42 protein-coding genes and 1 pseudogene (2 of these 43 cut by a window edge) are annotated in these 57,671 nt (G+C 72.5%); 22 read left to right on the top strand and 21 right to left on the bottom strand.

Annotation, left to right across the window (positions count from 1 at the left end; genetic code table 11):
- The 4 genes from ACFV2X_RS12540 to ACFV2X_RS12525 all read right to left on the bottom strand — a co-directional run.
- A protein-coding gene (locus tag ACFV2X_RS12540; protein ID WP_385614925.1) for an ATP-binding protein crosses the window boundary here: on the bottom strand, positions 1 to 1,343 show its 5' portion. It extends 853 nt beyond the left edge of the window; the window shows 1,343 of its 2,196 coding nt (coding positions 1-1,343); it begins with the start codon at positions 1,341 to 1,343; the stop codon falls past the left edge of the window.
- Positions 1,340 to 2,029, bottom strand: a complete 690-nt coding sequence (locus tag ACFV2X_RS12535; RefSeq protein ID WP_385614923.1) for a DUF4255 domain-containing protein — start codon at positions 2,027 to 2,029, stop codon at positions 1,340 to 1,342. Before ACFV2X_RS12535 ends, ACFV2X_RS12540 begins: the two co-directional genes overlap by 4 nt.
- Before the next feature lie 8 nt (positions 2,030 to 2,037).
- The gene (locus tag ACFV2X_RS12530) at positions 2,038 to 4,764 is read right to left on the bottom strand and encodes an HYR domain-containing protein (protein ID WP_385614921.1); all 2,727 of its coding nucleotides are present in this window, start codon (positions 4,762 to 4,764) and stop codon (positions 2,038 to 2,040) included.
- A 155-nt stretch (positions 4,765 to 4,919) separates the two neighbouring features.
- Entirely contained in the window at positions 4,920 to 5,558 is a 639-nt protein-coding gene (locus ACFV2X_RS12525; RefSeq protein ID WP_385614919.1) for a LuxR C-terminal-related transcriptional regulator, read from the bottom strand.
- A 253-nt stretch (positions 5,559 to 5,811) separates the two neighbouring features.
- Between ACFV2X_RS12525 and ACFV2X_RS12520 the strand changes: the two genes are divergently transcribed.
- Positions 5,812 to 7,185 (top strand): hypothetical protein, encoded by a 1,374-nt coding sequence (locus tag ACFV2X_RS12520; RefSeq protein WP_385614917.1) that lies wholly within the window; start codon positions 5,812 to 5,814, stop codon positions 7,183 to 7,185.
- A 38-nt stretch (positions 7,186 to 7,223) separates the two neighbouring features.
- Here the strand turns inward: ACFV2X_RS12520 and ACFV2X_RS12515 are convergent, their stop codons facing one another.
- Entirely contained in the window at positions 7,224 to 8,039 is an 816-nt protein-coding gene (locus ACFV2X_RS12515; protein WP_385614915.1) for a DUF4157 domain-containing protein, read from the bottom strand.
- Between the two features lie 158 nt (positions 8,040 to 8,197).
- A complete protein-coding gene (locus ACFV2X_RS12510) occupies positions 8,198 to 11,761 on the bottom strand; it encodes a phosphodiester glycosidase family protein (protein WP_385614912.1) in 3,564 nt (1,187 codons plus the stop codon).
- Positions 11,762 to 11,995: 234 nt separating this feature from the next.
- On the opposite strand from ACFV2X_RS12510, the gene ACFV2X_RS12505 reads away from it, so the two are divergent.
- The 5 genes and pseudogenes from ACFV2X_RS12505 (at position 11,996) to ACFV2X_RS12485 (ending at position 15,886) form a co-directional block, all read left to right on the top strand.
- The gene (locus tag ACFV2X_RS12505; protein ID WP_385614910.1) at positions 11,996 to 12,163 is read left to right on the top strand and encodes a hypothetical protein; all 168 of its coding nucleotides are present in this window, start codon (positions 11,996 to 11,998) and stop codon (positions 12,161 to 12,163) included.
- A 94-nt stretch (positions 12,164 to 12,257) separates the two neighbouring features.
- A pseudogene (locus ACFV2X_RS12500) lies at positions 12,258 to 12,647 on the top strand (MauE/DoxX family redox-associated membrane protein); the annotation flags it as partial.
- A 145-nt stretch (positions 12,648 to 12,792) separates the two neighbouring features.
- Positions 12,793 to 13,347: a TlpA disulfide reductase family protein gene (locus ACFV2X_RS12495; RefSeq protein WP_385614908.1), complete on the top strand. Its 555-nt coding sequence runs from the start codon at positions 12,793 to 12,795 to the stop codon at positions 13,345 to 13,347.
- A 77-nt stretch (positions 13,348 to 13,424) separates the two neighbouring features.
- Entirely contained in the window at positions 13,425 to 15,242 is a 1,818-nt protein-coding gene (locus ACFV2X_RS12490; RefSeq protein WP_385614906.1) for an ABC transporter ATP-binding protein, read from the top strand.
- Entirely contained in the window at positions 15,242 to 15,886 is a 645-nt protein-coding gene (locus tag ACFV2X_RS12485) for a S26 family signal peptidase (protein WP_385614904.1), read from the top strand. Before ACFV2X_RS12490 ends, ACFV2X_RS12485 begins: the two co-directional genes overlap by 1 nt.
- Positions 15,887 to 15,923: 37 nt before the next feature.
- On the opposite strand, the gene ACFV2X_RS12480 is transcribed toward ACFV2X_RS12485, so the two are convergent.
- The 3 genes from ACFV2X_RS12480 to ACFV2X_RS12470 all read right to left on the bottom strand — a co-directional run bounded on the left by ACFV2X_RS12480 (position 15,924) and on the right by ACFV2X_RS12470 (position 17,422).
- On the bottom strand, positions 15,924 to 16,340 hold the full coding sequence (locus tag ACFV2X_RS12480; protein WP_385614902.1) for a YchJ family protein: 417 nt from the start codon (positions 16,338 to 16,340) through the stop codon (positions 15,924 to 15,926).
- Between the two features lie 85 nt (positions 16,341 to 16,425).
- The gene (locus ACFV2X_RS12475; protein ID WP_385614901.1) at positions 16,426 to 16,644 is read right to left on the bottom strand and encodes a DUF397 domain-containing protein; all 219 of its coding nucleotides are present in this window, start codon (positions 16,642 to 16,644) and stop codon (positions 16,426 to 16,428) included.
- A complete protein-coding gene (locus ACFV2X_RS12470; protein ID WP_385614898.1) occupies positions 16,628 to 17,422 on the bottom strand; it encodes a Scr1 family TA system antitoxin-like transcriptional regulator in 795 nt (264 codons plus the stop codon). Before ACFV2X_RS12470 ends, ACFV2X_RS12475 begins: the two co-directional genes overlap by 17 nt.
- Positions 17,423 to 17,432: 10 nt before the next feature.
- On the opposite strand from ACFV2X_RS12470, the gene ACFV2X_RS12465 reads away from it, so the two are divergent.
- Positions 17,433 to 17,600: a hypothetical protein gene (locus ACFV2X_RS12465; RefSeq protein ID WP_385614896.1), complete on the top strand. Its 168-nt coding sequence runs from the start codon at positions 17,433 to 17,435 to the stop codon at positions 17,598 to 17,600.
- Between the two features lie 640 nt (positions 17,601 to 18,240).
- Here ACFV2X_RS12465 and ACFV2X_RS12460 read toward each other — a convergent pair.
- Positions 18,241 to 18,753, bottom strand: a complete 513-nt coding sequence (locus ACFV2X_RS12460; RefSeq protein WP_385614893.1) for a GNAT family N-acetyltransferase — start codon at positions 18,751 to 18,753, stop codon at positions 18,241 to 18,243.
- A gap of 49 nt (positions 18,754 to 18,802) precedes the next feature.
- Here ACFV2X_RS12460 and ACFV2X_RS12455 point away from each other — a divergent pair, with 49 nt between their 5' ends.
- From ACFV2X_RS12455 to ACFV2X_RS12445, 3 genes are all read left to right on the top strand, one after another.
- Positions 18,803 to 19,393: a helix-turn-helix domain-containing protein gene (locus tag ACFV2X_RS12455; RefSeq protein ID WP_385614890.1), complete on the top strand. Its 591-nt coding sequence runs from the start codon at positions 18,803 to 18,805 to the stop codon at positions 19,391 to 19,393.
- Between the two features lie 174 nt (positions 19,394 to 19,567).
- Positions 19,568 to 21,304, top strand: a complete 1,737-nt coding sequence (locus ACFV2X_RS12450; RefSeq protein WP_385614887.1) for an ABC transporter ATP-binding protein — start codon at positions 19,568 to 19,570, stop codon at positions 21,302 to 21,304.
- Positions 21,301 to 23,052 (top strand): ABC transporter ATP-binding protein, encoded by a 1,752-nt coding sequence (locus tag ACFV2X_RS12445; protein WP_385614884.1) that lies wholly within the window; start codon positions 21,301 to 21,303, stop codon positions 23,050 to 23,052. The genes ACFV2X_RS12450 and ACFV2X_RS12445 overlap by 4 nt, the downstream gene beginning before the upstream one ends.
- Positions 23,053 to 23,169: 117 nt before the next feature.
- Here ACFV2X_RS12445 and ACFV2X_RS12440 read toward each other — a convergent pair whose 3' ends face one another.
- Complete coding sequence (locus ACFV2X_RS12440; RefSeq protein WP_385614881.1) at positions 23,170 to 24,072, bottom strand: aminoglycoside phosphotransferase family protein; 903 nt, start codon at positions 24,070 to 24,072, stop codon at positions 23,170 to 23,172.
- Between the two features lie 17 nt (positions 24,073 to 24,089).
- The gene (locus tag ACFV2X_RS12435; protein WP_385614878.1) at positions 24,090 to 24,695 is read right to left on the bottom strand and encodes a DUF4291 domain-containing protein; all 606 of its coding nucleotides are present in this window, start codon (positions 24,693 to 24,695) and stop codon (positions 24,090 to 24,092) included.
- A 113-nt stretch (positions 24,696 to 24,808) separates the two neighbouring features.
- On the opposite strand from ACFV2X_RS12435, the gene ACFV2X_RS12430 reads away from it, so the two are divergent.
- Positions 24,809 to 25,552, top strand: a complete 744-nt coding sequence (locus ACFV2X_RS12430; RefSeq protein WP_385614875.1) for a DUF429 domain-containing protein — start codon at positions 24,809 to 24,811, stop codon at positions 25,550 to 25,552.
- Positions 25,553 to 25,712: 160 nt separating this feature from the next.
- Here ACFV2X_RS12430 and ACFV2X_RS12425 read toward each other — a convergent pair whose 3' ends face one another.
- From ACFV2X_RS12425 to ACFV2X_RS12410, 4 genes are all read right to left on the bottom strand, one after another.
- Entirely contained in the window at positions 25,713 to 26,864 is a 1,152-nt protein-coding gene (locus ACFV2X_RS12425; protein WP_385615074.1) for a transglycosylase family protein, read from the bottom strand.
- A gap of 2,097 nt (positions 26,865 to 28,961) precedes the next feature.
- Positions 28,962 to 29,771: an SAM-dependent methyltransferase gene (locus tag ACFV2X_RS12420; RefSeq protein ID WP_385614872.1), complete on the bottom strand. Its 810-nt coding sequence runs from the start codon at positions 29,769 to 29,771 to the stop codon at positions 28,962 to 28,964.
- 65 nt (positions 29,772 to 29,836) lie between these two features.
- The gene (locus tag ACFV2X_RS12415; RefSeq protein ID WP_089508268.1) at positions 29,837 to 30,073 is read right to left on the bottom strand and encodes a DUF397 domain-containing protein; all 237 of its coding nucleotides are present in this window, start codon (positions 30,071 to 30,073) and stop codon (positions 29,837 to 29,839) included.
- Complete coding sequence (locus ACFV2X_RS12410) at positions 30,074 to 30,934, bottom strand: helix-turn-helix domain-containing protein (RefSeq protein ID WP_385614869.1); 861 nt, start codon at positions 30,932 to 30,934, stop codon at positions 30,074 to 30,076.
- 128 nt (positions 30,935 to 31,062) lie between these two features.
- Between ACFV2X_RS12410 and ACFV2X_RS12405 the strand changes: the two genes are divergently transcribed.
- Positions 31,063 to 31,482 (top strand): hypothetical protein, encoded by a 420-nt coding sequence (locus tag ACFV2X_RS12405; protein WP_385614866.1) that lies wholly within the window; start codon positions 31,063 to 31,065, stop codon positions 31,480 to 31,482.
- A gap of 118 nt (positions 31,483 to 31,600) precedes the next feature.
- Here the strand turns inward: ACFV2X_RS12405 and ACFV2X_RS12400 are convergent, their stop codons facing one another.
- The gene (locus ACFV2X_RS12400) at positions 31,601 to 33,496 is read right to left on the bottom strand and encodes an aminotransferase class I/II-fold pyridoxal phosphate-dependent enzyme (RefSeq protein ID WP_385615071.1); all 1,896 of its coding nucleotides are present in this window, start codon (positions 33,494 to 33,496) and stop codon (positions 31,601 to 31,603) included.
- A gap of 186 nt (positions 33,497 to 33,682) precedes the next feature.
- A complete protein-coding gene (locus tag ACFV2X_RS12395; RefSeq protein WP_385614863.1) occupies positions 33,683 to 35,983 on the bottom strand; it encodes an ATP-binding protein in 2,301 nt (766 codons plus the stop codon).
- Between the two features lie 212 nt (positions 35,984 to 36,195).
- Between ACFV2X_RS12395 and ACFV2X_RS12390 the strand changes: the two genes are divergently transcribed.
- The 7 genes from ACFV2X_RS12390 to ACFV2X_RS12360 all read left to right on the top strand — a co-directional run bounded on the left by ACFV2X_RS12390 (position 36,196) and on the right by ACFV2X_RS12360 (position 49,314).
- Complete coding sequence (locus ACFV2X_RS12390) at positions 36,196 to 38,310, top strand: ATP-binding protein (RefSeq protein WP_385614860.1); 2,115 nt, start codon at positions 36,196 to 36,198, stop codon at positions 38,308 to 38,310.
- A 332-nt stretch (positions 38,311 to 38,642) separates the two neighbouring features.
- Positions 38,643 to 38,837, top strand: a complete 195-nt coding sequence (locus tag ACFV2X_RS12385) for a DUF5999 family protein (protein ID WP_089508272.1) — start codon at positions 38,643 to 38,645, stop codon at positions 38,835 to 38,837.
- Entirely contained in the window at positions 38,834 to 39,322 is a 489-nt protein-coding gene (locus ACFV2X_RS12380) for an ATP-binding protein (protein ID WP_385614856.1), read from the top strand. Before ACFV2X_RS12385 ends, ACFV2X_RS12380 begins: the two co-directional genes overlap by 4 nt.
- A 286-nt stretch (positions 39,323 to 39,608) precedes the next feature.
- Positions 39,609 to 42,527: an AAA family ATPase gene (locus ACFV2X_RS12375; RefSeq protein WP_385614853.1), complete on the top strand. Its 2,919-nt coding sequence runs from the start codon at positions 39,609 to 39,611 to the stop codon at positions 42,525 to 42,527.
- 59 nt (positions 42,528 to 42,586) lie between these two features.
- Positions 42,587 to 45,406: an AAA family ATPase gene (locus ACFV2X_RS12370; protein WP_385614851.1), complete on the top strand. Its 2,820-nt coding sequence runs from the start codon at positions 42,587 to 42,589 to the stop codon at positions 45,404 to 45,406.
- Entirely contained in the window at positions 45,396 to 48,248 is a 2,853-nt protein-coding gene (locus ACFV2X_RS12365; protein ID WP_385614848.1) for an ATP-binding protein, read from the top strand. Before ACFV2X_RS12370 ends, ACFV2X_RS12365 begins: the two co-directional genes overlap by 11 nt.
- A gap of 412 nt (positions 48,249 to 48,660) precedes the next feature.
- Positions 48,661 to 49,314, top strand: a complete 654-nt coding sequence (locus ACFV2X_RS12360; RefSeq protein ID WP_385614846.1) for a LuxR C-terminal-related transcriptional regulator — start codon at positions 48,661 to 48,663, stop codon at positions 49,312 to 49,314.
- Positions 49,315 to 49,384: 70 nt separating this feature from the next.
- Here ACFV2X_RS12360 and ACFV2X_RS12355 read toward each other — a convergent pair whose 3' ends face one another.
- Positions 49,385 to 50,182 carry a peptidoglycan-binding domain-containing protein gene (locus tag ACFV2X_RS12355; protein WP_385614844.1) on the bottom strand — a complete coding sequence of 266 codons (798 nt, stop codon included), beginning with the start codon at positions 50,180 to 50,182 and terminating at the stop codon, positions 49,385 to 49,387.
- A gap of 160 nt (positions 50,183 to 50,342) precedes the next feature.
- On the opposite strand from ACFV2X_RS12355, the gene ACFV2X_RS12350 reads away from it, so the two are divergent.
- A complete protein-coding gene (locus tag ACFV2X_RS12350; protein WP_385614841.1) occupies positions 50,343 to 51,581 on the top strand; it encodes an FAD-dependent oxidoreductase in 1,239 nt (412 codons plus the stop codon).
- A 44-nt stretch (positions 51,582 to 51,625) separates the two neighbouring features.
- Here the strand turns inward: ACFV2X_RS12350 and ACFV2X_RS12345 are convergent, their stop codons facing one another.
- Positions 51,626 to 52,000 (bottom strand): RNA-binding S4 domain-containing protein, encoded by a 375-nt coding sequence (locus tag ACFV2X_RS12345; RefSeq protein ID WP_385614839.1) that lies wholly within the window; start codon positions 51,998 to 52,000, stop codon positions 51,626 to 51,628.
- Between the two features lie 85 nt (positions 52,001 to 52,085).
- Between ACFV2X_RS12345 and lpdA the strand changes: the two genes are divergently transcribed.
- Together lpdA and ACFV2X_RS12335 are read left to right on the top strand one after the other, a co-directional pair.
- Positions 52,086 to 53,498, top strand: coding sequence for a dihydrolipoyl dehydrogenase (gene lpdA, locus ACFV2X_RS12340; RefSeq protein WP_385614836.1), 1,413 nt, complete (start codon positions 52,086 to 52,088; stop codon positions 53,496 to 53,498).
- A 73-nt stretch (positions 53,499 to 53,571) separates the two neighbouring features.
- A complete protein-coding gene (locus ACFV2X_RS12335) occupies positions 53,572 to 56,124 on the top strand; it encodes a SpoIIE family protein phosphatase (protein WP_385614834.1) in 2,553 nt (850 codons plus the stop codon).
- 6 nt (positions 56,125 to 56,130) lie between these two features.
- Here ACFV2X_RS12335 and ACFV2X_RS12330 read toward each other — a convergent pair whose 3' ends face one another.
- Positions 56,131 to 57,671: the 3' portion of a hypothetical protein gene (locus ACFV2X_RS12330; protein WP_385614832.1), read on the bottom strand. Its footprint extends 1,069 nt past the window's final position; 1,541 of the gene's 2,610 nt are visible here — the last part of the coding sequence; its start codon lies beyond the right edge, outside the window; it ends in the stop codon at positions 56,131 to 56,133.

The following is a 57,671-nucleotide window of genomic DNA, read 5'->3' as shown; positions in this document are numbered from 1 at the left end:
CCGGCGCGGACGTGGTCCGGGCGCAGGGTGCCGCCGTCCAGCATCGCGGTCTGGGCCGCGCCTTGGGCAGCCCGGGTGATCTGGTCCGGGGCGAGGAGGAAGGGGGAGAGGAGGCGGGTGATGTTCAGGTTCGGGGGGATTTCCTTCAGCTGCTGCTCTTGATCGGGTGTCCGCTCACCCGGTGGCTGGGCTCGGTTTACTGTTCGGTCCCTGGCCCGTTCGCCTTCGTACGCCGCCGACCACAGCGCCGCCCGCGCCGCCGGCTCCACCCGCGGGGCATGGAGCAGCAGTGGCGGGTGAGTTGACCAAGCCGCGTCCCACGGGGCGCGGCCGACCAGGACGACCGGGAGCGGGATGTCCGACACCGCGCGGATGACCTGGGAGTTGTCGCGGGTGAGGGCGTCTATGGGGGTGCACACCAGGCCTGAGGCCGTTAGGCGGGCTTCCCTGGCCAGGATTTTTACTGCCTCTGTTGGGTGCGGGTCACGGGCCAGCGCTTCCACCTTCACGCCCAGGACGCCGTAGCCCGCTTGCGCTAGGGCGGCGGAGGCCAGCGCGGTGCCCGCGCCGCCCTGGTCCTCGCGTAGGTACGCCAGGCGGATGCCGGAGGCGAGTGAGCGCGCGAGGGGGGCCGGGTTGCCCAGCTGTGTTGGTGCGTTCTGGCAGGGAGCTAGGAGGTCCACGATGCGTGGGTCGGGGGTGTCGTCGCCTAGGAGGTGTGCGGTGACGCGGTCGGGGACTCGTAGCGCGCGGGCCAGGAAGGGGCGGTCCGGCTCCTCCACCAGGAGGAGGCCGCCGGAGCGGAGGGGGGCTTGCGGGGACAGGCGGGCGCGGGCTCCGGCGTCGGCCGGGGACAGTCCGCACAGGCCGAGTGCCAGGCCGATGGTCGGGCGGCGGCGGGTGACATCGTCGTTCAAGTAGCCGTAGAACTGCTCGAAGCGGTCGTCCAGGTCCGGGATCAGCGCGATCAGCAGGACTTCGATGTCCAGGGCTGTGAGGTTGAAGTCGGCCGCCAGTGAGCGCAGTCGGGGTCGGTGGCCGGAGCGGGTCGCGGCGTCGGCGCGTGCTTCTGCTTCCGCCAGGAATGCGGTGTCGGTGTCGTCGGGGTCGGTGGCCCTGAGCCCGCGGCCGTGTTCCAGGAGGTGGTGGATCGTCTCATCGGTGAGATACAGGCCCCGGAAGGCGTCATCGGGGGCTGGGTCCGTCTGCTGCCTTGCGTAAACGGCCCGCCTTACCCGTTGCTCGATCAGGATGGCCCGGTCCAAGAGGTGGCGCAGGCTCGGGTCGGGGGAGGGGATGGGGGTGGGAGTGGGGGTGGGGGGTTCGGCCGGGGTGTCCGTCATTCGGGTTGTTCTTCTGATACTTGGGAGGACACGCCTGTGCGTTTGATGCCGTACACGGGGAGGTCCCCTGGGCTCGATGAACGGTTTGTGGGCGTCCCGGCGTCCGCCGCTACGTCGGACAATCCGACGCGCAGGCCCTCCTCGCCGACTTCCGGTCCTGCCGGGTATACCGGCGACTCGGTGACCGGCACACTCACCACCAGGTCGAGGGATGGTTTCAGTTCCCCGCCCAGCGCGCTCCACACATCGGCGAACGACCGGTCCTCGGGAGGCGGGAGCGCGATCGTCATGGGGACGGGTACGCCGAGTTCGGCGAGCGTGCCGGTGAGCCGTTCGGCGGGCAGCGCCTCGTAGCGCAGCAGGCAGGAGAGGAGCGAGGAGAGCAGACGGTGCTCGTCCTCAGGGCGCTTGGTCCACGCCGTGATGAGATACGAGAGCTTGAAGTAGCGCGGCGGGCGGCGCCGGGCCACGATCGTGCCCCGTTCGTCGTACTCATTGAGCAGACCGCGCTCCCGGCGGCGCATGTCCTCGCGGATGTCGTACAGATACAGATTGACGGTGGGGGCGTTGACCTTGGCGGCCCAGTCGCGGGTGGGGGCGTCGAAGACGACCGACACCTGGGTGCCGCCCGCCAGGGCCTCCGTTCTGAACATCGCGCGCAGCGCCTCGTCGACCTCGTGGATCACCGGTGCCGTCACCTCCGGCCCGCGAAGTCGGGCGGCTGCAGGCTGCGTTGCACGATCAGCACCGGCTTCTCCAGCCGGTCCAGCCCCCGTACGGTGGCGCGGAGCTCGCGCGGGCCGAGTTGGTCTTTGCGCAGGACCAGCACCTGTGCCTCGAAGGTGCCGTCGCCGTCGACGCGTACGGTCGAACGGGCCGCGGTGATGCCCGGCTTCCAGATGAGCGCGACCGTGGCACCGGGCGGGAAGTCCTTGCCCCGCGCCACTGCCACATCGCCGGGCCTGGCGACCTTCGGGGTGACGGTCAACTTGGGCTGCAGGACGCGGATACGGGCGGTGTCCGTGTTGTTGGCGCGCCTGGGGTCGCGTGGGGAGCCGGTGACGGAGACGCGGATGTCTCCTCGGACGGCGGTGCGGTAGACCGCGGACTGCGTCACGGTCAGGCGCTCGCCGGGTGCGAGGGAGCAGGGGGCGGCGCGGGTGCAGCCGGAGAGGGCCGAGAGGCTGCGCTTGTTGGCGTCTTTGGTACGGGGCCAGGTGGTGGTGAGCGCGATGTTCTTCGCGGTCTTGGGGCCCGCGTTGGTGAGGGTGAAGCGTACGCCGGTCCGCTGCCCCGCGTAGCGGGGGGAGGGGCCGGCGGCCGCCGTCACGGCGATGTCCGCCTGGTTCGGCACCGGGGCGGGGCTGACGGTGAAGGTGGCCGTGTCGGTTCCGGTGTTGCCCGATGAGTCCGTGGCGGTGCAGGTGACCTCTGTCGTGCCTACGGGGAAGCGTGAACCGGAAGCGGGGTCGCAGGTCACCGGCAACTTGCCGTCGACCGCGTCCTCGGCGGTGGCGGTGAAGTCGACCTTGGTGCCGTTCTTGCCGGTCGCTTCGACGATGCGGTCGTCCACGGTGACGACCGGGGCCGTTACGTCGTTGACGGTGATGGTGATGTGCTGCTGGTAGTCCTCTGGGGTGGGCTCTCCGTCTCCGTCTCCGTCTCCGTCTCCGTCTCCGTCGCCTCCGTCTTGGCCTGCGTTCTGTCCCGCGCTTTGGCCGGTGTTGTCTCCGCCTGGTCCGCCGTTCTGGCCGGTGTTGTCTCCGCCTGGTCCGCCGTTCTGGCCGGTGTTGTCTCCGCCTGGTCCGCCGTTCTGGCCGGTGTTGTCTCCGCCCGGCCCGCCGTTCTGGCCTCCGTCCTCACCGCCCGTTCCGCTGGAGGCGCCGCTGATCACTCCACCGATCAGGCCGCCGATGACCCCGGCGATGGTTCCACCGCCCGACCCGTTGCCCGACCCGTTGCCCGACCCATCGCCGGAGGCCCCGCCGCCACAGCCGTCGTCGGAACCGCCGATCGCGCCGCCCAGCACCCCGGCGATCAGGCCGCCGTTGCGTTCGCTGTCGTATCCGCCGACCCCGCCCACCGCCAGCCCTGCGATGGTTCCGCCGCCGCAGCCGTCGGATCCGCTGGACACGCCACCCGCCGCCCCGCCGATGACCCCACCGTTCTGCCCGCCGTCGGATCCGCCGACCGCGCCGCCGACCGCGCCGCCGATCGCCCCGGCGATCGTTCCGCCGGAACCGGAGCTCCCGTGGTCGGAACCGTCCCCACCAGTCCCCTTCCGCCGGTCACGGAACACCCGCGCGGGCGGCACATCCGCGGGCATCTCTCCGCTCGGCACCTTGCCGTTCAGCAGGAACTGGACGGTGCAGCTGAGCGTCGCGCCCTGCGGGGCGTCGTCCGCCAGTTTGATGGTCTCGCTGAAGTCCGCCACCGCACCGCTGGTCACCTCCCTGCTCGCCGGGGTCAGCGAGACGGAGAGGGCGGGGTCGCAGGCCACCGCCTGATAGCTGACCGTCGTGGGCAGGTTGGTCAGCCCCTCCGCGATGGTGTCCGCCACTTGGTCCGCGTCGATGTTCTGGAAGAGCTTGCCGCCCGTGGCCTGGACGACCTTGCTCGCCTGGTCGGGATCGTGTGGGTCTTCCTGGTTCTGGCCAGGGCCGTTGCCGTTGTTGCCGTTGCCGTTGAGGCCGTCGCCGAGGTCGGTGGCCACATCCACGCCGAGGACCCGGACCGCCGCGCTCTTCAGGGCGTTGATGCCGTCACTCAGCGAGTGGTCCATGCTGGGGTCGTGGCTGGAGGCGTCGCCGACCAGGACGACGATGGGGCTCGCGCCCTCGCGGAAGACGGTTTTCCCGCCCGCCCCATTGCCGATCTGCCACAGGGCGTTGATCCAGTCCTCGGCGGGGCCGGGGCTGCCGAGACCGCGGTCGGAGGCGAGGCCGTCGACTCCCCGCCGTACCTCGTCCAGATTGTCCGTGAGCCCCTGGAGCACGGTGAAGACCCGGTCACCGTCGACTTTGTCACCGAAGGTGGCCACGGCGAAGCGGGAGTCGGGCTGCTCCTCGCGCACCCTGTCGGTGATCCGGTCCAGGTTGTCCTGGACGTTGTCGATGGTGGGCTGCATGCTTCGCGTTCCGTCGACCAGCAGCACCACATCGGGCCGCGGCGGGATCACAGGCGTACGCACCTTCTTGTCGACCGCGAGCGAGTCGCCCGGGTCCAGCGGCTCGTCCACCACCGCGGGGGTCACCGTGGGTTCTGGCGCCGGCGCCCGCTTGCCCGCCGCCGCGCCCGGAAGGACGCTGATCGTCAGGGACAGTACGGCGGTCAGGGCGCCGATGCGCAGTGCGCGGGCATGCGCCTTGGCACCCGCGCCGGTCCGCGGCCGTAAGCGAAGGAACCCCCGTATGGAACGCACAGAACACCCCACTCGGCATCGGCGTGCGGTGTTCCACTGTCGCGGGTCGGAATGCGGAAGCGCACCGGGGCGGCAGCCAGCCCTTCGGGAAGGGCCGGCTGCCCTATGAGGCACCGTGGGGTCTGCGGAGCGCGACCCACGGGGTGGCGCGTTTCCTAAATCAGACCCTGGCGCAGCGCGTATGCCACGGCGTGCGAGCGGTTACGCAGATTCAGCCGCGTCATGACGGCGTGCAGTACGTTTTTGATCGTCCGCTCGGAGTAGGAAAGCTTCATGGCGATATCGGCGGTGTCGTATCCCTCGGCCACCAGCCGAAGCACCTCGATCTCGCGGGCCGCGAGCCCGGTGAAGTTGAGCCCGCGCGGTGCCAGGACCTGGCCTTGGAGCTTTCCGACCTGTTCCAGGAGGCTTCCCAGAAGATCGGGAGGGACGTGCCCTTCGCCCTGCGCCACGGAGCTGATCACTTGGACCAGGCGTTCCGGGGTGGTCTCGGCGCGTCTGACGATTCCGACGAAGCCGCATTCGGCGGCGTCCACGAGTTGTTGTTCGTCGATACGGGTGATGACCAGTACCCCCCGCGCGGTGCTGGTCCGCTGGATCTGGCGTAATACACGGTGCGCGTCGTCGTCGAGAACGTCCAGGACGACCACGGCCACCTGTGGCGCATCCGATTCATCCCAGTCGATGATCGTAATTTCTGGCCGGGTGCGCAGCTGGCTGGCAACTCCGGCTTGGGATACCGGGTCTTGGGCGCGCAGCGCTACCGTGATGCGTTCTCCGTTCGTTTGTTGCACGTCGCTCTCTCCCCTCGGGCGACTGATGAGGGAGGTGGCGTGACAATTGCGTGGTGACGCACATGGCATGTATATAGATCATGCACATGACGTCACAATTTCCTCACATTCCCCTCCCTGTAACGGGCAACCACAGTAATGCCCTTGCTTCTCCAAGGGAATTGAACGTGCGTTCCCGGGCAACGGTGATTGCCCGAAAGTGTTCCTGCGCGGCCGGTGCCGGGATGTGATGCCGGAGTTTACGGTGCGCCGCATGAGTGTTTCGGCGAGCCTGGACGAGTCCACCGTCACCGCCCAGCCCGGCGGTGAGGCGGATATCGCCCTACAGGTGCTCAATTCGGGGGACACCGTCGAGGAATGCCGGTTCGAGGTGGTGGGGCCGTGTGCCGCCTGGACCACGGTGGAGCCGGCGAGTCTGTCGCTCTATCCGGGGGCGACGGGCACCGCCACCGTCACCCTTCGCCCGCCGCGCAGCTGGGAGATCGCCCCCGGGGACACCCCCCTCGGGCTGCGGGTCGTGCCGACGAGCGACCGGAATCAGCCGGTGGCGCTCGAACGCGGTGTGACGATCCTGCCGTTCACCGAGGTCACCTCGGAACTGGTGCCGCGCGGATCGGCCGGCATCCTGCGCGGGCGGCACAAGGTGGCGATCGACAGCAGGGGCAACACACCGGTCACGGTGGGGCTCAGTGCACGGGGAGCCACCGAACGGGCGCGGCTGGGCTTCGAGGCCACCGAGCTGACCATCCCGCCCGGCCAGGCCAAGTTCGCCGCCCTCAAGGTGCGCCCGGCCAAGCGGCTGTGGCGGGGGACACCGATCACCCATCCCTTCCAGGTGATGGTGACACCGCGGGCGGAGGAGGGGCACGACCCGTACGAGCCGGTGGTCCTCGACGGCTCGTACGAGCAGCAGGCCATCCTGCCGCGCTGGCTGCCCCGGGTGCTGGCCGTCGCGGTGCTGGTGGCCGCCGTGCTGGTGGGCCTGTGGTTCGCGCTGCTCCGGCCCACCGTACGGTCGGCGGCCCGGGAGGCGATCACCCCCCAGGCGGTCGAGTCCGCCGCGCGCCAAGCGGACAAGGAGCGCAACGCCGAGGAACAGAAGGGCGGGCAGCAGGGCGGGCAGCAGGGCGGCGGCCAGAAAGGGGCGGGCGGCGGGGGTTCCGAGCAGGGCGGCTCGGGAGGTTCCGGGGGCGACGCGTCGCGGTCCCCGGGCGGCGACGCGAGCGCGGAGCCCGGCGGAACGGGCGGGTCCGCCATTCCGACGAGCGCCCGGGTACAGGTGCGGGACCGGGTGGGGGGCGGCTCGGCGCGGGAGACCGCGTACCAGGTCCCCGAGGGGAAGACGCTCCAGCTGACCGACATCGTCGTCCAGAACCCGCAGGGCGACGCCGGCACCCTGGTCATCTCCAGTGACGACGGACAGCTGCTCAACCTCGCACTCGAGAACTTCCGCGACTCCGACTACCACTTCGTCACCCCCATCGAGGTGCGGGCGAAGGGCACGGTCACGATCTCCGTCAGCTGCCGGGAGGTCGGCAAACCGGTCAAGGCCCCCACGCCGTCCCAGTGTTCGGAGTCGCTGTTCCTCGGTGGCAAGCTCGCCCCGGGCAAGGAGGCCAATGGCTGAGGCCGGGGGGCTGACCGGGGCTGATTGACATACGGGTCTCATGCCTCGGGGGGAGACTCCTCCTCTTCCTCGGCCCCCGCCTCGGGCGCCCGCTGTACGAAGGAGCCCTGCACGTCCGCCGGTTGCTCGTCCTCGTCCTCCGTCTGGCGCTGCACCGGGGCCGTGGACGGTGCCGGTACGGGGGCCTCAGCCGACGCGGGCGCGGGCGCGGGGGCCGGGGCGGCCATCGCACGCTCCGCGTTGGCCGACGCCTCCTGCTCGAAGCGGTCGGACGGATCGCTCACCCGGATCCCGCCCGGCGCCTCCGTACCGTCCACCGGGCCGCTGCGCTGCTGCATGACATGGGTGAGCTCATGGGCGAGCGTGGTGCGGCCCTGGTGCGAGGCCGGGTCGTAGCTGTCCCGTTGGAAGACGACGTTCTCGCCGACGGTGTAGGCCCGCGCGCCGACCTCCTTCGCCGATTCGTGGGCCGCCGAGTCCGTGTGCAGCCGCACCCCGGAGAAGTCGGCCCCGAGCCGGGTCTCCATATCGGTGCGGACCTCGGTGTCCAGGGGCTGCCCGCCGCCGGAGGAGATCACATCGTGGACGCTCGAGCGCTGGTCGTCCTCGTCTGAGGCCGGGGCAGCCTGGTCGGCGTCTCGTTGGATCGCGGATCCGAGGGCCGCGTTGCCGATGGTCCGCTGAAGGGTGCCCATCCCGGAGCGGCCGATCACCTCCGTATGGCCGGTGGCGACGGCCTTCAGCAGGTGGGGGAGGTCCGCCGACTGCTGAGGGTCCGTTCGCTCCGGTGTCTTGAAGGACTCGTCGTGCTCGTGTTCGTGCTCTTGTTCATGTCCGTGGTCGTGTGTGCGCATCTGCCGCTCCCCGGGGAATAGCGGAAGTCCGCTCCCAGCGTCGCGGGAGGGGCCGGGTGTCGTCCAGGTCCGGCCCCGTCGGGGAGGGGCAGCGGGGATTGCCCCTTCGGGCAGTCACCCGCGGCCCCTCGCCCCTCGGGCCCCTCAGCTCCGCTCCGTCACGCCGCCGAGGCGAATCCCCCGGCGGCGCGGGCCGTGACCGTGAAGCTCGCCTTCGCCACCGCCCCGTTCACCGTCACCGCCAGGGTCGCGGACCCCGGCCGCAGCGCGGTGAGCCGGCCCGTCGCCGGGTCGTACGCGGCGACGTAGCGCGGCCGGTGCCGGGCGGCGTCGTCCGGGTCGCCGATGAAGAGGTTCGGCGATCCGGTCCAGTCCGCGCTCACCGGGAAGCCGACCGGCACCCGGCGGGGGTCGGCACCGTCGCCCTGGAGCACGGTCGCGGTGGCCTCGGCGTGCTGCCCGGTGGGCAGTTCGGCCGGGGCGGTGACGGTCAGCCCGTCCACATGAGCCCGGGTCTGTACGGACACCCAGTCGGGCCCGCCGGTCCACGGGGCCTGCCGGGCGCGGGCCTGCTCATGCTTGGAGACCTGGTCGACGCCGACCATGGACCACCCGGTGAAGCCGCCCCTGCCGGGCGGGGTGGCCGGGTTCTTGCCCGAGTTGCCGTTGATCAGGTACGGCACGCCGTCGACCCGCGAGGCGTGGAAGGTCCCCACATGGCCGCCGATGAAGGCCGCGCCCTTGCCGGTCGTGCGGCGGAACTGGGCGAGCCAGCCCTCCAGCAGCGCGGCCTCCTTGCGGTCGCCGAGCTGGCTGCCCTGCTGCGGGGTGGGGTCGCGCGGGGGTACGTGCTCGATCACCATCACCGAGCCGACCGCCGGGTCCTTCGCCGCCGCGTCGAGCTGGGCGCGCAACTCCTGGATCTGGTCGAAGCCGCCGCCGCGCAGGCTCAGGCTGGAGGTGTCCAGGGTGATGAAGCGGGTGCCGCGGTGGTCGAAGACGCGGTGCGCGGGGCCGAATTCGGCCTCGAAGTTGTCGATCTTCCCGCCCATCACCTCATGGTTGCCCGGCACGTAGTACCAGGGCACGGCCCCTTCACCAGAGCCCAGCTCCTCGGTGAGGACCTTACGGGCGAAGGCGAGGTCGGCGGGGGAGCCCTCGTCGACCAGGTCCCCGTCGATGACTACGAAGTCGGGGCGCGCCGCCTTGATCTCGCGCAGAGTGCGGCGCGCCTGGACGACGATCGCGCTGTCCGGGTCGCGGGCCACGAACTGGGCGTCCGACATCACCGCGAACCGCCAGTCCCGGCCCTCCGCGCGCGCGGCGGTGGTGATCAGCGGGTCCGGATACGCCGTCTGCTCGGGCAGGTCCACGGCGGGCGGCACCTGTGCGGTGAGGTCGTCGATGGTGATGCTGCCGGTGTACTGGCGGGTGGCGCCGGTCTCGGCGAGATAGAAGCGGTTGACCTTCAGCGGATACGAGACCCCGGCCGGGACGGCGAAGTCGACGTGGCGCCAGCCGGTCCAGGTGACGTACGGGCCGCGCAGCAACTGGTCGGAGCCCGCCGCGTCCTTGAGGTGGAGCGTGGGCCACGCCCCTTTGCCGTCACCCTTGATCCACAGGCCGAACGACTGCGGCTGGCCCTCCACGGCGATCTGCTGCGGCGGGCTGACGTACGCGGCGCGGGTGGCGGTGGACTGGGTGAAGTCGTAGGTCAGCTCCAGGCCGGTGCCGGTGTGGCCGTCGGGCGTGGCCGCGAGCGAGCCGGAGGCGCGGGCCTGGCTGAACTTCCACTCGCCCGCGTCGTCGAAGGCGGCCTCCTGCCGCTCGGTCAGCCCCACGGTGACCGCGAGCCGGGTGGTGGTGCCCGCCACGGTGACCTTGATCTGGCCCGCGCCCTGCCTGCCGTGGGCCTTGACGGTGAAGTTCCCTGACTCCTGGTCCGGGGTGATGTCGAAGAGGTCGTGGTCGTAGTCGAGCCGGACGTCGGACGGTTCGACGGGCGCGCTGGTGCCGTGCGCGTCCAGGCCCACCACCCCGAAGCGGCCGGTGGCCTCGGCGTCCTTCAGGCCGATCAGCCGGGTGGTGGGCTGGATCCGGTCCAGGTCGTCGAGGACGGTCAGTTCGATATCGCCCTTAGCCGCCCCGCGGCGGGCCGTGACCTGCGCGTCGCCGCTGTTCCGGGCGGTGAAGGTGCCGTCGGCGCTCACCCGTCCGATACGGGGGTCGGCCGAGTGCCAGGTCGCGGCGCCCTCGGCGGGGCCGTACGTCTCGTCGTATCCGGCGGCCGTCAGCCGCCGGGTCAGCCCCGGGAAGACGCGCTCGGGATGGCCGCCCTTGACCGGGTCGACGGTGGGCGCCGCTCCGGCGGCGGCCGCGGTCTCCACCCAGAAGCCCTTGAGCCGGCCGCTGCCGTCGGGGGCGGTGAAGGCCAGGCCGTTGGGGACGGTGCGCTCACTGCCGTCGGACGGGCTGTTCTCCACCCGCGCCGTATCGCTGCCGGGCGCGCGGGCCACCAGTGTGGAGGAGCCGCCGCCGTCCAGGTTGAGGGCGCTGTAGGAGCCCGCGTCCTTCATCATCACGCCGAGTTCGGTGAGCGTGACGCCGCCGCTGTCGGCCTGTCGCCCGTCCACGGTGAGGACCTGCATCGTACGGCCGTCGCGGGAGAAGCCGACCGCGGTGCGCGGGGCGGCGGTGTTGTTGCCCTCGCCGTCATGGCCGACCGCCTCGCCGTCCACGACCAGCAACTCCCGGCCGCTGACGGCCGTGTCGGGCACGTCGCCGGTGTTGGGGCGCGGGTGGTACTCCCATGAGACCGCGTCGCCGACGGCGAGGTTCGCCAGCGCGTCGGCGCCCGCGTCGCGGCCGATCAGCAGGGTGGTGCCGGGGGGTATCGCGCCCTTGCCGGGCGCGGTGGCCACGGAGGTGACCTTGCCGTCCACGACGGCCACCTCGGCGGTGCGCTTGGTGCCGGCCCCGTCGACGGTCTGGGCGCGGTCCGCCTCGCCCCACTGGGCGGTGTACGCGGCGATGCCCTGGGCCGGCACGTTGGCCGAGTTGAGCGCGGCGAGCGGGCGGGTGCCGCCGGTGGGGGCGGCGCCGGGGAGGGTGAGCGTGCCGTCGAAGTACAGCTGGAGGACCCGGCCCGCGTCGGCCGGCCCGATGCCCACCGCGCGGCCCCCGGCCGCACCGGACGAGGCCGAACTGACCACCCGGCCCCCGCTGATGCCGGTCCCCTCGGGGGCGCCGGTCTGGTTGATGTCGAAGAAGTCGCCGTTGATGGCGGCGACCGTACGGCGGCCCGGCCCCGGGTCGTGCTCGGCGGCGAGCTTGGAGACGGGCTCGCGGGCGGCCACCTTGTCCGGGTGGAGGTAGTCGACCTTCGTGCCGCTCGCCAGGTCCACTGACAGCGAGTCGACCCGCAGCCACTTGTCGGACTCCAGCCGGTCGTACGAGGTCAGCTTCACCCCGGGGGCGACCGGCCGCGAGCTGCGGGCGGTCTCGATCCCGTCGCCGTCGACGACGGACCGCACCGAAGCGTCGCCGCGCCCGCTGGCGGCCGGCGGCGCGATGGGCCGCAGCATCTCGGCGGAGGACCGGGGCAGCGGCTCGGGAGCGGGGGAGTGGGCGTTGTCAGCGGCGGCCTGACCGGCGGCGCCCAGCAACAGGGCGGACACCGCGGCCAGTACCGCCACGGGTCTGACGAGAGCGACAGGGGGCACGGCAACTCCAGAAACCCTCGGCTTCGCGTGGTTCACACGCACAGCGCCCCAGCATCCCGGGGGGAGTTGACCTTGCGCCAGGAGTCGTCGGCAACATCCTGGGAAACATCGCCGTGGGTCCGGTCGCGTGCACAAATCGACAATATGCCTGCGCGAATAGTCAATCACTTTCGCTTCCCGTCTCGACATCCTCGTAGGCGCACCACCAAGCAACCGGGATACAAGGAGGCTGGAATGTACAGGAAGCTCGAGAACCTCGGTGCCGCCCTGCTGGAGCGGCTGGTCCCCAAGGCCGAGGCTTCGGCGTCGGCGCAGGGCTGCTGGTACGCGTGCATCGCGGGCTACTGGCACGAGTGCTGTGACGGGTTCGGCTGTGACCGTTCGGAGAGCCCGTGCCCCTGATGACGGCCTGATCCGCTCCGGGCGGCGCTCAGGCGTCGCCCGGACGCACGCCGGCACCGAGGGGTCGTTCCTAGTGAAGCGGGGAGGGGCGAGGATGCTGTACGTCGTGATCGGGGCACGTTGTCTGCTCGGGGGAGTCTTTCTGTTCTCGGTCGTCAGCAAGGTGCGGGGAGCCGCCGCCTTTGAGGCGTTCGTGGCCTCGGTGCGGTCCATGTCAGCGGTGCGGACGGGCCGGGCGCGCGTGGTGGCGGCCACCGTCGTGGGCGCCGAGGCGCTGGTGTGCGCACTGCTGCTGGTTCCCGTTCCGGGCACCGCCGCCTTGGGTCCCGCAGGGGCGGCGGGTCTGCTCTCCGGCTTCACGGTCGCGATCGCGCTGGCCCTGCGCCGGGGGGTGAGGGTCCCGTGCCGGTGTTTCGGCCCCGGTTCGGCTCCGCTCGGGTGGCGACACGTGGCGCGGAATACGGCGCTGGTCGGCGTGGCGCTCGTCGCCGTGGCCGGGACGTCGGCCTCCGGCCGGGCGCAGATCCAAGGAACGGTGACGGCGGTGGCGTCGGGGTTTGTCGCGGCACTGCTCGTCGCGACCCTCGACGACGTATTCGCCCTGTTCAAGAATCCACGGAGAGGAAGCCATGCCTTACCTGATCGCGGCCGTGGCGTTCGTGGGAACGCTCGGCACGTTGAATCTCGTGCTGATGCTCGGCGTTCTCAAGAGGCTGCGGGAACATACCGAGCTGCTGGCCCAGGACACCACGGGCAGCCGTGAGCTGCCCGTGATCGCTGTGGGCGAGCGCGTGGGTGACTTCACAGCCGTCGCGGAGAGCAGCGGTGTCGAGGTCAGCATGGCGCGGCTGTCCGATGGGGCCGTCGTAGCGTTCTTCGCCCCGGACTGCGGTCCGTGCCGGGAAAAAGTCCCGGCGTTCGCGGAGTTCGCGCGCACGGTGCCGGGTGGCCCGGGGCAGGTGCTGGCCGTGGTTGTCGACGCGGCCGGGGAGGGGAGCGACTTCGTGGACCGCCTGCGCGGGGTGGCGCAGGTCGTTGTCGAGCCGCCCGACGGTCCGCTGAGCAGCGCCTTCCAGGTCAGAGCGTTCCCGACGATCGTGCGGGTGGGTCGGCGCGGTGGGGCCGTGGTGATCACGGAGAACCGGGTGGCCACTGACCTGGTGGCCGCGGCGGCGGTACGGTGAACGGGGACCGTGCGGCGGAGCCCCGGCGCACGGCCCGGACGGCGAGGACAGGCGGCGGGCTTTCGACTCTGCGGCGGTTGCGGACGGTTGCCGCGCTGGCCGCGCGCGCCTGCCCGCTCGTGGTGGCCGCTCATACGGCTCTTGCGCTGATCATAGGCCTGGTGCCGGTGGCCGCCGCGTGGCTGACCAAACGCCTTCTGGACGGGCTGGTCAGGGACGATACCCAGCGCGAACTGATCGCGGTGAGCGTCGCGCTGGCCGCCGTCGGCGTGTTCGGGCGGCTCATCCCGCAGCTGAGTCAGTTCTGCAAGGCGGAGCTGGACCGCCGCGTGGGGCTGCTGGCGCAGCGCCGGCTGTTCGACGCCGTCAACGGGTTCATCGGGCTGGGCCGTTTCGAGAACCCCCGGTTCCTGGATGAGCTGAGGCTGGCGCGGCAGGGCGGGGGCAGCAACCCCGGCCAGGCCGTCGACGGGGTGCTGGGCACGCTGCGCTCCGGAGCGACCATCGGGGGTTTCCTTATCTCGCTTTGGCTGCTCAGCCCCTGGATGAGCGTGTTTGTGGTGCTGTTCAGCGCACCGGCGTTGGCCGCGGAGATCAGTCTCTCGCGCAGGCGCGCCCGGACGGTCCGGCAGATGGGCCCCGCCGAGCGGCGCGAGTTCTTCTATGGGAATCTGCTCTCCAGCGTTCAGGCGGCGAAAGAGGTGCGGCTGTTCGGGATCGGTGACTTCCTGCGCGATCGCATGATGGCCGAACGACGCGCTGTCGACGCGGCGAAACGCGCCGACGACCGGCGCGGGCTTTGGGTCCAGACCGGGCTGGGCACATTGTCGGCGCTGGTGACGGGCGGCGGGCTGCTGTGGTCGATCCAGGCCGCGCATGAGGGCCGGCTGACCGTCGGGGACGTCATGGTCTTCACCGCCGCCGTCGCCGGTGTCCAGGGCTGTCTGGCCACCATGGCCGCCGACGTGGCCCGGACACATCACGCGCTGACGCTCATGGGCCACTACGTGGCGGTGGTCACCGCGGGACCGGAACTGCCGGTGAGCGCCGCGCCGGAGCGGATGCCGACGCTCCGGCGCGGCATCGAACTCCGCGATGTGTGGTTCCGCTACTCGCCCGAGCACCCCTGGGTGTTGCGCGGTGTCAGCCTGTTCATCCCGCAGGGCGGGTGCGTTGCCCTGGTCGGCCTCAACGGCGCGGGCAAGTCGACGCTCGTCAAACTCCTGTGCCGGTTCTACGACCCCCACCGAGGAGAGATTCTGTGGGACGGTGTCGACATCAGGAAGGTGCGGCCGCGGGATCTGCGGCGCCGAGTCGGCGCGGTCTTCCAGGACTTCATGTCGTACGACCTCACCGCGGCCGAGAGCATCGCGCTGGGCGATCTGTCCGCGCTCGGCGACCGGGAACGCGTTCGTGCCGCGGCCCGCAGAGCGGGCGTGGACGACACCTTGCGGAACCTGCCGCACGGCTACGACACGCTCCTGTCCCGCTCGTTCTTTCTCGAGTCGGACAAGGACGACCCCTCCATGGGCGTCGTCCTGTCCGGTGGACAGGCCCAACGTGTGGCCCTCGCCCGCGCGTTCCTGTGCGACGGACGTGATCTCCTCGTCCTGGATGAACCCTCCGCCGGTTTGGACGCGGAGGCCGAACACGAGATCCACACGGCGATCCGCGCGCACCGGGCCGGACGTACCAGCTTGCTGATCTCGCATCGTCTGAGCGCGGTGCGGGACGCCGACAGAATCGTGGTGTTGTCAAAGGGACGCGTCGCGGAGGAAGGCACCCACGACTCGCTGCTGGCCGCCGGTGGCGATTACTGTCGCCTGTTCTCCCTCCAGGCCGCCGGCTACCAGGGACGGCCCGCCGTCGAGCACCCGGTGCGGGGAGGGGCGTGATGAGCCGGGGTGACTTCGTCCCGTGGCTGCGGACACCTCGAGCGCGGATACGCCGGGCACGGCGCATCCGCCGGGTCCAGGCGCTCGCCCTCGCCCTCCTGAGCGGGACTTCGCTCATCTCGTCCCTGCTCGCGCACGCCGACTGGATCACAGCGGCAGGGTGCGCCGCGCTCACCGGAATCGGTGGAGCGGCCATCGTCCTGTGGCTCTCCCGGAGGTGGGCGGTGGTGACGGTGCGCGGCCCCAGTATGGAACCGGCGTACCGTGACGGTGACCGCGTGCTGGTGCGGCGTTCCCCCTCGCCCCGCAGGGGCCAGGTCGTGGTCGTGGAGCAGGCGGCGGGGCGGCAGTCGGGGCAGCGCCAACCGCTGTCCGCGGCCGCCGGCGCCGTGGCGGTGGCGGGCCGTGCGTGGCTGATCAAACGGGTCGCCGCGGTCCCCGGCGACCCGGTGCCGCGCGAGGCTGGCCCGGCACTCGCGGAGTCGGCAGGGCGGCGCGTGCCCGAGGGCGCGCTGGTGCTTTTCGGGGACAACGCGGCCGTCAGCGTGGACTCGCGCACGCTCGGCTTCTTTCCCCGGAACAGGATCCTCGGCGTCGTCGTCCGCGTGCTGCCCGCCGCCCGGCGCCTCTCGGACGTGCGATAGACGTTGTCCCCGGTGTGGGGAAGGGGCGGGGGCCCGCTCAGGAGTCTACGTCGCCGTCGACGTAGACCCACTCCCCGTCGTGGCGTACGAAGCGGCTGGTCTCGTGGAGCTCGCCGGCGCGGCCGCGCTCGGTGTAGTGGGCGCGGAACTCGACGGTGCCGGTGGTATGGAACGCGCTGCCCTCGGTCGTGTCGAGGACGTCCAGGCCCCGCCAGCGCAGCGCGGGGTCGAAGTCGACGCGCGGTGGCCGGGTGTCGGGGTGCCAGCTGCGCAGCAGATATGCCTCGTCCTGGCGGACGAAGGCGCTGTAGCGGGAGCGCATCAGCTGCTCGGGGGTGGCCGCCCGGGCCTGGCCGCGGTGCAGTCTGCCGCAGCAGTCGTCGTAGGCGGCGGGCAGCCCGCAGGGGCAGGGCGCCGGGCGGGGTGGCTGCGGGCGTCGTGCGCGTCGGGACATGGCCCCATTGTGGCTGCTCCCCTCTCTGAGGGGAGCGCAGCGCCCCCGCACTCCGGCGGACGGAGTGCGGGGTCTGCTGTGTGGATCAGGCGGTCGGGAATTCTTCCCTCTTCACCGCGGACACGAACGACGTCCAGCCGGTCGCGGAGAACACGAGCGCCGGACCGTGCGGGTTCTTGCTGTCACGAACCGGAACAATCCCCTCGATACCGTCGGCGACCTCGACGCATTCGCCACCTTCCCCGTTGCTGTAACTGCTCTTGCGCCAACCGGCGAGCGTCGATGCGTCAGGAATCGTCTTCATCTGCGTGCTCTCTCAGGTATGCGTGGATGAGGTCGACAGATTCTTGTTCAGGCAGCGCCATGGAGCGAGCGATGTCGAAGCGTTGAGTCAGCTCCACAATTCTCGGCTGCGAGTCTACCGCCTCGCCGGACGCGAAGCTCTCGACGTAACCAATCGAGGTCCCTTTCGGGAGGGTCAGCAGACTCAAGCTGCCGCCCAGCATCGGGTGTTCTCCTCGCGCGAATGGGAGTACCTGGATGGTGATGTGGGCCGATGCGGAGACCTCAAGCATGTACGCGATTTGATCGCGCATGCACTTGGAGCCTCCTATCGGACGCTTCAGTGCCGCCTCGTCCATGATTGCCCAGTAAAAGGGCGGGTTGTCTTTGTTGAGCACACGCTTCCGACGCATACGCGTCTCGACGCGCTCACTCAACTTCTCCTCGGACGCGCCGGGAAGAGAGGCGCGGAAGAGAGCGTGTGAGTACTCCTCGGTCTGGAGCAAACCAGGGATGAGGCTGCTCGCGAAGATCTGAATGCGGGTGGCTTTCTCCTCATTGCCGAGGATCACACGTGCCCAATCCGGGATCGACGCGTCCTGTGCCATCTCCAGGAGCTCGGCGAACAGGCCGTCGGTGCCGAAGTGGGTGTCTAACGCTGTCGCCAGGGCGGCCGAGGGGAGCTGTTCCCCCCGCTCGACCCTGCTGATGTAGGTGTGCGGATAGTCGACCTGTTCGGCAAGCCCCCGCAGTGTTAGCCCCGCACTCTCGCGCAGTCGCCGCAGCCGTCGGCCGAGCAACGTGCGCGGCGTGGTCTTTCGTCATCGGGTCGTCCACGTCCACGACGTGACGCCTGTGGAGTACGCCGACACCCCCACCCTGGCCCTTCCGAGGATCCCCGCGGTCCCCATCGTCGACTACGACCCGGCACCGCCGTACGTGCCCGCGTACGCACGGACGAGGGCGGCAGATCGGTGAGCGCGGACACGCCTCCGCAGGAGGCGCAACAGGGTTCCAGCCCGCGCCCCACTCCGAAGGAACTGGAGCAGCGCGCGGAGGCTCTGGCCACGAAGATCCGCGAGCACCTGGAACGGGGGACGCGGCGATGACTGACGAAACCCGCCCCTGCGTGAAGTGTCAGGAGTGCACCGCGCTGCGAGAGAAGGTCAAGCAGGACGGAGACTACGGCCGGGCCGGCGAATACGAGGCTCTGCGCCGTCGCCATCCATCCCACGCCCATCCGAGCCCGACGGCCCGATGGGGGGTGCCCGCATGAAGGAGCCCATGCCGTACCGGGGTCCCAAGGTGGGTCACGCCGCTTACGACGCTGCGACGGGGCGCGTGGGCGTGCTTCAAGCGGTCTGTCACGTTGACGATCTCGTTTTCGATCACCGGAGGCCGGGGCCGTGTGTCGCGTTCCTCCGCCCGGCCGGAGGAGGCCGGGAGTGGCTGACGGACGCGGGGAACGTCAAGTTCCCCGAAGAAGCGAAGGCCCATCCCGTCACCGACGACGAGTCGCCGTGGTCGTGACGTGTAACGGGCCAATGTTGCGGTGAGTGTGAGACGGCGACACGCCGAAACGTCGGCGTGTCGCTGTCTCATACTCACCGCAAAGTCACTACAGGGGCCGCTGCATGAGCAGCGTGTCGATCCAGCGGCCGTGCTTATGGCCCACGGCGGTCAGCCGGCCGGCGCCGGTGAAGCCGAAGCGGCGGTGCAGGGCGGCGGAGGCGTCGCTGCCGGTGTCCGCGATGACCGCGATCATCTGCCGTCGCCCCGCCCGGGTGGCCTCCGCGATCAGCGGGCCGAGCAGGGCGGTGCCCAGCCCCCGGCCGGTGGCGTCGGGGGCGAGGTAGATGGTGTCCTCCACCGTGTGCTGGTACGCGGGCTTGGGCCGCCACGGCCCGGCGTACGCGAACCCGGCCACCGCGCCGGAGAGTTCGGCGACCAGGAAGGGCAGGCCACGGCCGGTGAGATCGTCCAGCCGCTGCTCCCACTCGGCGGCGGAGCGCGGCGTCTCGTCGAAGGTGGTCACGGTGTGGCGGACGTAGTGCGCGTAGATGTCGGCCACGGCCTTCAGATCGGCGTGGACCGCGGGGCGGATGGTCGCTTCCGGGGGCGGGGGCGTCATGGGCGCGAGCTCTTTTCGCTATAGAGGAATACGTTGCTATTATAGGGGAATGCTGGATCTCCTCACCTTGGGCACCCGCGTCCAGGGACTGCGGCACGAACGGGGCCTGACCCTTCAGCAGTTGGCCGACGCGGCCGAGGTGAGCGTGAGCATGCTGTCCTCGGTCGAGCGCGGCCAGAAGGCGCCCACGGTCCTCGTCCTCGCCCGCATCGCCGACGGACTCGGCGTGCCCCTCGCCGACCTGGTCGCCGAGCCCGAGGACAGCCGTGTCATCGTGCGCCGGGCGGCCGACCAGGACACCGTCGAGGAGCCCGGAGGGTGGCGGCGGACCATCCTCACCCCCGTGGTGCCCGGCGTGAACTTCGAGTGGATCCGCACCACACTGCCGCCCGGCTGCGACGCGGGCCGGTTCCCCGCGTACGCCCCGGGCTCCCATGAGTTCGTCGTGGTGGAGTCGGGGACCCTGCGGCTGACCCTCACGAGCAGGACCGTGGACCTCGACGCCGGCGACTCGGTGTACTTCGCCGCCGATGTCACCCACGGCTACGCCAACCCCGCGCGCGTGCCGTGCGTTTACCTGGTCGCCGCGCTCATCATGCGCCCCCGCGCGGCCCAGCCCCGAAGGAACGGCACACCCTGACGGGGCCGGTGAAAACGAGCCCGGTGAACGGGGGCCCGGTGAAAATCGGTTGCCCGCCCGGTGAGCCCCCTGCTCTACTCACCGCCGGCAGATCCGCCGTACGAGGAGGCCCGATGAGGCACACGTTCATGTCCATTCACCCCACCCCAGCCATTCGCGCGAAGGACATGACGTTTGTCGACCTCATCGACTCTGCCCGCCGCAAGGAGGACGACCTCCGGTAGGCACGTACTCCGCTTCCTCCTGCCAGGCCGCGGCGCCGCCGTACTCCTGGCCCTGACCATCACCGCCGCCACCGCCCTGCCGCTGGCGGCACCCCAGTTCACCCGGCGGCTCGTCGACGGCGCGAACGCCGGCGACGACACCCGCACACTCACCCTCACCGCGCTGATCTACCTAGCCCTGGCCGTCGCCGGACAGGGCGCCCGCACCGTCACCGCCTGGCTGGCCGGCCAGGCGGCCTGGGACGGCACCAACCGGCTGCGCGAACACCTGGCCGAGCACACCCTCGGCCTGGACCTGGCCTTCCACGGCCGGCACACCCCCGGCGAGCTGATCGAGCGGGTGGACGGCGATGTGTCCGCCATCGCCGACTTCGTCGTGGCGTTCCTGCTGGACGTCGTGGCCGGGGTGCTGCTGCTGTGCGGGGTGATCGCGGTGGTGTGCGCCGTCGACCCGCGCATCGGCGCGGCCCTGCTGGTCCACTGCGCGCTGATCGGCCTCGGCATGGTCCGCGCGCAGCGGCTGGCCGTACCCTCCGCCACCCGCGCCCGGGCGGCCGACGCCGCGCTCTTCGGCTTCCTGGAGGAACGGCTCGCCGGAGCCGAGGACCTGCGCGCCAACGGGGCGGGCGAGCACACCGTACGCCGCTTCCACCAGGCCGGCGCGACACTGTGGCGCACCGGGCTGCGCGCCAGCGCGGTCGGCAGCGCCGTTCTGGCGGCCACCAGCGTGGCGTTCGCGACCGGCACGGCGCTCATGGTGGGCCTGTCGGGCACCCTCAGCATCGGCACCGCGGTGCTGCTGTTCCAGTACACGCTGATGGTCCGCACCCCGTTCGAGCGGCTGATCGACCAGCTGCGCCACTACCAGACGGCCCTCGCCGGAGTGGCCCGCATCCGCTCCCTGCTGGCCGAGCGCCGCACGCTGACCGGCCCGGCCGCCGCCGGGCAACTGCCCGCGAGCGGGCCGCTGCGGCTGGAGCTGGACGGCGTGGACTTCGCGTACGGCGACGAAGGCAACAAAGACAGCGAGGGCGGCGAGCCGGTGCTGCGCGACATCACCCTCACCCTCGCCCCCGGCGAGACGCTCGGCCTGGTCGGCCGCAGCGGCAGCGGTAAGACCACCATCGCCCGCCTGGTGGCCCGGCTGTACGACCCGACGGCCGGCGCCGTCCGGGTCGGCGGTCTTGACCTGCGCGAGGTGGACACCGCCTCGCTCCGCGAGCGGGTCGCCGTGGTCACCCAGGACGTGCAGCTCTTCGCCGCCGACGTCCGGGACAACCTCACCCTGTTCCGCCCCGGATACGACGACGACCGGCTGAGGGCCGTCCTGGCCGAAGTGGGGCTCCCCGGCTGGGACCTCGACGCCCCGCTCGGCACGGTCTCCGCGGGCCAGGCACAGCTGCTGGCCTTCGCCCGGGCCCTGCTCGCCGACCCCGGGCTCGTCGTGCTCGACGAGGTGTCCAGCCGGCTCGACCCGGCCACCGAACGCCATATCGGCCACAGCACGGCCCGGCTGCTGACCGGCAGGACCGGGGTGCTCATCGCGCACCGGCTCGAATCGCTGTCCCACGTGGACCGGATCGCGGTCCTGTCCGGCGGCAGGGTCGTCGAGCACGGCCGGCGGGAGGAGCTACTGGCCGACCCCGCCAGCCGGTTCGCGCGGATGCTCGCGGGGGTGCGCCGATGAGCCGGCTCACGGCGGTCACCGCCACCCTGGTCCGCTTCGATCTGCGCCGCTACCTCATCGGCGGCCTGCTGTGGATGCCGGCCAGCGCCCTGCCGCTCATCGGCGGGCTGATCCTGCAGCGGATGTTCGACCACCTCACCGTGGGCCGGGTGCCGCTGCTGCTGTGCGCGGCCTTCGTGGGGGTGGAGCTGGTCCGCGGCCTGACCATCGTCATCGCCTGGACGTACGGCGACTACTGGTGGAGCGCGGCGGCGGCCCTGCTGCGGGGCAATGTGCTGCGTTCGATCCTGAGCGGCAAGGGGCGGGTGCCGCACTCGTCCGGTGAGGCGCTGGCCCGGCTGCGCGACGACGCCGCGGACGTGGTGGAGTTCGTGGACGAGTCGGTGCCGCTGGCCGGGGCCGCGCTCTTCAGCGCCGCCGCGCTGGCGATCATGGTGTCCATCCACCCGGCCGCCACCCTGGCCCTGATCGTGCCCGCGCTCGCGATCGGGGCGGCGAGCCGTCTGCTGAACCGGCTGACCGGGCGGCTGCACCGGCAGGCCGCCGCGCGCGGCGCGGCCGTCACCGGCCACCTCGGCGAGATCTTCACCGGCGTGCTCGCCATCAAGACCGCCGGGGCCGAGCAGGCGGCGCTGGAACGGCTGCGGGCCCACAACCGGCTGCGCCGCGACGCGGCGGTCAAGGACCGGCTCGCCACCGACCTGCTGACCACCGCAACCGGCGCGAGCGTCGAGATCAGCGTCGGCCTTGTGCTGCTGCTGGCCGCCCCGGCCATGCGCCGCGGCGAGTTCACCGCGGGCGACCTGGCGCTGTTCACCACGTACATCGGCTGGCTCACCGCGCTGCCGCGGACCGTCGGTTCGATCCTCGCCCGGATGCCCCAGGCGGCCGTCTCCACCGAACGGCTCACCCGGATGACCGGCCCGGACGACAGCGTGTCCCGCGACAGTGGCGTCTGGTTCCACCGGGACTACCCCGCCCCGGAACCGGCGGCCCACGACGATCCGCTGAAGACACTCCAGGCGCGGGGGCTGGCCGCCGGGCACGGCCTGCACGGGGTGGACCTGGAGATCGAACGGGGCACCCTCACCGTGATCACCGGCGCGGTCGGCTCGGGCAAGACGACGCTGCTGCGCACCCTGCTCGGGCTGGAACCGCCGGTGGCCGGCACGATCCGCTGGAACGGCGGTCCGGTGGCCGACCCCGGCGCATACCTGGTGCCCGGCCGGGCCGCGTACGTCGGACAGGTGCCGCGGCTGTTCTCCGCCACGCTGCGGGAGAACCTGCTGCTCGGTCGGGATCCCGAGCACATCGACCGGGCGGTGGGGGCGGCGGCGTTCGACCGCGACCTGGCCGCGCTGCCCGACGGCCTGGACACGGTGGTCGGCCCCCGGGGCATGCGGCTGTCCGGCGGCCAGGCCCAGCGGGTGACCGTTGCCCGGGCCCTGGTCCGCTCACCCGACCTGCTCGTGGTGGACGATCTGTCCTCGGCGCTGGACGTGGAGACCGAACAGCTGCTGTGGGAGCGGATCACCGGCGCCGCCACGCTGCTGGTCGTCTCCCACCGGCCGGCCGTACTGGCCCGGGCCGACCAGGTCGTCGTCCTGGACCGGGGCCGGGTGGCCGGCCGCGGGACGCTGGACGAACTGATGGAGGGCTGTGCGGAGATGCGACGGCTGTGGTCGCGGGAAACCCTGGAAGCCGGGGACGGCCTCGAAGCTCCGGTAACCAGGGACAGCCTCCGGTAACCGGGGACAGCCTGACAACCCCGGAAGCCAGGGAAGGGGGCGGCGCTGCAGCGGGATCGCCGGGCGGTGCCCGGGGCGGGGGCGGGAGGGTGGCGCGGCGGCGCCACGCCAGCCCCTTCACCCCGGGCACCGCTCGTGGTCCGCCAGCACCTCCCGGATCACATGGCGCGCGTTGGCGGCGATCCCCGGGTTCGTGTGCTGGTAGTACGGGAGTTGGATGAGCGCCATGGACAGGGCCCGGCCGCGGCCGCGCGCCCAGGTCGCGTCGTCGGCATCGACGGCCGCGCGGAAGCGGTCCCGTACCTGTGCGGGGAGGAGGTTCCAGGCGACGATCAGATCGCATGCGGGATCCCCCACGCCCGCGGTCGCGAAGTCGATGACCGCGCTCAGCCGGCCTCGGCCGACCAGTAGGTTGCCCGGCATCAGATCGGCGTGGACCCACACGGCCGGGCCGGACCACTCGGGCGCCTCCAGGGCCGCCTCCCACGCCGCGGTGGCGGCCCGTGTGTCGATGACGCCGTTCAGCTCCTTGATGGCGGCGCGGGTTTCGGCGTCCTGCGTGGTCAACGGCCCACCCCGGTGGGCGGCCGGGCCGTCCGTGAGCTCGATCCGGCGTACCGCGGCGATGAATGCCGCCAGGTCCGTGGCGAGCCCGGCGGGGTCGGCGAGGCGGCCCGCGACCGGGCTCTCGCCGTCGAGCCAGCGGTGGACGGACCAGGGCCAGGGGAAATCCTCGGTGGGCGGCCCTTCTTCGAGCACCACGGGTATGTCGACCGGCAGCAGCGGGGCGAGCCGCGGCAGCCACCGGTGCTCGAACTCCACATCCCCCACCATCCGCTCGGCGAGGGGCAGCCGCACGGCCATCCCGTCGCCGAGCCGGAACATCGCGTTGCACGTGCCGTCCGACGGAAACCGCTCCACGGGCAGATCCGCCCACCGCGGGAACCGCGCGGCCACCAGCCGCCGCACCAGCGGTACGTCGATGTCGAACTCGTCAGCGTGCATTCTGCCCGCGCTCATCAGCGGTTTCTCCTCGTTCAGCACGCCACGGGCGCGCGCAGATGGCTCAGCAACTCGTCCCCGGCCGGGTACGGACGCTCCTCGGGCAGCAGCCTCGCCGCCGCGTCGAGCTCGTCCTGGCGCACCAGGGCGTGGACCTCGTGCGCCAGCGGGGTCACATCGGTGATCGCGACCGTCCACTCGTCCGCGTAACGGCGCGCCGCCTCGCCCGAGAGCCCGAGCTGCAGCGAGCGATGCGGCAGCGGCCGCAGCCGTAGATCCCGCTCCGGATCCCACTGGACGCGCGCGGGGGCGCCCTTCAACGCCCGCTTCCAGGCGGCCTGGTCGGGGTGGAGCCCACGCTCGTAGTGCGACAGACACGACCGGCCGAGCGCCCACTCGAATCCTTCGCGGGTGATCTCGATGGCCAGAACGGTCTCTTGCCCCTCCTTCGCACCCCAGCCGCAGCGGTACATCATCCAGAGGAACGACGGCTTGATCCACGTCATCCGGTCCCGCTTCCAGGCGGCTGGGAAGCGGCCGTCGCGGGCCGCGGGCAGGCCGAGATGCGGGGCGTACGCCTGGTAGACGGTGACCGTGGACTCCGTGTGGAGCGCGCGGATCTGATGTCGCGGTTCTTGCATGGCCACCAGAGTGGCGGGCGTGGGCTGTGGGTGGCCAGCGAATTAGGACCGTGGCGCCGATCTGCCGAAACGGTGCTGTGCGGTGCGGCCCGGCGCGTGGTCGGATACGGCGCATGGGTTCCGGAAGCGACGTTCTCGACACCTCTCCCGCCGCCGGTGGCGCGGCACCGCATGTGGTGGGGGTGGACGCCTGCCCGGGGGGCTGGGTGGCGGTTGCCCTGCGGGGCGGCCGGTTTGCGGGTGCCGATGTGGATGCGGCGCTGGCGGCGCTGCTGACGCGGGTACGCCGCCTCGCCGGGGCCGACGCCGTGGTGGCGGTCGACATTCCGCTGGGGCTGCTGGAGGCGGGGCGGCGGCGCGCGGACGAGTTGGCGCTCGGCCGCGTGGCCCCGCACCGCTCGCGGGTCTTCCCGGTGCCGCCGCGCCCGGTGTGGGAGGAGCCCGACTACGGCGCGGCCAACGAGCGCTGTCGGCGCCTCACGGGCTCGGGGCTGTCCCGTCAGTCCTGGGGTCTGGTGACGAAGCTGCGGGAGGCCAACGCCTGCCGCGACGGCGGCGAGCGGCGCCTGTACGAGGTGCACCCCGAGGTCTCCTTCGCGGCCATGAACGGCGGCCACCCGGTGGCCTCGAGCAAGAAGAGCTGGAACGGGCAGGTCCAGCGGCGGCGGCTGCTCGGTGAGCAGCGCATCGTCCTGCCCGACGAGCTCGGCCCGGCGGGCCGGGTGCCGCCCGACGACGTCCTGGACGCCGCGGCGGCGGCCTGGAGCGCGCACCGGATCGCCCTCGGCACCGCGGTGAGCCTGCCCGACCCGCCCGAGACGACGCGCGACGGGCTCCCGGTCGCCATCTGGTACTGACCGGAGCGGGTGGACTGACCGGAGCGGGCTGTGCCGGCCGCGTCCGGCCGACACAGCCCGCTCCGGTACGGGGCTCCACGGGGCTCCGGTACGGGCGAAGCGCGGGAAGCCGCCCGGCCCCCTCCGCCGGGCGGCCTCCCGTTCGCCGGTCCGCCAGGCGTCAGAGGGCGACCCCGCGCGAGCGCAGATACGAGACGGGGTCGACGTCCGAGCCGTACCGCGGACCGGTGCGCACCTCGAAGTGGAGGTGCGGTCCGGTGGCGTTGCCGGTGGCGCCGGAGCGGCCGATGCGCAGGCCGGCGTCCACCGTCTGTCCGGGGCGCACCGCCAGCGAGGACAGGTGCGCGTACTGGGTGTAGAGGCCGTCGGAGTGGCGGATCACCACTTCGTAGCCGTAGGAGCCGCCCCAGCCCGCGGTCACCACGACGCCCGCGGAGGCCGCGCGCACCCCGGTGCCGACGGGCACCACGAAGTCGACCCCGGTGTGGTGGCCGCTGGCCCAGCGCGGGCCGCGGACGCCGTACGACGTGCCGAGCGGGCCGCTGACCGGGGTCATGTGGCGGCGCTGGGCGGAGGGCCGGCGGGCGCTGTGGGCCGAGGTGTCCGATGTCGTGGCCCCCGCCTTGCCGGCCTGTTGGTGACTACTTCGTGTGGAGCGCGGCTGCTTCGTGTGGGGCCGCTTTGCCTGCGGCTGCTTCCCGTGTGCCGCCGCCGTGCGCGCCGCGCCGCTGCGGGAGGGGAAGGCGAGCCGCTGACCGGGGTAGATCTTGTCGGGGTCGGAACCGATGGTGCGCCGGTTGGCGCGGTAGAGCGCCTTCCAGCCACCGCTTACGGACTCGCGCTGCGCGATGCGCGACAGCGAGTCCCCGGGCACCACCCGGTACGGCCCGGAGCCGGTGGCGTGCCGCCGCGGGGCGGGGGAGTGGTGGCGGGATCCCGTGGAGTTGCGTGACCCCGCGGAGTGGCCGGAGCCGCCGCGGTTCGCGCCGGATGCGGGCCGGCTGTCGCGGGTCAGCCGCCCCCGTACCGAGCAGACCGGCCACGCGCCCGGGCCTTGGCGGCGCAGTACCGCCTCGGCCACGGTGATCTGCTGGGCCCGGGTGGCCAGGTCGGCCCGGGCGGCGTACTTGGTGCCGCCGTAGGACTCCCAGGTGTGCTGGGAGAACTGCAGCCCGCCGTAGTAGCCGTTGCCGGTGTTGATGTTCCAGTCGCCACCGCTCTCGCACTCGGCGACCTTGTCCCAGGTTTCCGAGGGGGCCGCGACGGCCACATCGGCGCCCAGGAGCGGCAGGACGATGCTCACGCTGCCCACGGTGAGGGCGGCACACAGGGGCGAGATCCGGCTGGGCGGTGCGGAACGGCGGTGACTTCCTCGTTGGGCCATGGGCCTGTTCCCTCCACGAGCGTTCGACTCGCCCACCGGCAGCCCCGGCGGGCTGTACGAGTACCGCAGCCGGGAGGCGCAGGTCACAAGGCGCTGGGGGTCTCACGGACCGCCGCGCGCCGTCGAACGCCACCCCCAGGGAAGCTGATGCTCCGTCAGCCCTGCACGGCAAGGCGCGTGGAGGACCGGGGGCGCACGGCTCGGCCCGTGGCCGGCGTCCGGGCGGGGCGGGAAATGATTCTTTCCCGGTGCGGACGGACCGGGTAATCCTCGGGATTGGTTTACCCACCCCATCGGCACCGCAGGCCGCGATGGGGGACGAAATACGCGCGGTACGAGGGAGATCGGGCGGCACCGGGCCCGGCACTCCGCCGCCGCCCGGAATCCGCCGGCCCCCGCGCCGAGCCGGTCCCCCGCTCCCGCCCTGGGGGATCCGGCCGGGAGGAGAGGGGAAAAGCGCCGCGGGGCGGCCGAACCCATCCGCCGGAGAGCGGGGGAGAAGCGGGGGAGAAGAGGGAGGGAAGCGGGAGAGAGAAGGAGGGAGGGAGAAGGAGAGAAGAACGGGAGAAGAAGTACGGCGGCGTCATGCGGGCAGTAGCGGCCGGGCCTGCGCGTTCGCGCCGACCGTAGCCGGCCGTAGCCCGCGGGCAACGCCCCGCGCGCGAAGCGACGTCGCACTTGTTTCGACAGGTCGTCATCGAGTCGCAGCGCACGGCATATCAGATCCGGACACGAGGGTGATCCGTTCCGTGCCGGGCGGATGCATTTGCGCTCCCTGGTGCTCGGTTCGATCGCAGGGCCGGGTCCTGGAGCGGAGCTTGTCGTACGAGGCGGGCGGTATGGCGACTATCGGCGCGGGCCGCGAATCGCCCCTTCCCGGCGGTATCCCCGGACGGCTCGTCGTAGCGGAGGTCACCGGCCCGGCCCGGGGCCCGGGCGGCGTCTCCCCGTGGCCGGGGCCGGGCGGGGACCGCCGCCCGCGGACCCGCTCCTTCCTGGGGGTATGGATGCGCGAGGCCCCGTCTGAGGGGCGCCGTGCGGAGTTCCCGCCTCCGATCCGGGCGGATCCCCCCTCATGTCCCGGGCCGACGAGGAGCGCCGGCTGCGCGGCGAGTCCTTATATCGCTGTCGTCGGTGCCCCGCGGCTGAGCCGCCCCTTCTCATCCGTATCGATTTACCGCATCCTCGATCCGCGGACTCCGCCCCGGCCGGGACGTGGGACGGAGCCTGCCGACTGAGGGGTTCCTTACCCGGGCGGATGGATTTGCGGCGCACCGTGGGGCGTTCGGCCTGCGGGCGGGGCCTGGGACGGAGTGGGACGGAGGCGGAACCCGCCGCTACGTGGCCGGGCCGTAAAATCGACCTTGTGCGTGAACCGTCCCTTCTCGGCCGTGCGATATCCGTTCTGCCGTGCGAGGCTCCGGTCCGGCCCGAGGCGCGGGGCTGAGCCGGTGCTACGGGCCGGAGCCGCAAAACGATGCCGCCCGCGAGGGCCGGGATGAGCGGCGGGATAGGAGAAGATCCGCCGCACCACCGCGCTTCTCCCGAAAAGGCGATCGCCGCCCGGGCCCGGAAACTGGCGGAGAATCAGACGGTCCACGTATAGCGGGAGGCGCGCCGCCGCGCATACCATGTCAATCACATCGACTTCCTCCGCAGACCGCCCGCCGGGACGGTTTGTGAATAATCAACTCTCCCCGCCGCCCAGCCGGGACCCGCGAGGGCACCAGTCCCTCTTTATCCAGGGCCCCGTCCGCCGGTGAGCGGTAAGGGCCCGCGGCCGGGCTCGCACTGCCAGGGGAGCGCACCGCGCCTACGGCGTACGGCGGTCATCGCCGCTCGCCGCCGTACGTGATGTGTCGTATCCATGCGTACGCCATGCCGCTGGACGCCTGCCCAGGGGGCGCATGCCGCGCCGTCGCATGCCGCCGACCGCCCGTCGAACACCGGGCCGGGCCCGCTCGCCCGCCGCCGCGGGGGCGGCGGCGGGCGATGCCGACTGACCAGAACTGCTGTCGGCCGGGCTCAGGGCTTGCGCGCCAGGCCCGCGTAGACGGTGACCGGCGGGTCGTCGGGGGCGAGTTCTTCCTCCTCGGCGTCCGGCTGCCAGTGCGACACCAGGACCGGCGCCGGGCCGACGGGCTCCAGGCCGTGGAAGAACCTCGCCACCTCCGCCCGGGTGCGTGGCCGCAGGGTCACGCCACCCCTGCGGTACAGGGACACGACCCGCTCCGCCTCCTCCTCGCTGCCGTCGGCGGTGGCATGCGAGAACACCAGGTGGCTGCCCGGGGCGAGCGCGTCCATCAGACCGTGCACCAGGTCGTAGGCGCCGTCCTCGTCCGGGATGAAGTGCATGAGAGAGATGAGGGAGAGGGCGACCGGCCGGCTCAGGTCGAGCACATCGGTGGCCAGCTCGATGATCTTCCCGGGCTCGCGCACATCCGCTTCGAGGTAGTGCGTGGCGCCTTCCGGGGTGCTGCGCAGCAGGGCTTCGGCGTGGCGCAGCACGATGGGGTCGTTGTCCGTGTAGACCACGCGGGAGTCGGGGGCGATCCGCTGGGCGACCTGGTGGAGGTTGGGCTCGGTGGGGATGCCGGTGCCGATGTCGAGGAACTGGCGGGTGCCGGAGCGGGCCAGCCACTCGGTCGCGCGGTGCATGAAGAGGCGGTTGATCCTGGCCGAGTCTCTGACGGTCGGGTCGATGTCGAGAACCTGCACGGCCAGTTGCTCATCGACGGGGTAGTTGTTCTTGCCCCCGAGTATGTAGTCGTAGACGCGGGCCGGATGGGGCCTGCTGGTGTCGATTCTGGTGGGCTCTGGCCCGGATGCTGACATGGTGCGCTCCATGGGGGTCGGCGCGGTGGTGCCGGTGTGCGGGTATGGATGCGGGTGCGGATGTGTCAGGAGACCAGGAAGTCGGCCTTGCCGGCCTTGGCGCCCTGAATGAAGGCGATGATCTCGCTGCGGGTGTAGATCAGCGCCGGGCCCTCCGGATCGGTGGACTGTCGGAGCGCGACCCGGCCGTCGTCCAGTTTCCGGGCCTCGACGCAGTTGCCGCCGTTGCCGCCGCTCCACGGCTTGTGCCAGCCCTCGGTGCCGAGGTCGGCCGCGCGCATGCCGTTGAAAATGCGATCCATTCAGAGCTCCTTGCGGAAATCGCGGAGGATTTCCTTTGTGCGTCGTGCGGTTGCCGCCTGGGCCGCCATGCGGTCCAGGACCTCCAGATGGGAGGCCACCTCGACACGTTCGTCGAGGTAGACGGCGCCGGTCAGGTACTCGACGTAGACCATGTCCGGCAGTTCGGGTACAGCGAAGCGGAAGAGGACGAAGGGCCCGTAGGTGCCCGGGTGGTGTCCCGAGGAGAACTCCGCTATCTGCAGGGTGACATTGGGCCGCTCGGTGGCCGTCAGCAATCGGTCGATCTGGCCCCGCATGACCTCGGGGGTGCCCACGGGGCGGCGCAGCACGGTCTCGTCCAACACCACCCACAGATGCGGGGCGTCCTCGCGGGTGAGCAGCGTCTGGCGCTCCATGCGCAGGGCGACATGCCGCTCGGACTCCTCGGGGTCGACCTGGCCGACGGCGCCGGTGCGCATGATGGCCCGGGCGTAGTCCTCGGTCTGCAGCAGGCCGGGGACGAAGTGCGGCTCGTACGCGCGGATGACCGCGGCGGCGCCCTCCAGGCTGACATGCACGCTGAACCAGTCCGGCAGGATGTCGTGGAACCGCTGCCACCAGCCGGGCCGGTTGGCGTCCTCGGTGAGGGTGACGAACGCCTCGGCCTCGCCACCGGTGACGCCGTACGCGTCCAGCAGCATCCGCACATACGGGATCTTCAGGGCGACCTCGGCGGTCTCCATCCTGCGGATGGTGGCGGGGGCCACATGCAGCACCTTGGCGGCCTGCTCGCGCTTGAGACCCGCTCTTTCGCGCAGCTCCCGCAGGCGCTTGCCAAGCACGACTTGGCCCACGGTCGGGGCGGACCGCGGTTCACTCACTTCTACCTCCCGCAGCTGATGCCCGCAGTGTGTCATGCCCTGAATGGAGCGGACACACTGCACTTGCGACTCTGCACTTTTCAGAGTGCCCCTTGCCAAGTGCACGAGGCGTTACGCATAGTGGCGTCGTGATCCCGTCAACTCCCGCGGCGCCGCCCAGGCCCGGCCACAGGCAGCGTCTGGAGCTGCCGCCCACGCTGTTCGCCGAGGCCGGATACGACGCCATCGCCCTGCCGGAGCGGCATGGACGTCAGGTCATGGAGCTGCTGCCCAGGGCGGGCTGTGTCTACTCCGCCGTCGGCCGATGGTGGTGGATCGTTCCGCCGCGGTCGGACTGTGGGCTCAACTGGCCCGCTATCGCTCTGTATTCGGTCGGCGCGGTGGTGTCCGACGCGCCGCCGGGGCGGCCGGATCCGGTGGCCGAGGCGCCCCGGCTGATCCACCGGCCCGAGGGCACCGTGCCCTACACCCATCCGCTGGTGCTGCATATCGCCGTCTGCGCGGTCGCCGGAGTCTCCCCGACCTGGCCGGCCCGGCCGGGTCCGTAACCTTCCGGCGGTCGCGTCAGAGGACGCGGCCCGCCCGGCGCCCAACCCGTCGGGAATCCGGCCCCACCCGTCCGGGGTCCGTCCAGCCGGACGGACCCCGGAGTCCCCGTACCCGCCGTCAGGAACCGTTGTCGGTCCGCAGATACGCGGCGGGCCGCGGATAGCGGCGCATGGTGCCCCCGCCGGGCGGGTCGTCGCTGTCCATGGAGGGCAGCGGGGCGGGCGGAGTGGCCTCGGCCGGAGCGGCCGGGGCCGGGTCGGGGGCGGAGTCGGTGACGACCGTCGGCATGTAGATGAGCGTGTCGTCCATCGACATGTCCCCCGCGACGGCGGCCGGGTCCGGCGCGTAGACCGTCATCCGGCCGCCACCCGAGGGCTGTTGCTGCGCGGTCTGCACAGGCCGCGCGGGCTGTGCGGGCTGCGGCGCGCTCGGTTGCGGCGCCTGCACCTCCTGCAGCGACTGCGGCGCCTGCTGCAGGGCCTGCTGCATGGCTTGCAGCCGGGCGTAGGCGCCCGTCGTCTGCTGGGACTGGTAGAGCGGCATCTGGCCGGCTGGGGTGTACGCGGCGGGGGTCAGCTCGGCCATGGGCTGTGCCTGGGGCTGCGGATAGGCCGCGGCCATCGCCTGCTGCCCCGCGTAGCCCCCGTAGGTGTCCTGTGCCGTCAGGAGCGGGGTGGCGGGGTACAGGGCCGGTTGCGGCTGTTGCTGTTGTTGCTGTTGTTGCTGCTGCGCGGACGCGAGCAGCATCTGGAGCTCGGTCACCGGTTGCGGCAGCGCGTACGAGGGTTGCTGCGGCAGGGCGTAGGAGGCGTACGAGGGCTGCTCCAGCGCGTACGACGGCTGCTGGGGCAGGGCGTACGAGGGCTGCTCCAGCGCGTAGGACGGCTGCTGATCGAGGGAGGGCTGCGGGGCGTACCAGGCCGTGCCGTACAGCACCGTGCTCAGCCCGGTCAGCAGTCGCTGCACATCCGGCTGGGAGCGCACCACCAGCCGCATGAACTGGCTGCTGCTGCCCAGCTTGTTGCCGCATTCACGGACCAGCACGCCGTGTTCGGACAGCAGCCGGTCGCGCACCTGGGCGCCGTCCGCGCCCTCCGGGAGCTTGACGAAGACGAAGTTGCCCTGGGAGGGATAGACCGTCAGCCCGGGCAGATTGGCCAGTTGGGCGGTCATCTCCTGCCGGTCACGGCTGAGCATGCGCAGGCTCTGCGCGTACTCCGGCTGGTATCGCTTCAGCATGAAGACGATGACCTCGGCGAAGGAGTTGAGATTCCACTTGGGTAGCCGGGAGCGGATCTGGACGGCCAGCGCCGGATTGGCCACCAGATAGCCGAAACGGACGCCGTGCAGCCCGAAGTTCTTACCGAGGCTGCGCAGCACAATGACATTGGGCCGCAGCACCGCCTCGTCCACGACGCTCGGATACGCCTCCGAGTCGGCGAACTCCAGGAAGGACTCGTCGATGACGACCAGGTCGAGATCGGCGAGGGCATCCATCATGGCGACGACGGCGTGCCGGGGCAGCAGTCCGCCGTCGGGGTTGTTGGGGTTGCAGATCACCGCGACCCGCGAACCCCTCGACCTCACGAAGGAGACGAAGGCGTCCGGGTCGAGCCGGAAGCCGTCCATCTCCGGGAGCTGGAACATGTCGACGCGCTTGCCGGTCTCCATCGGCTGGTCGGTCCACCGGCCGAAGGTGGGGATCGGCACCGCCAGGCTCTCCTTGACCAGCAGATGGTCGATCCAGGTGATGAGCTCGGTCGAGCCGTTGCCCATCGCCATGGTCTGCGGCTGCAGGCCGAGCAGGCTGGCCAGCTCGGCGGTGATGGTGTCCGCGGAGCTCGGGTAGTACGTGAGGATGTCCCGCAGCCGGACCGCCAGCACCGCGAACATCGCGGGCGTGGGGAAGTACGGGTTGCAGGGGATGCAGAAGTCGACGACGTCCTGTCCCACTCCCGCGCGGGAGAGCGAGAAATACGACGGGCTGTGGTTGGTGCCACGGAACAGTTCCATGGCATTCCCGGAATTGCCGACTGCGGCAACAGTCACAGCAGGACCTCCTCGGTCACGGGGCCGTGCGGACACGACCGTTGCTGCTCTGTCTCCAGAGCCTGCTGCATGATCCCGCAGACGTTGGTCTACTGAGCATTTTCGTGGGGTGTTTGAGAAGTTCGGGACACGGGAACAAGTGAGCGGTTATCATTCCGCCTCAACATCCTGTTCGGACCGGTTCTGTCCGGCTACCCAGACTGCCACCTGAGCCCGGGAATTGAACCCGAGCTTGCTCAGAATGCGCTCGATATGACCCTCGGCGGTGCGCTGGGCGATCACCAGCGCGGCCGCGATCTCCTTGTTGCTCAGCCCCCGCGCCACCAGACGTGCGATCTCGGTCTCCCGCGGCGTCAGCGGAGAGGGCTGCTCACCCTCGCCGGCCGGGGCCCGGGTGGGCAGTTGGTCCTGGAGCGCGTAGGCCAGCGCCTCGTCGTAGGAGAGCCGGGCGCCCTCCTTCACGGCCGCCTGGAACGCCTGCTTGCCCAGCGACCGGCGGGTGTCCGCCTCACAGCCCTCGTGGTAGCGGACGAGGTGGCCGTAACCCGACAGCGGGGCGCCGATGTGGTGCCAGATGTTCCGCAGGGCGCCCAGCAGTCTGGCTGCCCGCTGGTACTGGCTCTGCGCGGCCGAGATCCAGGCCATCACCTCCAGATTGACCCCGACCCCCAGCGGGTCGTCCAGCGAGCGGTTGAAGTTCAGGCTCTCCCGCTCCAGGGCGGCCGCGCGCTCGTGGTCGCCCTGGCGCCACACCTCGACGCCGAGCGCCATCGTCGCGTACGCCCGGTGCCAGCCCTCCTCGTATGCGTCGCACACCGCCAGCGACTCCTCGCCCACCGCGATGGCGCGCGGCGAGTCACCCAGGAACGAATGCGCCAGGGAGAGCCGGATCAGGGCGAGCGCGAGGCCCACCGGATCGTGGGCGGCGCGATGGCGCGCCACGGCCTCCTCGTACAACTCGATCGCCGACTCGGTGTCGCCCCGGCACATGGCGATCATCCCGGAGTAGAGCGCGACATAGCCGAGGATCGCCTCCTGCCGCAGCCGGGCGCCGAGCTCCCGGCACTCGTCCAGCATGGCGGCGGCCGCGTCGATATCGGACTGGATGATGGCCAGCCAGCCATCGGTCCACAGCGCGCGGGCGCGCGCCTCGGTCGGCTCGGGGCACAGGACCAGGCCCCGGTCCAGCCAGCCGCGTCCCTCGGTGAGGTAGTAGCTGGTGATCCAGTGGTAGAGCAGATCGGTCGCGATGCCGAGCCCGGCCGCCGCCTGCCCGGGCTCGGCGAAGCTGTACTCCAGCGCGGCGCGCAGATTGGCGTGTTCCTGCTGGAGCCGGGTGAACCACGGCACCTGCGAGGGGCCGAACAGCTCGGCGCGCGCCGTGGCCGCCAGCCGCTGGTAGTAGTCCCGGTGGCGGCGCAGCCGCTCCGCCTCCTCCCCGGCCGCGGCGAGCCGTTCCCGGCCGTAGTGGCGCAGGGTGTCCAGCATCCGGTAGCGCACCGCCGCCAGGTGTTCCTCCGGGTGCTGCTCCCGGATCAGCACGGACTTGTCCACCAGACCTGCCACCAGGTCCAGGACCTCGTCGCGGTCGATCCCGTCCCCGCCGCACACCGCCTCGGCCGCCTCCAGGTCCAGGCTCCCGGCGAACACCGAGATCCGGGCCCACATCAGCTGCTCCTTGCCGGTGCACAGGTCATAGCTCCAGTCGACGAGCGCCCGCAGCGTCTGGTGCCGCGGCAGGACCGCCCGCGAGCCCGTGGTGAGCAGCCGGAACCGGTCGTCCAGCCGGTCGAGCAGCTGCTGTACGGACAGCGCCCGCAGCCGTACGGCCGCCAGCTCGATGCCCAGCGGAATGCCGTCCAGCTGGCGGCAGACCCCCTCCACCGCGTCCCGGTTGGCCTCGGTGACGGTGAACCCGGGCAGGATGGCGCCGGCCCGCTCCACGAACAGCCGCACCGCGTCGCACTGCGCCAGGGCCGCGACGGACAGCCGGGGGCCCTCGGCGTCCGGCAGCGCCAGCGCCGGGACGGGCAGCGTCTGCTCACCGGCCGTGCCCAGCGCCTGCCGGCTGGTGACCAGGACGCGCAGCCGCGGGGCCTCGCGCAGCAGCCGGCCGGTGAGCAGCGCACACGCCTCGACCAGCTGCTCGCAGTTGTCCAGCAGGATCAGCGCCTGCTTGTCGCGCAGATGGTCGACCAGAGCCTCGACCGCGGGCCGGGAGGAGTGGTCCCGCAGCTCCAGCGCCTCGCTCACGCTCTGCGCCAGCAGCCCGGGGTCGGCCAGCGCGGCCAGCTCGACCAGCCACACCCCGTCCGGGAACGCCCGGCGCGCGTCCTCGGCCACCCGTAGCGCCAGCCGGGTCTTGCCGACCCCGCCCACGCCGGTCAGGGTCACCAGCCGTGAGGCGGACAGCATCCGCTTGACCTCGGCCGTTTCATGCCGACGTCCCACAAAGCTCGTCACCTCGGCCGGCAGCCTTCCGGTGTGCCGACCGTTCGAGGTGCCTGATACCACCGCGCTCATGGATGCCTCGAACCAGTCCCGGCCCTCGGGCCTCGCGCGACCGGGCCGACGCTTCCAGGCTATGCCCAGGGGTTTCCGGGGCGTGCGGGGCCCCGGGGGACATTGCGTTAGGTCGGCATGAAATGGGGAGAATGGCATTAATGCGTCATTTGAGCCGTATGGTGGGGCGAGCGAACGAGCTGACCGAAGCCCGGAGGCTGCTCGGACGTACCCGGCTGCTCACCCTGACCGGCGTCGCGGGGGTCGGCAAGAGCCGGCTGGCGCTCGGCGTGGCCGACCTGGTGCGCGGGGACTTCCCGGACGGCGTGTGGACCGCCGAGCTCACCGCGCTGGAGGACCCGAGCCTGCTCCCGCAGACCGTCGCGAGCGCGGTGGGGCTGCGCGACCAGGCCGCCCGGTCCGCGGTGGAGGTGCTGGGCGACCATCTGCGCGACAAGCGGGCGCTGCTGCTCCTCGACAACTGCGAGCACCTGATCGAGCCCTGCGCGCTGCTCGCCGACCGCCTGCTGCGCCGGGCGCCTCGGCTGTGTCTGCTGGTCACCAGCCGCGAGCCGCTGCGGGTGGAGGGGGAGGCGGTCCTGTGGGTGCCCTCGCTGCCCGTGCCCGAGCCGCACCGACGGCACAGCCCCCAGACGCTGGCCCGCTCCCCGGCGGTCCAGCTCTTTGTCGCCCGCGCGGCGCGGGTGTCGCCCTCGTTCACCCTCGACGCGCACAACGGCGACGCCGTGGCCCTGCTGTGCGGGCGGCTCGACGGCCTCCCGCTGGCCATCGAACTGGCCGCGGTCGGGCTGCGGACCCTCAGCCCCGATCAGGTCCTGGACCAGCTGGACCAGTGGCTGGAGCCCGTGGCGGGGGAGCCCGCGGCGGGGGAAGCCGGTGCGACCCGCGCCCGCCACCAGAGCCTGGGCGCGGCCGTCGACTGGAGCTTCGACCTGTGCTCCCCGGCCGAGCGGACCCTGTGGGCCCGGGTGTCGGTGTTCGCCGGGGACTTCGGCCTGCCGGCGGCGGAGGAGGTCTGCGCCGGCGACGGCGTCGAGCGCGAGGACGTGCTCGACCTGGTGGCCGGGCTGGTCGACAAGTCGATTCTGGTGCGGGAGGAGCGCGGCGACGAGGTCCGCTACCGGCTGCTGGAGACGATCCGGCGGTACGGCCGGGCGCGGCTGGCCGGATACGGGCAGGTGGCCGCGTTGCGGCGGCGCCACCGCGACTGGTATCGCGCCCTGGTGCGTGAGGCCGAGGGGCAGTGGCTCACCGCGCGGCAGGAGGAGTGGCTGACCCGGCTGCGCGGCGAGCTCGCGAACCTCCGTACGGCCCTGGAGTTCTGCTGTGCCGAGCCCGGCGAGGCCCGCGCGGGGCTGGAGATAGCCGCGGGGCTGTGGCCCCACTGGATCTGCGGCGGCAGCCTCGCCGAGGGCCGCCACTGGCTCGAACAGGCGCTGTGGCTCGCCCCCGAGGACAGCGCGGCCCGCGGCACGGCGCTGTGGGTGGACGCGTGGCTCGCGGCACTCCAGGGGGACACGGCCTCGGCGCTGCCCCGGCTCGACGAATGCCGGGAGCTGGCCCTGCGGCTCGGGCACGAGCCCACCCTGGTCCGCGCCACCCAGCACCGCGGCGCCCTCGCGCTGTACGAGGGCGACTTCCCGCGGGCGATCCGCCTCATCGAGAAGGCGCTGGAGGGCCACCGCGCGGCCCGCGACCGCAACGGCATGATGACGGCCCTCTACCAGCTGACCATGGCCTGCGCCCTGTCCGGCGACGCCCGCGCGGCGGTCTACGGCGAGGAGTGCCTGGCGCTGTGCGAGGCCGCCGGGGCCCAGTGGGCCCGCTCGTACGCGCTGTGGGCGCTCGGCCTGCACACCTGGCACAGCGGCGACCGGCGGCGCGCGACCGCGCTGGTACGGGACGCCCTGCGGACCCGCTGGGTGGTGCGCGACGGGTGGGGGATGGCGCTGTGCCTCGAGGTGCTGGCCTGGACCGCGGCCTTCGGCGGGCAGCCCGGGCACGGCGCGCGGCTGATGGGCGCGGCGGACGCGATGTGGAGCTCCCTGGGCGCCTCACCCTCGGGGTTCCGGCACCTGGCCGCCGTACACGACGAGGTCGCCACCCGGCTCCGTACGGACCTGGGGACCCGCGCGTACGCCGCCGCGTACCGGGCGGGGGCCCGGCTGACGGCCGACGAGGCGGCGGCCACCGCCCTGCACGACCCGCCCCGCCTCCGCCCTCACGGCCGTCGCGCGGCCTCGGCCGGTGCGTGAGCCGGTGCGTACACCGGCCGTCGTGCGGAGGCGGCCAGGAGACGACAGGGGAGCTGGGTGGGGAGATGTCCCTGCCGGACGGTGGCCGGGGGTGATCGGGATCGCGGGGGCGCCTTCTGGGCCACGGCCACCGGGGCCCGCGCGGCGCGGGGCCGAGGGGATCTCGCGGCGCGCCCGGGCCGCGCGACCGCGGGGACGGCGCTCCACAGCCGCGGATCGGGTACCCATGCGGGGATTTCTCCCCTCCCCGGGAGATCCGCCCGGACGCATGCTGGTGGTCGTCTCGATTCCGGATTCCGCCGGAAGTCGGCGGAAGATCGAAGGCTCCAGCCATGTGTGATCATCAGCCCCCCTGTCCGCCCGCCGACGCCACGGACCACGACTCGGCGCGTCTCGTGGCGACCCACCCCGAACAAGGGTGGAGCCTGCTGTGCAATGGCGTGGTGATCTTCGCGGACACGGGTGAACTGCTCCCCGACGGACGCGTCATCCCGGCCCCTCGTAGCTGTCCGGACCAGGCCGCATGAACGCCTCCACAGTGGCCCTGGCCTCGGAGCCAGGCACCTTCCGCCGCCCGGCGCGGCGGGGTGCCCGTGTCGCCGACCGCGGGATCTCCTGGGTGCTGCCGCGCCATCCCTCCTCGGTGCCCAGCGCCCGTCGGCTGGTCCTCTCGCAGCTGGCCGTATGGGCGCTCGCGGGATCGGCGGACGACGCCGAACTGCTGGTCAGCGAGGTGGTCACCAACGCGCTGCGCTATACCGGCGGGGCGGTCCGGATGACGCTGTGCCTGTGTCCCGCGGACGGCACCCTGCGCTGTGAGGTGGAGGACGCCGACCCCACGCTTCCGCAGTCGCGCCAGGCATGCGAGGACGACGAGGGCGGCCGAGGCCTCTACATGATCGATCTGCTGGCCCGCTCATGGGGCAGCCACCGGACCGGGACGGGCAAGACCGTGTGGTTCGAACTGCACGTCCGCCCCGGCGCCGGCCAACATCGGCACGCCGACATCTGACCCTACGACGAAAGGAGATGCCATCGGACGCTACAGCGCATACGCGCACTCCGTGATGCCGAAACGGCCCGGGGACCGGAAGGTGAGTGCCCTCCACCGCGACTTCCGTCCCCGGGCCTCGACATGCCCGCACCCGCTGTAGCGCGAACACCGATTCCGTGGGACATCACCAATCACTGTCGTATTGGTTGATCACCTTTGTATCACTCGTGTAGTCTCACCATCGCAGTGAGTAGCACACTTTCCGGCTTATCGCAGCGAGTTGGGGCGTGAGGGAGCTACTGTGATGGACCGGACCGACAACTCCTGGTTACCAGGCACCTTAATCGGGCGCGCCGATGAACTGGCGGCGCTGAGTGATCATGCCGAGGCGGCGCGCTCCGGGCGCGCCGGTCTTGTGATCCTCTCCGGCCCGGCCGGTATCGGCAAGACGACTTTGCTGCACGCCTTTGTGAACGGCGGGGCGTGCCAGGGCATGACGGTGCTCCATGGCCGGTGCGGCGAGGTCGTGACCAACGCGGGCTACGGCGGCGTACGGGCCCTGTTCGGCAGCTTGGGGCTCACCGAGTCCGGGGACGAAGGCGTTCACGAGTCCCCGCTGCTGAAGGGCAGCGCCGGCCGTGCGCTGCCCGCCCTGCGGCCCGCCCCGGCCGAGGAGGAGCCGGGTACGGCCGCGACCGTCTATCCCGTGCTCCACGGGCTCTACTGGCTCACGGTCAACCTGACGGCGCGCGGCCCGCTGGTGCTGGTCCTGGACGACGCCCACTGGTGCGACGAGCGGTCGCTGCGCTGGATCGACTTCCTGCTGCGCCGCGCGGACGATCTGCCGCTGCTGGTGGTGCTGGCCCAGCGCACCGAGGCCGAACCGGCCGCCCCAGGCGCGCTCGCGGATATCGCGGCCCAGTCCCGCTCCACGGCGATCCGTCTGGAGCCGCTGACCGACGACGGGGTCGGGGAGATGGTCGGGCGGGTCTTCCCGACACCCGACCATGTCCTCGACACCGCCTTCGTCGAGCGCGCCGCCGCCGTCTCCGGGGGCAACCCCCTGATGCTGGCCAAGCTGCTCAGCGAACTGCGGTCCATGGGGGCTTCGCCGGACGAGAAGAGCCTGGGTGCGGTCGCCGAAGTGGGCCAGGGCGTGGTCGCGCTTTCCGTACGCGCTCTGATGGGCCGGCTGGCCCCCTGGGTGCGCGATGTGGCCACCGCGATCGCGGTGCTCGGCGAGGAGGACGGGGAGCACGTCGGGGCGCTGGCCGGGGTACCCGTCGCGCTGGTGGAGGAGGCGGTGGCGGTGTTGCGGGGCGCCGAGGTGGTGGCCCCCGACCGGGTGGACCTGGCGCATGACGTGGTGCGCTCGGCGGTGCTCGACTCGTCCGCGACCGAGGAGCTGGGCGAGCTGCGGGCCAGGGCGGCCCTGTTGCTCAGCGACGCGGGGCGGCCCGCCGAGGAGGTCGCGGGCCAGCTTCTGCTGGTGCCCGTGGTGGACCAGCCCTGGATGCGGCGGGTCCTGCGGGAGGCGGCGGCGGGGGCGGAGACCCGGGGCGCCCCCGAGGCGGCGATCCGCTATCTGTACCGGGTCCTGGAGGCGGAGCCGCACAGCGTGTCGGCGCGCGCCCAACTGGCCAGATCGCTGGCGGAGATCAACCCGCCCGAGGCCATCGCGCTGCTGGCGGAGGCGCTGGCGCTGGCCGAGGACGTACGGGTGAAGGCCACCCTCGCCGTGCAGTTCGGGTTCGTCTGCCTGACCGTGCAGCAGGCGCCCGCCGCCGTACGGGTGCTCGGCGAGGTCCTGGACGCGCTGGAGGCCGAGCTGGGGGCCGACCCCGACCCGGCGGACCGCGAACTGCGCGCCCTCGTCCAGTCGGTGCTGCTGATCACCGGGTGCGACGAGAAGGCGACGATCGCCGCCGTCCGCGGCCGTTTCGCGCGGACGGCCGCCCCCGCCGGGGACACCCCGGCGCAGCGCCAGACGCTGGCCATGATGAGCGTGCTGACGGCGATGGACGGGCGCTCGGCGGAACGGGCGGTGCGTCAGGCCCGGCGTGCGCAGCGGGTGTCGGACGCCGCGACCGGCACCCTGCCGCTGATCTTCTCCGCGTTTACCCTCGGCCTCGCCGACGACGCCCAGGGCTCGCTGGAGGCGCTGGACCTTTCGCTGCGCTACAGCCAGGAGAACGCGGCGGTGTGGACGTATGTGCTCGGTCTTTCCACCCGTTCCGTGATGCTGCACACGATGGGCGAGATCCCCGACGCCCTGGCCGACGCCCAGACGGCGGTGGAGATCATCGCTGATGAGCGGTGGAGCGGCAATGTGACCATGCCGCAGACGGCGCTGGCCACCGCGCTCGTCGACCGCGGTGATCCGGAGCGGGCCGAGGCGCTGCTTGAGCGGATCGCCCGGCCGAACCTGGACGGCTTCGTGATGGAGTACCACTGGTATCTGATGGCGCGGGCGCGGGCCCGGTGGGCGCTGGGCGACAGCGAGACCGCGCTCGGCCTGTTCCTCGACTGTGGCAGGTCCCTGGAGGAGACGGGGATCACCAACCCGGCGTTCGCGCCCTGGTGGGCCGAGGCGGCCTGTCTGCTCGCGGACCTCAAACGCCCCGAGGAGGCCGGGGATCTCGTCGAGTGGGGCGCCGGGCTGGCCCGCCGCTGGGGGACCTCCCGTGCGCTGGGGCTGGCCGCGCTCGCCCGGGGGGTGACCACCCAGGGGCGTCCGGGTGTCGAACTGCTCGCCGAGTCGGTCGAGTTGCTGTCCCGGTCGCCCGCCCGGGCCGAGCACGCCCGGGCCGAGTATCTGCTGGGCGGGGCGCTGCTGGAGGCGGACGACGCGCGCGGTGCCCGGGAGCATCTGCGGACCGCCGCCGACCTCGCCTGGCGCTGCGGGGCGCTCGCGCTCGCCCGGGAGGCCCGGCGGCGGCTGGTGGCCTCCGGCGGGCGGATGCGGGAGATCACCACCTCGCCGGTCGATCTGCTGACCGGTATGGAGCGTACGGTCGCCAATCTCGCCGCGGCCGGGGCGGGCAACCGCGAGATAGCGGAGTCGCTGTTCGTCACGGTGCGCACCGTGGAGATGCATCTGACCGGCGTCTACCGCAAGTTGAGCGTCAGCCAGCGCGCCGAGCTCGGCGCCGCGCTGCGCTCCCCGACCGCCCCGGGCACCCAGGCGCCCGCCTGGGTCTCCGCGTCCCGCGGCAGGCGCTGAGCGGTGAGCCCCGTCGTCCGGGTTCACCCCGACTATAAACGCGGTGTATAGTGCGCGCCATGCACCCCCCCGGCCTCCCGCTCCTCGGGCGCGAACCTGAACAAGAGGTTCTGGCCGAGGCCGTCAGCGGCCTGGCCGCGCGGCGCCCGGCGGTGGTCACCCTCAGCGGTACGGCGGGCTTCGGGCAGAACGCGCTGCTGCGGTGGGCGGCCGGGCTCGCCGAGGACCGCGGTCTGCGCGTGCTGCGCGCCCGGGGCACCCCCGGCGAGAGCGATCTGCCGTACGCGGCGGTGACCCAACTGCTGGGCCTGCCCGCCAACACCGCGCCCGCCGACACCACATCCGCCGACACCGTGTCCACCGATGCCGTATCCGAGGGCCCGTCCGGGCGCGACGGGCCGTTCCCGGGCCTGGCCGAGTTGCTGCGATCGGCGTGCGACCGGCCGACGCTGCTGGCCGTGGCGGATCTGCAGTGGCTGGACCCCGATTCGCTGCACTGGCTCCAGGCGCTGGTGCGGCGGCTGCCCGGGGCGCCGATCGTGGTGCTGGCCGGCGCCATCGGTCCCGTATCGCTGACCGATGCCCTCTCGGGGCCCATTGCAGGTTCCCCGCTGTCGCTCGTCGGTTCCCCGCTGCCGTTCGCCGTGTCCCGGTTGGCGCTACCGCCGCTGGGCCCCGCCCAGGTCGCCGCCGCGGTGACCCTGGTGTGCGGCGGCCAGGGGCAGGACCGGTTCACCGCGGTGGCGGCCGAGACCACCGGGGGCAACCCGACGGTGCTCCACGACGCGCTGCGCCGCTTCGCCGACACCGGACATGAACCGGCCGACGACCGGGTGCCCCAACTGCGCGCGATCGCGGCCGCCGCCACCGCCGATCACGCCACCCGCACGCTGCGCGGTCTGCCCGCCCCGGCGGTCGCGGCGCTGCGCGCCCTCGCCGTCTGCGGCGACCTGCTGGACTTCCCCCTCGTCCGCACGCTCGCCCGGCCGCGCCCGGAGTACGAGGCGGGGCTGCGCGAGACGCTGGAGGCGACCGGGCTCACCGCACCAGGCCCCGGCGCGGCGCTGCGGCTGACCGGCCCGGAGGTGCGGGCCCGGGTGCTGGAGGAGATGCCCGCCGACGAGCGGGCCGACTTGTACGCGCGCGCGGCGGAACTCGCCCACCGGGCCGCCGTGGACGACGCGGACATCGCCCGGCTGCTGCTCACCGCCCGCCCGATCGGGGCGCCCTGGGCCGTCCACGTACTGCGCCGCGCCGGCGCCGCCGCGCTGCGCGCCGCCGACCACGGCCGGGCGGTCGCCTGCCTGGCCCGCGCGCTGGAGGAGCCGCTGGACCGCGAGCAGCGGACCTGGCTGAGCCTTCGGCTGGCCGCGGCCGAGGTGCTGGAGGCACCGGAGGCCGGGGACCGACGGTTCGCCGAGATCCTTCGGTCACCGGGCGCGGAGCTCGCCGCGGCACGGCTGCGCGCCGCGGACCTGGCGCTGGCCCGCGGCGGCTCCGATGTCGTACGCCGGGCGCTGACGGAGGCGCTGCCCGCCGCGCGGGGCGGTGAACGCAGCGCCCTGACCGCCCTGTTCTGGCTCGCCGAACTGGGCCGCCACGATGACACCGACCTGCTGCTGCACGAGGTCCCCCCGCTCCCCGCCCACCCGTCCTCACCCGCCCAGGCCGGGGCGCGCGCCTGGCAGCTGGCCCTGCTCGGCGAGGACCTGCTCACCACCAGAGCGCTGGCTCGCAGCGCCTTCGCCGGCCCCGCCGACGAGGGCGGGCTGCTGCTGCCCCGGCTGGCGGCGTGCCGGGCGCTGTGCCTGGCAGACGAGACGGACGAGGCCGGGCTGCGGCTGGACGAGCTGCTCACCGAGGCCCGGCGCGGCCATGCCCGCGCCGCCGCCTCGCTGGTACTGACCGGGCGCGGCGATATGAACCTGCGCCGGGGCAGGCCCGATCTCGCCGAGCGCGATGTCGCCGCCGCCGAGCGCGCCCTGCCGCACACCCATCTGCACCCCCTCTACGCCCCCTACGCGCGGGCCGTACGGATCCTCGTCGCGCTGGAGAGCGGCGACCGCAGGCAGACCGCGGCGCTCATGGCCCTGCCCGACCCCGACGCGTCGTGGAACACCATGGCGGGGGCCCATCTGCTGTTCGCCAGGGCCCTGGTGGACATCGCCGACGGCAAACCGGCCGAAGCGATCGATCTGCTGCTCGCCGCCGGCCGACGGCTGCTGCGCCTCCAGTACGTCAACCCGGCCCTGCTGCCCTGGCGTTCCATGGCCGCCCGGGCCTGCCATGCGCTCGGCCACGACCAGGAGGCACACCGGCTCAGCCGCGAAGAGCTCGCGCTGGCCCGGCGCTGGGGCGCGCCGAGCGCCATCGGCTGGGCCGAACTGGGCATCGGACGGGTGGTCCGCGACGGACGGGCCGCCAGACTGCGCGAGGCCGTGCGTACCCTCCAGGCCACCCCCGCCAACATGGCCTACATCGGGGCGCTGATGGAGCTGGCCACCGTGGAGCTGGACGCGGGGCGGCGGCGGGCCGCGGAGCCCCTGATCGCCGAGGTGTCCCGGCTCACCTCGGCCCAGCCCGACAGCAGACCGGCCGCGCGGGCGCGCGCACTCGCCCAGCGGCTGGGCCGGCTGCCGTCGGCCGCGGTCCGCGGACTGCACCCCGCCTGGGCCGCGCTGTCCGACGTCGAGCGGCGCACCGCCACCCTCGCGGGCCTCGGACACGGCAACCGGGACATCGCCGACATGCTCTCGGTCACCACCCGCACGGTGGAGCTGCGGCTGAGCGGGGCGTACAAGAAGCTGCGGATCAGCGGCCGGGCCGAACTGCGCGAGATGGTGCGCTCGATGGAGGGCTACGACACGGATGTTGCATGAGCGGGGCGCCGAACTGGCCCAGATCTCCGGTGCGTTACGGACCGCCCGCGAGGGCGGGCCGTCCCTCGTCCTGCTGACCGGCCCGCTCGGCATCGGCCGGTCCGCGCTGCTCCAGCGACTGGCCGCGCGAGCCGTGAACGAGGCCGCGGACGTGCGGGTGCTGCGCGCCAACGCCGCGCCGGTGGAACAGGACTTCGCCTTCGGCGTGGTGCGCCAGCTGTTCGACAGCCTGCTCGCGGGCGCCACCGGGGAGCTGAGCGAACGCTGGACGCGCGAGAGCGCGTGCTTCGCCAACCTGGCCCTCGCCGATGAGGACATGCCCGCCGGTGACCGCCCCGCCGTCGCCGGTGACCGCCCCACCGCCGCCTACGAACCGGCCCTCAGCGGCCTGCTTTCACTGCTGGAAAGCGTCAGCGCCGACGGCCCGCTGCTGATCCTGGTCGACGACCTCCAATGGGTGGACACCCCATCGCTGCGCTGGCTGGCCTACCTGGCCAAGCGGCTGCGGGGGCTGCGCGCCGTCGTGGTGTGCACCCTGCGCGACGGGGAACCCCGCGCCCGGCACCCCCTGCTGAGCGAGGTCGTCGAGGCCGCGACACACCGGCTGCGCCCCCGCCCGCTGTCGTCCGCGGGCACCGCGGCGCTGATCCGCGACCACTTCGGCGAGCCGGGCGACGAGGAGTTCATCCGGGCCTGTCACGAGACCTGCGCCGGCAGCCCGTTGTCGCTGACCGCTGTGCTGCTGGACCTGGCGGCCGCCGGTCACCGGCCGACCGCCGACCGGGCCGGCGCGGTCCGCGCGGCGCGCCCCGCGGACCTGCGCGAGCGGCTGGCCAGGAGCGTACGTCTGCAGCCTGAGCCGGTACGCCGGCTGGCCGCCGCGATCGCGGCCCTCGGCGAACCGGGCGACCCCGCGCTCGTCCCCCGGCTGGCCGGCCTGGACCCGATCGACTACGCGGCGGCGCTGCGCGACCTGCACGCACTGGGGCTGGCCGCCGACGAGCGGGAGCCGCGGTTCGTCCACCCCGTCGTGGCGGACGCCGTCCAGTCGTCGCTGTCCGTCGCGGAACGGGAGTGGCTGCACGATCACGCGGCGGAGCTGCTGTACCGCGCCGGGCGCTCCGACGAACAGGTCGCCGCCCAGCTGATGGCGGGCGTCACCTCCCGCCACGCCTGGTCGGTCGGCGTGCTGCGGGCCGCCGCGGACGTCGCGCTGCGCCGGGGCGCCCCCGAGGTCGCCGTACGCTATCTGCGGCGCGCCCTGCTGGACGCCTCCCTGGCGGGTGAGGGCCGGTCGCGGCTGCTGATCGACCTGGCCACCGCGGAGCGCGGCCTCGACCCGGTGGCGTGCGAACGCCATATCTCCCAGGCGATCCCGCTGCTCCCCACGCCCGGCCACCGGGCCGCCGCGGCGCTGCGGCTCACCCCGGCCGTCATGGGCCTGCTGCGGCCCTCCGCCGTCGATCTGCTGCGGCAGGTCGCCGACGAGCTCGGCCCGCCGGACGCGCTGGGGGGAGCGGCGCGCGAGATGGCCCTGCGGCTGGAGGCGCGGCTGCGCCAGAGCGGCATCGACGATCCGGCGGAGCTGACCTCGGCGGTGGAGCGGCTGTACGGGATGGGGGAGGAGCCGCCGACGGCCACGGCCGCCGAGCGCGAACTGGTGGCGGTGCTGGTCAGCGCCGCCACACTCACCTGCAGACTGCCCGCGGACGAGGTCACCCGGCTGGCGATGCGCCTTCTGGAGCGCGAACCGGTCGCGTCGGCGCGGGTGTACTCCGCGCTGCCGCTGGCCACCGTCGCGCTGGTCGCCGCCGACTCCGTGGACGCCGTCGGCTCCTGGCTGTCCGTCGAGCAGCGGATCGGCCGGTCGCGCGCTGACGTCACGGTCGGCACCATCGCCGATGGGTTCGGCCACCTCGAGCAGGCGATGGTGCTCATGGCGCGCGGCCGGCCGACCCTGGCCCACGCCCATGCCGATCGCGCCCTGCGGCTGTCCGACGCTCACTGGCAGGAACTCGGCCTCGCGGCCACCATCGCGCTCGTCCGTACGGCCCTGGAGATCGGCGACCCCGCGCTGAGCGAGCGGGTGCTGGACGAGGCATCGCGGCGCAGCTCCTCCTGTCTGCCCCTGGCGGTGGCGGTGCAGTTCCTCGGCGCGTCCGTGGACGCCCACCGCGGCCGCTGGGCCGCCGCCGTGGAGACCCTGATGGCCTGCGGCCGCCGGCTGGAGTCGGCGGGCTGGCGCAACCCGGTGCTGTTCCCCTGGCGGCTGCGCGCGGCCGGCCTGTACCAGCGTCTTGGCGACCCCCGCTCGGCGCTCGCGCTCGCCGAAGAGGACCGGTTGCGGGCCGAGGAGTGGGGCGCCCCGGTCGCCATGGGCCGGGCACTGCGGCTCAAGGGCATGCTGCTGGGCGGCGAGTCGGGCGAGGACCTGCTGCGCGAGGCGGTCGGCGTGCTGCGCGGCTCGGCCAACGAACTCGAACTGGCCCGCGCCCTGCTGCAGCTGGGCGGGCGCCTCGAAGGCCGTCCGGAGGCCGAGGACCTGCTGCGGGAGGCGGCGGCGCTGGCCGCCGCATGCGAGGCGCCGTGGCTGGTCGAACGGGCCCGCCGCGGCGGCGGGGACGGCACCGTCCGGCTGGAGGACGCGCTGACCCGCACCGAGCGGCGGGTGGTGACCCTGGCCGGCCGGGGACTCACCAATTCAGAGATCGCCGGAGAGCTGGGCGTCACATCCCGTGCTATCGAGAAGCACTTGACGAATTCTTATCGCAAGCTGAACGTATCCGGGCGGCGTGAACTCATCGCCGCCCTGCCGCGGCTGCAGGCGGTCAAAGGAAGTTAACGCCGCTAATGCTCCGCCGCTCGCCGTGACGCCGCCCTGGCTCCCAGGGGCTCGCGCGGCGCCCCCGCACCCGGGGTACGGGGACTGCGCCCCCGTATCCGGCGCGGCGCTCGCCATGTCTCGGGGAGGCAACCTCCTTACCAGGTCAGGGCGTTGAGATATGGTTCGATGTGCCCGGCGGCGACACCGAACCGAACCACCGAAACCGTGGCCCGCGGACCGAACCATCGGCCGTACGCACCACAGGATTTGCGGCGCGCCGTCAGTGGACGTTGACTCGCCCGTCCGGGGCTACCTAGTCTCCGAACTGGAATAACAAATTGCACGACCAGCATTTCGTTCCCGTGATTTCCGGGGAACGGATCCCTGAAGGGACGGCAGGCCATTGGCGATTCCCGCGCCCGCAGACACAGTGATATCCCACGACGCAGGACGTGATCAGCTCGAGTACGCCGATCTCCTCGGGCAATTCGACCAGCCAGGTGCGTGTATGGCCCGCCTCGACCCCAACCTGCTCGTCCAGCAGGCGAATCAGGAGTTCTTCCGGCAGTTCGGAGGCTCCTCCGCGGATGTGTGCGGCCGCGCCTTCTGCGATCTGGCCCACCCCAGCCTGCGACAGCCGCTCCGGCATCAGCTCGGCCGGCTCGTCGACGGCACCCGCCGCCGGTTCGCCACCCATGTCGTAGCCTTCGCGGCCGAGGGCGCGCCGTTCACCAGCGCGCTCACGGCCGTCCCGGTGCGCGGGGAGACCTCCCGCGTCGCCTCGATCCTGGTCGTGATGCGCTCCGCGGCGGGCTTCGAGGACGCGGACGTCGTCACCCCGCACAAGAAGGTCCTCACCGAGATCGAGGCCCGCATCCTGGAAGGCATCGCCGCCGGGGTCTCGACCGTCCCGCTGGCGTCCCGGCTCTACCTCAGCCGCCAGGGGGTCGAGTACCACGTGACGCGGTTACTCCGGAAGCTGCGGGTCCCCAACCGGGCCGCCCTCGTCTCCCGCGCCTACTCCATGGGGGTGCTCGAAGTGGGCTCCTGGCCCCCGAAGGTCGTCCAGGACTTCGTCAAGTGATCGCTCGTCCGCACCGCGCGCGACGCCACCCGGCCGCCGTGCGGTGAGCGCTCCCGGCGCGGCCGGGTGTTCAGGTGCCGGACTCCAGGTCGCGCGTACGGGACTCCAGATCGCGCCGGGTGTCGTCGCCGTACACCCCGTCCTCGTCGCCGCGGATTCCGTACCACAGCTGGAAGCGGGCCACGGCGGAGGCGAGGCTCTGGTCGTACTGGCCGTTGACCGAACCGCCCGCGTACACGTCCGGGATCCGCAGCAGCCGGGACTGGAGCTCGGAGACCTCGGGACCGCTGTCCCCCAGGGACAGCACCGCGCCCTGGGCCTCGCCCTGGCCCCCCTGGCCGTCGCCGCTCGGCGCGGCGGAGGCGGTGGGCGCGGCGGGGGCCGACGTACGGCCGGACGGGGTGCCGCTCCCCGGATCCGGCTGCGCCGCGGTGGATCCGTCGGCGCCGGGGATGGATCCGTCGGCGCCGGGGATGAGCAGCACGAGCGCGAGCGCGAGGCCCGCCCCGACCGCCCCCGCGGCGGCCAGGGCGGCGGGTCGCGACCGGCGCCAGAACGGCGGCGCGGCGGGGGCGGCGTGCGCGGCGGAAGAGTCAGTCGAGCCTGTTGAGCCGTCCGGGGCCGCGGAGGCCGACGCCTCGGTGGCCGTCCGCGGACCGAGGTCGAACTCCTCGGTGTCCGCGTCGCCGAGGTCGTACGTGCGGGGCGGCGTCCCCGCGACCAGCGGGCGGAAGAGGTCAAGGTCCTCCATCCAGCCGTCGACCGGCGGGCCGCCCTCCCGGTCGGACTTCGCAACCGCACGGAAGATCCGGGTCGGCTCGATCACCTGCCGCCCGGTGGGCCGTTCGGGATCGGTTCCGGCAGCCATACAGACCTCCTCTTGCGCCGCGCCGTCAGGACCGGCAGGGCCGGCAGGACCATCGAGAGGACATACGGACGGGAGGCCCGGGGGACTCAACCGGAGACGTCTTTGTCGGCCGCGCCATGCCCACGGATACCGTGGCCTGGAGTCGAAGGGAGCAAAGACGATGGAACGCACGACGTGTTGTGTGGTGGGCGGCGGGCCGGCCGGGATGGTGCTCGGGCTGCTGCTGGCGCGCGCCGGGGTGGAGGTCACGGTCCTGGAGAAGCACGGTGACTTCTTGCGTGACTTCCGCGGCGACACCGTGCATCCGAGCACGCTGTCGCTCCTGGACGAACTCGGCCTCGCCGAGCGGTTCGCCGCGCTGCCGCAGCGTCATGTGCACACCATCCAGCTGCCCATCGGCCCGGGCCGCTCGCTGTTCACCGTGGGCGACATCGGCGCGCTGCCGGTCAAGTACAACTACGTCGCGATGGTGCCGCAGTGGGATCTGCTGAATCTGCTGGCCGACGAGGGCGCGCGGGAGCCCTCCTTCCGGCTGCGGATGAACACCGAGGCGACTTCCTTCCTCATGGAGCGCGGCCGGGTCGCGGGGGTGCGCTACCGCACCGCGGACGGGAGCACCGGTGAGCTGCGGGCCCAGCTGACCGTGGCCTGCGACGGCCGGGGATCGCTGGCCAGGCGGCTGCCGGAGCTGGGGCTGCGGGAGTTCCCGTGCCCGATGGACGCCTGGTGGTTCCGGGTGCCACGGCACGAGGGCGACCCGCGGGGTCTGGTGGGGAACGCCGGTGACCGCTTTCTGACCGCGATGATCGACCGCGGGGAGTACTGGCAGTGCGCCGCGCTGATCCCCAAGGGCACCGACGCGGCCCGGCGCGCGGCCGGTCTTGACCGGTTCATGGCCGAGTTCGCGGCGGCCGCCCCATGGCTGGCGGACCGCGCCCATGCCCTGCGGTCCTGGGACGAGGTGAAGCTGCTCGACGTACGTCTTGACCGGCTCCGGCGCTGGCACCGCCCCGGGCTGCTGTGCATCGGGGACGCGGCACACGCGATGTCGCCGGTGTTCGGGATCGGTATCAACCTCGCCGTCCAGGACGCCGTGGCCGCCGCCCGCATCCTCGCCGGGCCGCTCGCGGAGGGCGGGGGCGGGGTCGGGCTGCGGGAGGTGCGCGAGGTGCAGCGCCGCAGATGGCCGACCGCCGCGGCGACGCAGACGCTGCAGCGGATCGCCCACGCCCGGGTCATCGAGCCGGTGCTGGCCGGCCGCACCCTGCTCGGCGACGGGTCCCGGCCGCCCGGGATGGTGCGGGTGCTGAACGCGGCGCCCTGGCTGAAGCGGGCCCCTGCGTACTTCCTGGCGTACGGCGCACAGCGCGAGCACCCGCCCGCCGCCGCCCTGCGCTGAAACGGTTCGGCACGCATGGCGCTGAGCGGCGGTGGCCGGGCCGCTCAGTGGCCGCGCAGCCGCTCCATATCGCGCCGGTCGCGCTTCGTCGGGCGACCTGTGCCGCGGTCGCGATGGCCGACGGCGGCCAGCTCCTCGCGCGGCGGTGGGGGAGGGGAGTTGTCGATGAAGCACTCGGCCGCGACGGCCGCCCCGACCCGCTTGCGCACCAGGCGTTTCACCACGACGATCCGTTCGCGCCCGGCGTGGAAGAGCCGCACCTCGTCCCCGGGCCGCACGGCGTGGGCGGCCTTGACGCGCTCCCCGTTGACGCGGACGTGGCCGCCGCGGCAGGCCGTGGCGGCCAGCGACCGCGTCTTCGTCAGCCGTACGGACCAGATCCAGCTGTCGACCCGCACCGGCGCGTTGTCTGAAGCCATGCCTGAAGCCATGTCCTGACTCTATCGGCTCCGTCCAGAGCGGTACGTCCTGCTATATCCGGAATTGCTGTCTAAGGTGCGACGCATGAGCGCACACTTTGACGTCGTGGTCCTGGGGGCGGGCTCGGGCGGCTATGTCGCGGCGATCCGCGCCGCGCAACTCGGTCTGTCCGTCGCCATCGTGGAGGAGCGGTTCTGGGGAGGGGTGTGCCTGAACATCGGCTGTATCCCCTCCAAGGCCCTGCTGCGCAACGCCGAGCTGGTCCATCTGTTCACCAAGGAGGCCCAGACCTTCGGCATCCGGGTGGACGGGCAGGTGATCCTGGACTACCAGGCCGCCTACGAGCGCAGCCGCAAGGTCGCCGACGGGCGCGTCAGGGGGGTCCACTACCTGATGAAGAAGAACGAGATCCCGCAGTACGACGGCCGGGGCACCTTCACGGACGACCATACGCTGCGGATCGACCTGACCGCCGGGGGAACGGAGACCCTCACCTTCGGCCACTGTGTGATCGCCACGGGCGCGGTCACCAATCTGCTGCCCGGCACCTCGCTCAGCGAGCGGGTGGTGACGTACGAGGAGCAGATCCTCAGCCCGGAGCTGCCCGAGAGCGTGATCATCGCCGGGGCCGGCGCCATCGGCGTCGAGTTCGCGTACATCATGCGCAGCTACGGGGTGCGGGTGACGCTGGTGGAGTTCCTGGACCGGATCGTCCCGCTGGAGGACGAGGAGGTCTCCGCGGAACTCGCGCGCCGCTACCGCAGGCTCGGCATCGATGTGCTCACCTCCACCCGGGTCGAGGCGATCAACGACGCGGGCCCCTCGGTGAAGGTCATGGTGACCACGGGTGGCCAGCGGCAGACGCTGCAGGCCCAGGCGGTGCTGCAGGCGATCGGCTTCCGGCCCCGGGTCACCGGCTACGGTCTTGAGAACACCGGCGTCCGTCTGACTGGAACTGCCGGCGGCGGTGGCGCCATCGCCGTCGACGCGTACTGCCGCACCAGCGTGCCGCATATCTTCGCGGTCGGGGACGTCACCGCGCAGCTGATGCTCGCCCATGCGGCCGAGGCGATGGGCGTGGTCGCCGCCGAGACGATCGCGGGCGCGGAGACCATGGCGCTGGAGTACGTGATGATTCCGCGGGCGACCTTCTGTCAGCCCCAGATCGCCAGCTTCGGCTGGACCGAGGCCCAGGCCCGGGAGCTGGGCTTCGATGTCCGGGTGGCGAAGTTCCCGTTCACCGCGAACGGGAAGGCGCAGGGTCTGGGGGATCCGGCCGGCTTTGTGAAGCTGATCGGGGACGGCCGCCACGGCGAGTTGCTGGGTGGCCATCTGATCGGCCCTGAGGTCACCGAGCTGCTGCCGGAGCTGACGCTGGCGCAGCGCTGGGATCTGACCGCCCACGAGGTGGCGCGCAATGTCCATGCCCATCCCACCCTCTCCGAGGCGGTGAAGGAGGCCGTGCACGGCCTCGCCGGGCACATGATCAATATGTGAGCCGCGGCCGGGGCAGGCCCTGGTCACGCCGTCAGCGGCGGTGCAAATGCCCTAAACATGCTAAAAAGGCCAGATGAAGGTGGGTTCGGCGCTACGCTCCCGCAGTGTCGCCGGACAGGCGTTCGCCCTGCTGCTGGCGATCATGGCGCTGCTCGTGGTCTCCGCGGGCGTCGCGCTGGTCCTACAGGCCCGAAACAGCGGCGAGAACCAGGCCCGGGGCCGCTCGCTCGCCGTCGCCCACTCCTTCGCCCGCGCCCCGGGAGTCCTCGCCGCCCTGAAGTCCCATGACCCCAGCGCGACGCTCCAGCCCTTCGCCCAGCAGGTCAGACGGGACGCCGGCGTGGACTACATCGTGGTGACGAGCCCGAGCGGCATCCGCTACACCCACCCCAACCCCCGCGAGATCGGCAAGCACGTCGACCGCCCCCTCTACCCGGCCACGGTGGGCCGCGCCTTCACCGACAAGGTCCCGGCCGTGAGCCTCGCCGCCCCCTCCATCCGCGCGGCCGTCCCGGTCACCGACGCCCGCGGCAAGGTGATCGCCATCGTCAACGCCGGGGTCACGATCCCGAGCGCACGCAGCTCGGTCGACCGCCAGCTGCCCGTCGTACTGGGATCCCTGGGCCTGGCCCTCGGGCTCGGCGCGGGCGGGGCCGCGCTGGTGAGCCGGTGGCTGCGGCTCCAGACCCGCGGCCTCGGGCCCGCCGAGATCGCCCGGATGTACGAGCACCACGACGCCGTGCTCCGCGCCCTACGGGAAGGGGTGCTGATCGTCGACGGGGAGGGAAGGCTGCTGCTCGCCAACGACGAGGCGCGCAGGCTCCTGACCCTGCCGCCGGACGCCCAGGGGAAGCAGGTGACCGACGTGGGCCTGCCGCCGGACACCGCCGCCCTGTTCGCCTCGGGCCGGCCGGCCACCGATGAGATCCACGAGGTGGGGGAGCGGCTGCTGTGTGTCAGCCAGCGCCCCGCCTGCCGGCGCGGACAGCCCTGGGGCAGCGTCGCCACCCTGCGCGACACCACCGAGCTACGGCTCCTGACGGACAAGGCCGACCGGGCGCGGGAGCGCCTGGCGCTGCTGTACGACGCCGGCGTCGAGGTCGGCACCACGCTCGACATGGTGCACACCGCCCAGGAGCTGGCCCAGGTCGCCGTGGAGCGCTTCGCCGACGTCGTCACCGTCGACCTGTTGGAGTCGGTCCTGCGCGGCGAGGAGCCCGACCTCACCGACACCCGGATGCACCGCGTCGCGATCAGCGGCACACAGGGGGACTCCGCACGACACCTGGTGGGCGAGCCGATCGGCTCGGTGACCGTCCCGCTCACCGCGCGCGGCGTCATCCTTGGCCGGGCCGAGTTCTGGCGCTCGGCGCGCGCGGCGCCCTTCGAGGACGACGATCTCACCCTCGCCGAGGAGCTGGTCAGCCAGGCGGCCGCGTACATCGACAACGCCCGCCGCACCAGGCGCGAGCACGCCACCGCACTGGCGCTGCAGCAGAGCCTGCTGCCCCGCGAGCTGCCCGAGCACGAGGCCGTCGAGGTCGCCCACCGCTATGTGCCCGGGCACGGCGGGGTGGGCGGGGACTGGTTCGACGTCATTCCGCTGTCCGGGGCCCGTATCGCCTTTGTCGTCGGCGATGTCGTCGGCCACGGTCTGCACGCCGCCGCCACCATGGGCCGGCTGCGCACCGCCGTGCACAACTTCTCCTCGCTCGACCTGCCTCCGGACGAGCTGCTGAGCGCCCTCGACGAGGTGGTGGAGCACCTGGACCAGGAGGAGGCCATCGCGGACGGCGCGTCCCCCGGCGCCGGGGTCGCGGGCGCCACCTGTCTGTACGCGATCTACGACCCGGTCGTCCGGCGCTGCTCCCTGGCGCGGGCCGGCCACCCGCCGCCCGCCCTGGTGCGCCCGGACGGCGCGGCGACCGTGCTGGACCTGCCCGCCGGGCCACCGCTGGGCCTGGGCGGGCTGCCCTTCGAGGCCGCCGAGGTCGACCTCCCCGACGGCAGCCGCCTGGTGCTGTACACCAACGGGATCCTCCAGGTCGGCGGCGTCGATGTCGACACCGGTCTCGACCGGCTGCTCGGTGCGCTGGCGCGCGCCGACCCCGACCCCGAGCGCACCTGCCGGACGGTGATGGAGGCCCTGCCGCCGAGCCACCCCACCGACGACATGGCGCTGCTCGTCGCCGGTGCCACCGGTCTGGCCGAGGACCACATCGCGTCCTGGGACCTTCCGTCGGACCCCGCGGTCGTCGCCGATATGCGGGCCGCCGTGGACCGGACCCTCGCGGACTGGGGCCTGGAGGAGGCGGCCTTCACCACCGAGCTGGTGGTCAGCGAACTGCTCGGCAACGCCATCCGCCACGCCTCCGGCCCCATCCGGCTGCGCCTGCTCCGCGACCGGGCCCTGATCTGCGAGGTCGCCGACGGCAGCACCACCGCACCGCATCTGCGGCGGGCCGCCAGCACCGACGAGGGCGGGCGGGGGCTGTTCCTGGTGGCCCAGATGGTCGACCGCTGGGGCACCCGCTACACCAGAAGCGGCAAGGTCATCTGGACCGAGCAGACGCTGCCCTTCGAGCCCTCCGCGGCGTCCCTCTCCTCCGTGTTCGCCCTCAGCTGATCACCCTTAGCTGATCACCGCCGCCGTGGTGGCCAGCAGCTCCGGGAGGGTGCCGGTGAACTCGGGCATCAGCCGCATGGCCACCGCCCAGCCTTCCGGATCCTTGCCGAGATGGGCGGCGATCAGATCCACGGCCTCCTGGCGGACCCGGCACAGCTGCTCATCCATGCCGTCCGGGGACTCCTGGGGGCGGTTCGACGCGTACTTCGCCAGGTAGGTCGCGGCCACGCGGGCCGGCCGCGCCTCGTGGAGGATCTCCGACAGGGTCAGCTGCTCGTAGGACACCGCCGTGTTCAGCCAGTCCTGCTGGATGTACGCGGGCAGCTGGTGGTGGCGCAGCAGCTCCAGGGCGGTGGGGCGCGGGCCGGTGAGCCGGTGCGGATGGGCAGGGTGCCCCTGGCGCATCTCAGCGAGCCGCCAGTCGGGGCGCAGCTCCTCCGGGAAGTCGTCCCGCTTGGCCAGCTCGACCAGCAGCGGGTCCGGCAGCGGATCGCGGCCGTGCTCGGCCAGCAGCTCCGGCCACGGGAGGTCCGGGCCGGTCTCCTCGGACAGCCGCTCCAGCGCCGCGGCGAGCTGATCGCGCCGCCCCTCGGCCGCGCCGCGCAGATGCCCCGCCTGGCTTGCGGGCGACTGTGCATGCGCGAGCCGGTCGCGCAGCTCGGCCAGGCAGTCCGGCGCCTCGAGCGCGGCTCGGACGATCTTCTGGGTGGCCGCCGGCAGCGGGTGCTTCTTGCTTCGCCGCTCGGGGAACTCGGTCTCGTCCAGCAGCGCGCGCACCTCCTCGGCGCCGCGCCGCTCGCACAGCCGCACCAGCAGGAGCAGCTGTCCGGCGAGCGTATGCAGTTTGATCTTGCCGAGCAGGATGCGGGCCAGCCGCGGATCGCCGGCCTCGACGATCGGCAGGAGCCAGTGGCGGCGCCCGCTGTTCCGCAGCTCGATGAACACCTCCTCGGTGAGCGGCAGTGGCCCCTCACCGCTGTCGGGACGGCTGCGCCGGCCGGACAGGATCTGCCGGCGCTGCTTGGGGGTCAGCGGGGTGTTGATGTACAGCTTGGCGTTGATCTCGGGGTCGTCGTGGAGCAGCAGCTCCCCGATGATGTCCTCGGGCAGCTCCCAGCTGGAGGCGAGGCCGGCCAGCACGGACACCCCGTGCAGCGCGATGAAGCGGTCGCGCAGGGCGGCCGAGGGCTGGTGGTGGACCAGCAGATGCTGGATGGTGCGCTGGTCCAGATGTTCCGCGAGCGCCAGCTGGACGTCCTCGGTGGCCAGCTGGTACAGCTGCAGGAACACCGCCCGGGCGCCCTCTGGCGCGCTCACCGGGTACTCGGGGGCCAGCGGCCGGGGCCAGGGCTTGTTCCGGTGCTTGGCCGTCTGCTCGCGGGCCGCGGCGACCAGCTCCGTGGGTGTTCCGGCGAAGCGGGGCATCAGCGAGTACATGGCGCGCCAGGTGGCGAAGTCCTCGCCCAGCTCGGCCACCAGGCCGGTCAGCGCTTCGCGGACCGAATCCTCCGCGTACGGCAGCGAGCCCAGCACCGTACGGGCGGGCT

This window comes from Streptomyces sp. NPDC059679 (genome assembly GCF_042734105.1).
In the GTDB taxonomy this organism is placed as follows: Bacteria; Actinomycetota; Actinomycetes; order Streptomycetales; family Streptomycetaceae; genus Streptomyces.
This window is presented reverse-complemented; position numbering and strand designations above follow the sequence as displayed.

Bases quoted from the DNA above. Each gene is read 5' to 3' on its own strand.
- ACFV2X_RS12520 (WP_385614917.1), top strand. From the start codon at position 5,812: ATGAGTGTTTCGGCGAGCCTGGACGAGTCCACCGTCACCGCCCAGCCC.
- ACFV2X_RS12515 (WP_385614915.1), bottom strand. From the start codon at position 8,039: ATGCGCACACACGACCACGGACATGAACAAGAGCACGAACACGAGCAC.
- ACFV2X_RS12505 (WP_385614910.1), top strand. From the start codon at position 11,996: ATGTACAGGAAGCTCGAGAACCTCGGTGCCGCCCTGCTGGAGCGGCTG.
- ACFV2X_RS12495 (WP_385614908.1), top strand. From the start codon at position 12,793: ATGCCTTACCTGATCGCGGCCGTGGCGTTCGTGGGAACGCTCGGCACG.
- ACFV2X_RS12485 (WP_385614904.1), top strand. From the start codon at position 15,242: ATGAGCCGGGGTGACTTCGTCCCGTGGCTGCGGACACCTCGAGCGCGG.
- ACFV2X_RS12480 (WP_385614902.1), bottom strand. From the start codon at position 16,340: ATGTCCCGACGCGCACGACGCCCGCAGCCACCCCGCCCGGCGCCCTGC.
- ACFV2X_RS12475 (WP_385614901.1), bottom strand. From the start codon at position 16,644: ATGAAGACGATTCCTGACGCATCGACGCTCGCCGGTTGGCGCAAGAGC.
- ACFV2X_RS12460 (WP_385614893.1), bottom strand. From the start codon at position 18,753: ATGACGCCCCCGCCCCCGGAAGCGACCATCCGCCCCGCGGTCCACGCC.
- ACFV2X_RS12455 (WP_385614890.1), top strand. From the start codon at position 18,803: ATGCTGGATCTCCTCACCTTGGGCACCCGCGTCCAGGGACTGCGGCAC.
- ACFV2X_RS12445 (WP_385614884.1), top strand. From the start codon at position 21,301: ATGAGCCGGCTCACGGCGGTCACCGCCACCCTGGTCCGCTTCGATCTG.
- ACFV2X_RS12440 (WP_385614881.1), bottom strand. From the start codon at position 24,072: ATGAGCGCGGGCAGAATGCACGCTGACGAGTTCGACATCGACGTACCG.
- ACFV2X_RS12435 (WP_385614878.1), bottom strand. From the start codon at position 24,695: ATGCAAGAACCGCGACATCAGATCCGCGCGCTCCACACGGAGTCCACG.
- ACFV2X_RS12430 (WP_385614875.1), top strand. From the start codon at position 24,809: ATGGGTTCCGGAAGCGACGTTCTCGACACCTCTCCCGCCGCCGGTGGC.
- ACFV2X_RS12420 (WP_385614872.1), bottom strand. From the start codon at position 29,771: ATGTCAGCATCCGGGCCAGAGCCCACCAGAATCGACACCAGCAGGCCC.
- ACFV2X_RS12415 (WP_089508268.1), bottom strand. From the start codon at position 30,073: ATGGATCGCATTTTCAACGGCATGCGCGCGGCCGACCTCGGCACCGAG.
- ACFV2X_RS12400 (WP_385615071.1), bottom strand. From the start codon at position 33,496: ATGGAACTGTTCCGTGGCACCAACCACAGCCCGTCGTATTTCTCGCTC.
- ACFV2X_RS12390 (WP_385614860.1), top strand. From the start codon at position 36,196: ATGCGTCATTTGAGCCGTATGGTGGGGCGAGCGAACGAGCTGACCGAA.
- ACFV2X_RS12385 (WP_089508272.1), top strand. From the start codon at position 38,643: ATGTGTGATCATCAGCCCCCCTGTCCGCCCGCCGACGCCACGGACCAC.
- ACFV2X_RS12380 (WP_385614856.1), top strand. From the start codon at position 38,834: ATGAACGCCTCCACAGTGGCCCTGGCCTCGGAGCCAGGCACCTTCCGC.
- ACFV2X_RS12375 (WP_385614853.1), top strand. From the start codon at position 39,609: ATGGACCGGACCGACAACTCCTGGTTACCAGGCACCTTAATCGGGCGC.
- ACFV2X_RS12370 (WP_385614851.1), top strand. From the start codon at position 42,587: ATGCACCCCCCCGGCCTCCCGCTCCTCGGGCGCGAACCTGAACAAGAG.
- ACFV2X_RS12365 (WP_385614848.1), top strand. From the start codon at position 45,396: ATGTTGCATGAGCGGGGCGCCGAACTGGCCCAGATCTCCGGTGCGTTA.
- ACFV2X_RS12355 (WP_385614844.1), bottom strand. From the start codon at position 50,182: ATGGCTGCCGGAACCGATCCCGAACGGCCCACCGGGCGGCAGGTGATC.
- ACFV2X_RS12350 (WP_385614841.1), top strand. From the start codon at position 50,343: ATGGAACGCACGACGTGTTGTGTGGTGGGCGGCGGGCCGGCCGGGATG.
- ACFV2X_RS12345 (WP_385614839.1), bottom strand. From the start codon at position 52,000: ATGGCTTCAGACAACGCGCCGGTGCGGGTCGACAGCTGGATCTGGTCC.
- lpdA (WP_385614836.1), top strand. From the start codon at position 52,086: ATGAGCGCACACTTTGACGTCGTGGTCCTGGGGGCGGGCTCGGGCGGC.
- ACFV2X_RS12335 (WP_385614834.1), top strand. From the start codon at position 53,572: ATGAAGGTGGGTTCGGCGCTACGCTCCCGCAGTGTCGCCGGACAGGCG.